Source organism: Altererythrobacter sp. MTPC7 (assembly GCF_042851395.1).
Lineage (GTDB): Bacteria > Pseudomonadota > Alphaproteobacteria > Sphingomonadales > Sphingomonadaceae > CAJXSN01.
In genome coordinates, this window is record NZ_BTGS01000016.1 from 1 (window position 1) to 54927 (window position 54927).

Genomic DNA, 54927 nt, shown 5'->3' on the forward strand with positions numbered 1-54927 from the left:
GACGTGTCGACCTATCCGGCACTGTTCACGGAACTGGCGCGGCGCGGCTATTCGCAAGGCGATCTCGAGAAAATATCCATGCGCAACATGATGCGTGTCATGCGCCAAGCCGAAAGCGTGGCGGCAGCGTCCATAGGCCAGACGCCGTTCGAATATCCCGCTGGCGAGGAGCGGTAGCGCCTAGTCCGATTTGCAGGGGTCGTGGCCCCAGTTCATCAGGCTGTATCGCCAGTTGCTGTCCGCGATATCGCCCGACGGTTTTTGCGCAGTGTGCCGGTGAACATAGCCGATGACCTTGTACATGTGGCTCCACTGGCTATCGGTCAGGTCATCCTTGTTCGTGCGCTTTATCTCGACGATCCGGCGACCGGATTTGTGACCAGTGCTTTCGCCTGAAACGGTGTCGCCGACCGATTTCGATTCATCGGTCTCGAGCCACTCTTCGAGCTCCTTGGGCTGCATGTTCAGGCAGTCGTAGAACTCGTCATAGGTTTCGTCGCGTGACCGGTCCGACATCAGTCGTCCCCGTCGGCCGTATCGGGCAGGCCCGAGCGATCGGTGGAAGCCATGTCTTCCAGCTCGCTCTCGCTCATGCTGTCATACATGTCTTTCGACGCGCCCTGCAGGTCCGATACCTTCTGCTCGCCGCGCTTGGCGGCGAGCGCTGCGCCCGCCGCCTGTTGCTGTGCCTTGCTGTTGGCCTTGGCCATCTCAGGTATCCTGCGCGGAAAGTTCGGAGCCGCGCTTCAGCACCTTGTCGCCATCTTCCTGCTTGATCAGGTAGGCCGGGTTGTCCTCGTCACCGTCCTTCGTGACTTCGGAACCCTGCAGGGTGCGGGTGACCTCACGCTCGAAGCGTTCCTCGATCTGGCCCTTGCCCTCGCCATTGCCCCAGTCCCACTTCACGTACTGGTTGGTCTGAAAGCTGTTGGAATTGCTCATCATCGATCTCCTCTATTGGAAGATCAATTCGCAGACCCTTATTCGGGTTCCACCGTCTCCGTGGCATCCGGCGATGTCTCGACATCGTTGGCGATCGTATCGACGTCGCCCGTGCCCGTGTCCTCGATCGTGGCGGCATCGTCGCTGACGATGCTGTCCGTACCGTCGCCGCTATCGCCTGCATTGATGTTACCGGTAGCGGTAATCTCGCTCTCGGCATCGCCTTGCGACAGGGCCCCAGTGATCCAGATGATCGACATGAAGGCGATGGCCAGGATAAGGCCGATGCCCAGAACCCAGCGTACGACGCCTTCCTTGCTGCCGCCGCTTGCTTCCGTCTCGTCGACGTGCACTTCCCCGTTTTGTCTATCCATTTTTATGTCCTACCCGTCGTAGATATTGCTTGTCGTTTGTTAAACGCGATCCTGCTGACGCGGTTCCGGTCAGTCCCGCAGCAGCTCGTTGATACCGGTCTTGGCGCGGGTCTGCTCGTCCACCGTCTTGACGATCACGGCGCAGGCGAGGGCGGGCCCGCCCTTCTCCGAAGGCAATGTGCCCGGCACGACCACGGAATAGGGCGGGATGTGTCCGCGAATGACCTCGCCCGTGTCACGGTAAACGATCTTGGTCGACTGGGTGATGAAGGTCCCCATCGCCACCACCGCGCCTTCGCCCACGACCACGCCTTCCACGATTTCCGAACGCGCGCCGATGAAGCAGTTGTCGCCGATGATCGTCGGATTGGCCTGCAACGGTTCCAGCACGCCGCCGATTCCCGCACCGGCAGAGATGTGGCAGTTCGCACCGACCTGCGCGCAGGAGCCGACGCTGGCCCAGGTGTCGATCATCGTGCCGTCACCGACATAGGCGCCGATATTGGTGAAACTGGGCATCAGGACCACGCCCTTGCCGATATGGCTGCCCCTGCGCACGATGGCACCGGGAACGACGCGGAAGCCGGCGGACCGGAACGCCGCATCGTCCCATCCTTCGAACTTGCTCGGCACCTTGTCGAAAGCCGGTGCCCCGACCGCGCCTTCCATCACGCCGTTGTCGCGCAGGCGGAACGATAGCAGGACCGCCTTCTTCAACCACTGGTTGACGGTCCAGCCCCCTTTGCCGTCAGGCTCTGCCACGCGTGCTTTGCCGCTATCGATGAGGCCGATCGCCTCCTCGACTGCCTTGCCGACCGTTTCGTCCCCGGCCTTCAGATCGTCGCGATTGTCCCAGGCGGTTTCGATCGTGCTGGCCAAGGTGTCGGTCATTTCGGCAATCCTGTTTTCGAGGGGTGGCGCGGCCGGGTGGCCGCATATCGCCCTGCTGCTAGCCACGCGGCCGCGGACCTGCAAGACACACCTGACCGTACGCTGCGCCCTGCAGGCTTCAGTATCGCCGGGAAAAGCGTTAAGGAAGTTGTCAACGGTAGTCTGCGAAGGTGTTGGCATGAGAGGAAAAAGCCCGTCACCAGCGGCGACCCTTCGCGGGACGAACCGTCGCACACGACTGCTTCGCATCCTGTTTCTCGGCTGCGCGAGCGCTGCGTTGGCAGCATGCGGAGGAGGGGGCGGGGGAAGCTCCATCAGGACGCCGGCACCTCCGCCATCGCCGGCGCCCGCACCCCCGCCATCGCCAGCGCCTGCGCCGCCCCCGACCGATTTCGACACCGCCGAGGTCGCCCGTTCCGACGGGCCGCAGCAGCATGATGCGATTTCCGTCTGGGAAGCCGGCACGACCGGGGAAGGCGAACGGATCGCCATCATCGATACCGGCATCGATCTCGACAATCCCGAATTTGCCGGACGCATTGACTCGCGCTCGACCTATGTCGCAGGAACCGGCGACGCCCAGGAAGTCGATGATCACGGCACCCATGTCGCACTGGTGGCCGCCGGCGCTTTCAACCAGCGCGGCGTGGTCGGCATCGCGTTCGATTCCCAGATCCTGGCCCTGCGTGCGGACAGGCCGGGAACCTGCAATGACAGCAGCGATGCCTCGCTGGATGGCTGCCGGTTCGCCGATGCCGACCTCGCCAACGCGGTCGACCGTGCGCGCAACGCCAATGCGACCGTTATCAATCTGAGCCTTGGTGGCAGCAATCCGGGTCAGCGCCTGCGCGATGCCGTGTCGCGCGCTGCTGCGGACGGGATCGTGATCGTCGTTTCCGCCGGAAACGACGGCGGATCGAGCGAGCCGGGCATCGATCCGGCCAATCCGGACCGCTTCGCAACCGGCCTGCTGGAGGTTGGCGGAGACAACGTCATCATCGTCGGTTCGGTGGACGAGAACAACAATTTCTCCGACTTCAGCAATGCAGCGGGTGATTTTGCCGGTTCGTTCATCGCGGCGCGCGGTGAGGAGATTTGCTGCATCTACGAAAACGGCGAACTGCGGAGGACGACACGCGATGGCCTGAGCTTCGTGACCGTCTTTTCCGGCACCAGTTTCGCCGCGCCGCAGGTGTCGGGCGCGGTGGCCCTGCTGGCCCAGGCATTCCCCAACCTGACCGGGGCCGAGATTGTCGAGATCATTCTCGAAAGCGCCCGCGATGCCGGGGCTGCGGGTTCCGACAGCATTTACGGGCAAGGCATTCTGGACATCGGGGCGGCGTTCGCCCCCATCGGCACCACCCGGATGGCCGGGAGCGCGACGAGCCTGCAATTGGCCGACGACGCCGCCATTGGCTCTGGCGCAATGGGCGACGCGCTGGGAGCGACTACGCTCGATACTATCGTGCTGGACAAATACGACCGCGCGTTCGGGTTCAAGCTCGGGTCGCGCCTTCGCGGAGCCTCGCCCGAACCGCTGCTGCACGGTGTCGTCGGCAGCAATGGGAGGCGAGTGGCCGCAGGAAGCGACAGGATGTCACTGGCCTTTACCGTTGGCGCGGCAGGATCGGCAGGCGACGGGACGGCGCTGCAGCCCCTCAGGTTGACGCAGACGCAGGCCGATGGCGCGCGCGTGCTGGCCGGGCGCCTGTCGCTGGCCGTGGCCGACGGAACGCGGGTCGGCCTTGGCTTCGGCGAACGCGGCGAAGCGCTCGCGGCAAATCTGCAGGGGCGCGAACGGCCCGCTTTCCTGATTGCACAGGATACCGGCAGCGACACCGGTTTCGCCCGCACGGGGAAGATGTCGCTTGCGGTGCGTCACGAACTTGGACCGGTCGGCATGACCGTTGGTGTTTCGTCGGGAGACGCCATCCTCGGCGCAGCGCGGCGCGGTGCGGACGTTGCATCGCGCAGGTTCGAGCGGTTCGGCACGCAGGGCGTGTCGCTGTCTCTCGATCACCGGACAGGGCCGTTGACAGCGGTCCTGGGCGCCAGCCTCTTGGGCGAAGACCGAACGATCCTGGGTGGATACTGGCATGATGCCTTTGGCGTGTCCGGGGCGGATACGCTTTTCCTGGATGGCGCGCTCGGGCTGGACGCAGGGGATGGTTGGCGCATCGGCTCGGCGTTCAGGCAGGGGATCACCCGACCGAGAGGCGGAGGCCTGCTGGCACCGGGTGCCACGATCAGCAGCAATGCGTTTTCCCTGGATGTGGCGAAAAGCGATGCCTTCACGAAAGGCGACGCCATCGCACTGCGTTTTTCGCAGCCGCTGAGGGTCACGGGTGGCGGGCTCGACCTGATCCTGCCCGTCGCCTACGATTACGCGGCGGAGAGCGCGGTCTACAACGTGGAGCGGCTGTCACTCGCTCCGGCAGGGCGAGAAATGACGGGCGAACTCAGCTGGACGGGAAGCGTCCTTGGCGGGGCGTTCATCAGCAGCATCTATCTTCGCAGTCAGCCCGGGCATTACGCCGACGCGCCTGACGATGCCGGGTTGGTGCTGCGCTGGAACCGGCAGTTTTAGCGCAGCACCGTAGTAATTCGGCAATCAGTCCAGCCCGGCCTGTTTCGCAAAGGCGTAGGCGTTCTGGACAAGGGGCGTCACCCGCTCGCTCATCTGCTTGGCATGGGCGCTGCTCGCCGTGCCGTCGATGACGCGTTTCTTGATGCCCTGGATGATGCCTGCGAGCCGGAACAAATTATAGGCGAAATACCATTCCATCGGCGGAACCGGGAAGCCCGTGCGCTCGACATAGCGGCCGACCGCCTCGTCGACCGACGGAATGCCGAGCCCCTCGATATCGAGCCCGCCAAGCCCGGCGCGCCCGTCGGCAGGGTTGTACCAGTTCAGCATGAGGTAGCTGAAGTCCGCGACCGGGTCGCCCAGTGTGGACAATTCCCAGTCCAGCACCGCAATGACACGGTTCTCGTCAGGGGCGAAGATCATGTTGTCGAGCCGGTAGTCGCCGTGGACGATGCCGCTGGCATGCTGCGGGGGGATCGTTTCGGGCAGCCATTCGATCAGCCGGTCCATTTCCGGAATGGTTTCCGTTTTCGACAGCTTGTACTGTTTCGACCAGCGGGCGATCTGCCGGGCGCAGTAGTCTTCCGACTTGCCGAAATCGCCGAGGCCGATTTCCTCCGGCTTCTTCAGGTGGAGATCCGCCATCGTGTCGATCATCGCGAAGTAGATTTCGCGCCGCTCTTCCGGCGTCTGCTTCGGCAGGGCACCGTTCCATAGCGAACGCCCGTCGGCGAGGCTCATCACGAAGAACTTGGAGCCGAGCACGTCCGGATCCTCGCACAAGCCGAAGGTTCGCGGAACGGGGAAACCGGTCGGGTACAGCCCTGTCATCGCCTGATATTCGCGGTCGACCGCATGGGCGGATGGCAGCAGCTTGCCGAAGGGCTGGCGCCGCAGCACGTAGGATGCGCCCGGCGTGTCGATGCGATACGTGGGGTTGGACTGGCCGCCCTTGAACTTGGTGTAGCTGATGGGGCCTTCATACCCCTCCACGTTCTGTTCGAACCAGGCGGTCAGGGCGTCCATGTCCAGCCGGTCGCGGTCCTCGACCTCGACCGTGCCGACCATCTCCTTTTCGTAGTCGATCGCGTTGTCCTGTTCCCCGGCCATCAGTCGAACACCACCACGCTGCGCGCGCTCGTGCCTTCGCGCATCTTGTCGAAGCCGGCATTGATGTCTTCCAGCTTGATCCGCTCGGCAATGATGGTGTCGAGATCGAGCAGGCCGCGCATGTAGAAATCGACGAGGCGCGGCAGGTCGACCGGGAAGTGGTTCATTCCCATGATCGCGCCCATCAGTTTTTTCCCGCCCAGCAGGTCCATCGCGCCGAGGCCGACCTTGCAGTCCAGCGGCATCATGCCGAGGATGATGGCCGTGCCGCCGCGCCGCAGCGACGCGACCGCGAGGTCTGCGCTTGCCTGACGGCCGACAGCCTCGATCCCCCAGTGGACACCGCCGCCGGTCAGGGCGACGATCTGCTTGGCAGCATCGTCGGCCAGCGCATCGACCGTGTGGGTCGCGCCCAGCACCTTCGCCAGTTCGCGCTTTTCCTCCAGCGGATCGGCGGCGATGACCATGCCTGCCCCGGCAATCTTTGCAGCGTTGATCGCGGCAAGGCCGACACCGCCGCAGCCCACGACCAGCACGGTCTCGCCCGGCGTTACGGCAGCCGCATTGAAGATCGTGCCGGCACCCGTCGTCACCGCGCAGCCGATGACGGCGGCACGGTCCAGCGGCATGTCCTTGTCGATGGCGACGCAGGCATTCTCGTGGATCAGCATCTGCTCGCTGAAAGCGGACAGGTTCAGCATCTGGGCCACGGGTTCGACCCCGCCGGAACCGTCGGCGCGGGTAATGCGCGAAGGTTCGCCCTTGCCCCGGCGGGTGTTGGCGCCGAGACACAGTGCCATGCGGCCGGTGACGCAGAATTCGCACTGGCCGCAGAACGCACTGAGGCAGGAAACGACGTGGTCGCCCGGCTTGACCGTGCTGACCTCGCTGCCGACCGCGCGGACCACGCCCGCTGCCTCGTGCCCGGGAATGGCGGGCAGGGCATGGGGATAGGACCCGTCGATGAAGTGCAGGTCCGAATGGCACAGGCCGCAGGCCTTGGTGTCGATCAGCACTTCGTGGGGACGGGGATCGGCGAGCTCCACCTCGCCGATCACCAGTCCCTCACCCGGTTTTTCCAGGATTGCTGCCTTTACCATCAGCGTGTCGCCCCTACGTCGCCGCTCGACATCGCACCTGCGCTGCCCGCACTGGCAGCATGGGCATTGCCGCCGCGAAGGGCATTGGCGGTTTCGCTTTCCTGCGGCACGTGCTTGCCGAATTCCATGCGCGCGATGGAGCGGGCGTGGACTTCGTCCGGGCCGTCGGCAAGGCGCAGCGTGCGCTGGTGGGCATAGGCGTTGGCAAGGCCGTAATCGTTCGACACGCCGCCGCCGCCATGGGCCTGGATGGCATCGTCGATGATCCGCAGGGCCATGTTCGGTGCCTGCACCTTGATCATGGCGATTTCCTGCTTGGCCGACTTGTTGCCGACTTTGTCCATCATGTCGGCGGCTTTCAGGCAGAGGAGGCGGGTCATGTCGATGTCGATGCGGGCACGCGCGACGCGCTCTTCCCAGACCGAGTGCTTGTAGATCGGCTTGCCGAACGCCTCGCGCTCCTGCAGCCGCTTGCACATCTTCTCCAGCGCTTCCTCGGCAACGCCGATCGTGCGCATGCAGTGGTGGATGCGGCCCGGCCCGAGGCGCCCTTGCGCGATCTCGAAGCCGCGCCCCTCGCCCAGCAGCATGTTGGTCGCAGGGACGCGCACATCCTTCAGCTCGACTTCCATGTGGCCGTGCGGCGCATCGTCATAGCCGAAGACGGGCAGGTGCCGGATGACATTCACCCCTTCGGCATCGGTCGGCATCAGGATCATCGACTGCTGGGCGTGGCGACCCGCATTGGGATCGGTCTTGCCCATGACGATCGCGACCTTGCAGCGCGGGTCGCCGAGGCCGCTGGACCACCATTTACGGCCATTGATGACGTATTCGTCGCCATCGCGTTCGATCCGGGTCTCGATGTTCGTTGCGTCGGAGGACGCGGTGAACGGCTCGGTCATCAGGAAGGCGGAGCGGATCTCGCCATTCATCAGCGGGGTCAGCCACTGGTCCTTCTGTTCACGCGTGCCGTAGCGGTGGAACACCTCCATATTGCCGGTGTCGGGCGCGGAGCAGTTGAAGACTTCGGAGGCGAAACCGATGCGGCCCATTTCCTCGGCGCACATGGCATATTCGAGATTGGTGAGGCCCGGACCTTCGAATTCGTAGGTCTCTTCGACGTGGTGGTGACCGTCATTGCGCGGCGGCATGAACAGGTTCCAGATGCCCTGCGCCTTGGCCTTTTCCTTCAGTTCCTCGACCACCGGGATGACTTTCCACCGGTCGCCTTCGGCGTCCTGTTCGAGATAGGTCGGCACGGCCGGGCGAACGTGGGATTCAATGAAATCCTTCACGCGGTCGCGCCAGTGGCGCTGGCGGTCTGTGGGTTCGAAATCCATGGGAAAGCATCCTTCTTTGTGAGTCGTTTTATCGTTCGTGTGGAGCGACCGTGGCAGAGCCGTGCGGTCGCGCCAAGGCGTGAATTCAGGGGTTCATGGCGTTATCGCATGTCCATCGGGGTCGGCGCGGACCGCCTGGTCCAGTGGTGGGGGCTGGGCTGCCGGATCGGATGTGGAGCGCCCGCTTTCGCGCGCAGCGATCCGCGCTTCGTGGTCTGCTCGGCTGATCGGGAAACGCGCCAGCCAGAATGCGGCGAGAAGGCCGAGGGCAACCCCGGCGGCGAGATAGATCAGGGCAAGTTTGCCGACCGCGTCGGCGGCAACTGCGTCCTGCGGCGTGCCCTGTTCGATGCCGAGCGACTGGATGATCAGGCTGGTTACCAAGGATGCCGACGCCGGTGGCGCATTTCTGCACCAGCCAGTTGCCGGAATAGAAAGTCGCCTCTGCCCGCTTGCCGGTCCGCTCTTCATGCGCCTCGACGATTTCCGCGACCATCGAAGTGGCCGAGATGATGCTGACGATGGAGCCGGTATTGGCCACCACCAGCATCGCGAGAAGCGGCGCGGTGGAAGCGGTCGTCCCGGTTTCCGGCCAGGCCCCCAGCAGAAACGCGACATAGGGCGAGAAATAGAAGACAAGCGAGACAATCGCCCCCATCGCTGCGGACCGCGGCTTGCCGAACCGGCGATGGAGCGGGCCGACGATGGCGAACATGATGAAAACGGATACCGCCAGCACCGCCGGATAGATCTGGAAAGCCGTCTCGTCGAACTTCCAGATGTAGTTGTTCACGTACTGGGTGACGGAGAAATTCATCCCCTGCGCCACGTAAGCGGCCAGACCGCCTGCGGCGAAGATCAGGAAGGCTTTTTCACGGAAGGCGTCGCCGATTTCGGAGAAAGCGCCGGAGAGCGAGAACGCTTCGGGCCGGGAAGGAGGGTATCCGGCAACATAGCGGTGCTGGCCGGCGGCGGAGCCTGCGACCGACAGGAAGATAAGCGCCGCGCCGAATATGCCCATCGTCGCATAGCCTTCCGGCTCCAGCTGGGATTGGGGCGTCGGCAGGAAGACCGTAAAGGCCAGGACCATCATGACCATCCCGCCCAGCCATCCGGACAGGAAGCGGAAGCGGAACAGCGTCGTTCGCTCGTCGTAATCGTCGGTGATTTCAGGGACCAGGCTGATCGAGGGAACCTCGCAGGCCGAAAGGAGCAGCCTTACCCCGACCGCGAGCGCAACGATTTCCCAGAATGTCGGCGTGCCGGTGACGGGCGGCGACCACATCAGGACCCACATGAGCGCCAGCGGGATCGGTGCTAGATACAGCCACGGGAGGCGGCGGCCCCAGCGTGTGTAGGTCCGGTCCGACAGGTGTCCGATCATCGGATCGACGAAGGCATCGATGATGAGCGCGGTCGCCAGTGCAGCGCCGACCAGCCACGCTTCGACTCCCAGGACAAGATTGTAATAGGGCAGGAGGAAGAAGCTGAAGCCCAGGTCCTTCACCCCGAACGCGATCGCACCTGACCCGTGGATCAGCTTCAGCCGCAGGGGAAGCGGGTGCGGAATCCGTGACGCCGCACCGCTCATCTGCATTCCGCAGAAGGCCGCACAAGGGGCGCGACTCCGCCTCGTTTCAAGCTCTCTCCCATGCCTTTAAGCGTAGGCAAGTTAACGCGTCCGTCAACGCGCGAATGCCTTACGCTACGGCACGGCAGGCCTGCAGCATCGCGGAGAATTATCGCCCAAGCCTGCCCTTGCAGCGGGACGCCCAATGCGCTTAACGCTTACGTTAAAGAGAGGGCGATCCGCGCCCCGTTTCCATCCCCCGCGCCGCAAATGGCGACATATTGCGCAAGTATCACTGGAGAGAGTTCATGTCCGACCTGGAAGCGTTCCGCAGCGAAACCCGAGACTGGCTGGAGGCGAACTGCCCCGCCGAAATGCGCGAGCCTGTCCGCGACGACCAGGATGTCTACTGGGGCGGCCGCAAGGCGACATTCAAGTCCGACGCGCAGAAAGCCTGGTTCGATGCCTGCGTGGAAAAAGGCTATACGGTTCCCGCCTGGCCGAAGGAATATGGCGGTGCTGGCCTGAGCCCGACAGAAGCCAAGGTGCTGCGGGAGGAAATGGGCCGCATCAATGCCCGGCCGCCGCTCAGCAGTTTCGGCATCTGGATGCTCGGCCCGGCGCTGCTGCAATTCGGCACCGAAGGTCAGAAGAAGCGCTTCCTCAACGAGATCGCCCGCGGCGAAATCCGCTGGTGCCAGGGCTATAGCGAGCCGGGCAGTGGATCCGATCTCGTGTCCATGCAGACCTTCGGCGAGGACAAGGGCGACCACTGGGTCGTCAACGGCCAGAAGATCTGGACCTCCTATGCCGATGAAGCGGACTGGATCTTCTGCCTCGTCCGCACGGACAAGGAAAACAAGTACCAGGGCATCACCTTCATGCTGTTCGACATGGCCAGCGAGGGCGTGTCGACGAAGCCCATCCTGCTGATCAGCGGCAACAGCCCGTTCTGCGAAACCTTCTTCGACGATGTGAAGGTCCCCAAGTCCTATGGCGAGGATTGCCCCGGCTATGTCGGCGAAATCAATCGCGGCTGGGACGTGGCGAAATACCTGCTGGGTCACGAACGCGAGATGATTTCCGGCGCAGGCGGCGGTGGCCACACCAGCACGATCGGTGCCGCGATGATGCGCCGGGCGAACAAGGATGGCGCCCCGCTCGATCCGGTACTGCGCGCGGAACTGGCGATGTTCGATGTCGACGCGCTGGCCTATGCCGCAATGGGCGAGAAATTCCTCGACGAGATCAAGGTCGGCAAGGCGCATCCCGCCCAGCCAAACATGATGAAATATGTCGGGACCGAACTGAACAAGCGTCGCCACGAGCTGATGATGTCGGCGGGCGGCAGCACGGCGCTGGAATGGGACAGCGAGGAAACCAGCGGCGGCAAGCCGGCTCGCAACTGGCTGCGTACGAAGGCAAACTCGATCGAGGGCGGAACCAGCGAGGTCATGCTGAACGTGATTTCCAAGCGTATCCTCGAACTGCCGGGGGCTTGAGCCACGCCATCATGCTGCCGGTCCATGCACCGGCGGATGTCTGAGAATTTTTGGCGCGGGGGGTGGCAGACCCCTCGCGAGCGGAGAGAACGATGCCACTTTACCACGACGACGATCAGGCCATGCTGGCCGACAGTGCCAGCCAGTTCATGGCCGAAGAAGGCGCGATCAAGAAACAGCTGCGCCACTGGCGGGACCGCGATTGCAAGGATGGCTTCGGCCACGGCTTGTGGAAGCAGTTCGGCGAAATGGGTTTTACCGGCATCCTTGTGGATGAGGACGATGGCGGGCTGGGTATGGGCCATGTCGAGGCCGGCATCGTGCTGGAGGAAATCGGCCGGAACCTGACGCCGTCGCCGTTCCTCTTCAGCTCGGTCCTCGCTGCCACGGCGCTGAAACATGGCGGTTCGGACGTGAAGGGTCGGTATCTGCCCGGCCTGGTCGCCGGCGAAAGCGTGTTCGCCGTCGCGATCGACGAGGGCGCGAAGCACAACCCCGATCACATTGCCTGCAAGGCGGAGAAGTCGGGCAACGGCTTCAAGCTGTCGGGCAAGAAGGACTACGTCGTCTATGGCGGCAGCGCCGACATGCTGGTGGTCGCAGCGCGCACTTCCGGCGGGGACGCGGACCAGGACGGCATCACCCTGTTCGCCGTGCCGAAGGACGCGGCAGGCATGAACCACGAGGCCGTGCGCCTCGTCGACAGCTCCATGGCCACCCACACGACTTTCGACGGTGTCGAGCTGGATGGCGATGCGGTGATCGGCGAAGTCGATGGCGGACGTGAAATCCTGAACGCGATGCTGGATGCGGGCCGTGCCGGCTCCGCTGCGGAAGGCTGCGGGGTAGCACGCGGGGCGTTCGACATGACGGTCGACTACCTGAAGCAGCGCAAGCAGTTCGGCCAGCTGATCGGGGAATTCCAGGCCCTGCAGCACCGGGCCAGCCACCTGTATTCCGAAGTCGAGATCGCACGGGCCGTGACGATCAAGGCGCAGCAATTGCTGGACGGCGCGTCCGAAAATGCATCGCTGATGGTGTCGGTGGCAAAGGCGAAGGTTGCCAAGGCTGCCGGTCTCTCGGTCAAGGAAGGCGTCCAGATGCATGGCGGCATCGGCATGACCGACGAATACGACATCGGCCTTTACATGAAGCGCGACCGCGCATTGCAGGAATTCCTGGGCGACCAGTATTTCCACGCCAACCGCGTCGCGCAGCTCAGCGGTTATTGAGGGAGACGATCCGATGATGAAATTGAACGAACTGTTCGGGCTGGAAGGCAAGATCGCGCTGGTTACCGGCGGCAGCCGCGGAATCGGCAAGATGATCGTGGAAGGCCTGCTCGAGGCCGGCTGTGCGAAAGTCTACATCGTCGCCCGCAAGAAGGAGCAGGTCGACGAAACCAGCGCGGAACTGGGCGAGAAGGTCATCGGCCTGACCGGCGACCTGTCGCAGATGGACGGTATCAAGGCGCTGGCGGACGACCTCGCAAGCCGCGAGGACAAGCTTGACCTGCTGGTCAACAATGCGGGCGCTGCCTGGGGCGAGCCTTTCGAGGATTTCACCGAAGCGGGCTGGGACCGCACGATGGACCTCAATGTGAAGACCCCGTTCTTCCTGACGCAGAAGCTGCTTCCCCTGCTGAAGGCCGCCGGCACGAAGGATCGCCCGGCCAAGGTTCTGATGATCGCCAGCATCGACGGGATGAAGAGCAATCCGTGGCCGACCTACCCCTACCAGGCATCGAAAGCGGGCCTTATCCACCTGACGCGGCGGATGGCTGCCGAACTGGTCGGACACAACATCATCGTCAACGGCATCGGCCCCGGCGCATTCCCCAGCGCCATGAACCGTGCCGCGCGCGACAATGCCGACATGGTGGAAAAAGGCATCCCCTCGCGCCGGGTCGGTGTGACGGAAGACATGGCGGCAGGCGCAATCTACCTCCTCAGCCGCGCTGGCGACTATGTCGTCGGCACGACCATTCCCATCGATGGCGGCGTGGTGAACGCCAATATCGGTGCAGGTAACTTCGTGGATCCCTCGGGCGACTGACGCCCGGGGTTCCCCCTTTCGGCTAAATTCTTATTCGGTCAGTTCGCGCACGAACGGGATCAGTCCCGTCTGGCGTGTGCGGCGCATGCGCTCCGCGTGCAGGATTTCGCTGACCTTGTGGAAGCAGTCGTCAAGATCGTCATTGATGACGACGTAGTCGTATTCGGCCCAGTGGCTGATTTCGGCCTTGGCGCGTTCCATCCGCGCATCGATGATGTCCGGTGCGTCGGTTCCGCGCCCTTCCAGCCGCTCGCGCAGGGCCGCGATACTGGGCGGCAGGATGAACACGCTGACCGTGTCCTGCTGGTCCTTCTGGTAAAGTTGCTGCGTGCCCTGCCAGTCGATGTCGAACAGGAAATCCTGCCCTTCCTTCAGCGCGTTGCGGATATGCCCCTTCGGCGTGCCGTACCGGTTGCCGAAGACGTGCGCCCATTCGTAGAAGTCGTCGTCATCCACCATCCGGTCGAATTCGGCATCGGGCACGAAATGATAATGCACACCGTCCACCTCGCCTTCGCGCGGGGCACGGGTGGTGGCACTGACGGAAAGCTTGATCTCGTTATCCGCGGTCAGGAGTTTGCGCGCAATCGTCGTTTTCCCGGCGCCCGAGGGAGACGACAGGATGAACATCAGGCCCCGGCGATGGAGCGTGTCGGACTGCGAGTCTGGAATGCCGTTTGCCTTGGTCATGGTGGCTCTTGCCCCCACGCGCGCAGGGAAATCAAGCGCTGCTGTCAGACGATCTGCAATCCCGGAGGTCTACGGCCGGCGCAGCTTGCGCCCGGTCAGTCGTCCCGCGCCTGTTCCAGCAATTCGCGGTCGCCTTCCAGCCGGGCCTTTCGGGCGCGGCCCCGGTCGAACAGGGTTTTTGCGACCAGACCGCCGCTGACGATGACCGCACCGGGCAGCGATCGCGTAGCAAGCTTGGCAAGTGCGAAGCTGGCGACCGTTTTCTTCAAGGAGCGATTGGCGACGATTTCCGACGCGGTCTCGCTGCCATACCGGCCTTTCAGGAAACCCTTCTCGACCGCGCCGCGCAGCAGGTACGACCCTGCTCGCATGGCAACATCGGCCATGATGACATTCGTGGCCGGATTGACGGACGGGCCGGGCACGCGCCGACGGCGGCCCCGTGTGCGCCTGCGCACCTTGTCTACCGCCTCTGCCCCGTATTCCTCGACATGCTTGACCATATGACCCTCCTGTTGCCCGGACCGCTGCCTGTGCCGCCCCGGTCCGAAGAAGGGAGGCGCGCCTAGCTCTTGCGGCCGAAATCCACCGTGACGACGTTCGAGCCGTCTTCGCTCTCTGTAACGGGCGCGGTGCCTGCCTGTTCCGCCTCGTCGTTTTCGGGTGCCTCGTGTTCTTCCGGGGTCATGTCGGCGACGGTGGCCTGGAACTGCAGCCCGAAATCGACAGCCGGATCGACGAAAGCGGTGATCGCGGCATAGGGAATGTCCAGCTTCGCCGGCATCTGGTTGAAGCTGAGCCCCACGCTGAAGCCATCATCCGTTACCACCAGGTCCCAGAACTTGTTCTGCAGGACGATGGTCATCTCGTCCGGAAACCGCTCGCGCAGATGGGGCGGGATGTTCACGCCGGGAGCCTGCGTCTTGAACGTGATGTAGAAATGATGTTCGCCTGGCAGCTCGTTGGGGCCCCGGGCAATTTCCCCGAGCACGCGGCCGACGACTGCGCGCAAGGCCTCCTGCACGATCTCGTCATAGGGGATCAGGCTGTCTGGTGTGTTGTCGCTCATATCGCGGCAACTCGTGGCGTCGGCAGGCGCGCGGGTCAAGCCGGAAAGCTTGCCTGCCTGTGGTGAGGGCCTATAGCGCGCTCGTTATGCGAACAGGCACAATCACCCGCGACACCGCCGAAACGAAGATCTTGGTCGAGGTCGATCTCGACGGGACCGGCACATACGATGTCTCGACCGGCATCGGTTTTCTCGATCACATGGTGGAACAGTTCAGCCGCCACTCGCTTATCGACGTCACGATGAAGGTGGATGGCGACCTGCATGTCGACCAGCACCACACCACCGAGGACAGCGCGCTCGCGCTGGGGCAGGCCTTGGCAGCTGCGCTGGGGGACAAGGGCGGCATAGGACGATACGGAACGGCGCATTCGCCCATGGACGAGACGCTGGCGCGTGTGGCGCTGGACATTTCGGGACGCCCCTACCTCGTCTGGAAAGCCGGCTTCACGCAGGAAAAGCTGGGCGAATGGGACACCGAACTGATCGAGCACTGGTTCCATTCCGTCTCGCAGACGGCTGGGCTGACGCTCCATGTCGAGCTGCTCTACGGAACCAACAACCACCACATCTGCGAGGCCATCTACAAGGGATTTGCTCGGGCGATGCGCAGCGCGGTCGAACTCGATCCGCGTAAGGGCGGGGCCATTCCCAGCACCAAGGGGCAGCTGGGTGGCTGAAACGGTCGCCCTGATCGATTACGGGGCCGGGAACCTTCATTCGGTAGAGAACGCGCTGAAGGCAGTCGGGGCAGATGTCCTGGTCACGGCGGATGCCGGCGCGGTGGCGTCTGCTTCCCGGATCGTGCTGCCGGGCGTTGGCTCCTACGCCGCCTGCATGAAGGGACTGTCGGCCATTCCCGACATGACGGAAACGCTGGCAGAACGCGTGCTTTCGAAAGGGACACCCTTTCTCGGCATCTGTGTCGGCATGCAATTGATGGCGACACGCGGGCTGGAGCATGGCGCGCATCAGGGCCTTGGCTGGGTTGGCGGCGATGTCGCGCCCCTGCAGGCGAGTGCCGACGTGAAGGTCCCGCATATGGGCTGGAACCGCGTCGAACCAGTCGGCGAACCCTCGCTTGTCGAGCCGGGGGAGGCGTATTTCCTCCATTCCTACGCGCTTCGCTATGCGGGCGAGGGGCAGGTCTCCGTCTGTGCGGCGACCGATCACGGCGGGCCGGTCGTGGCCGCAGTCCAGACCGGCACGGCGCTGGGCGTCCAGTTCCATCCTGAAAAGAGCCAGCGCTACGGGCTCGACCTGCTTTCCCGCTTCCTCGAATGGCGGCCTTGAAAAGGATTCCGGCGTGATCGTATTTCCCGCAATCGACCTGAAAAACGGCGAAGTTGTCCGCCTGGCGGAAGGCGACATGGACCGGGCGACGGTCTACGGCGACAATCCTGCAGCGCAGGCGATGCTGTTCGCCGGGGCAGGGGCGAGCCATCTCCATGTGGTGGATCTCGACGGAGCTTTCGCGGGCGAGAGCCGTAACCGGGACGCGGTCGAAGGAATCTTGAAAGCCTTCCCCGGCAAGATGCAACTGGGCGGCGGCATCCGGGACCGGATCGCGGTCGAGGGCTGGCTGGCGCTCGGCGTCGACCGGATCGTGATCGGATCGGCCGCGCTCAAGAATCCGGACTTCGTGAAGGAAGCCGCGCGCGCCAATCCGCAGTGTATCGTGGTGGCCGTCGACGCGCGCGACGGCATGGTCGCGACCGAGGGCTGGGCGGAGGTCTCCGACGTGCCCGTCGCCGACATGGCGCGCCGGTTCGAGGATGCGGGCGTTGCCAGCCTGCTGTTCACCGATATCGGCCGCGACGGCCTGCTGAAAGGTTGCAATGTTGCAGCGACGCTGGACCTCGCCCGGGCGACCGACTTGCCGGTGATCGCCAGCGGCGGGGTTGCGGGTATGGAGGATATTCACGCGCTTGCCGCCCATGCGGGCGAGGGCATCGAGGGCGTCATCACCGGCCGCGCACTTTACGAAGGTCGGCTCGACCTTGCCGAAGCGATCGGGGCGGCCGGCACATGACCGTCTGCGTTCGCGTCATTCCCTGCCTCGACGTCGCCGATGGCCGCGTGGTGAAGGGCGTCAATTTCGTCGACCTGAAGGATGCCGGCGACCCGGTCGAGCAGGCGCAGGCTTACGATGCTGCGGGGGCGGACGAGCTGTGCTTCCTCGACATATCCGCCACGCATGAGGGGCGGGGTACGCTGCTGGACATGGTCCGCCGCACCGCCAAAGTGTGTTTCATGCCGCTGACCGTGGGCGGCGGGGTCGCCAGCGTGGAGGACGCGCGCGCGCTGCTGCTGGCAGGGGCGGACAAGGTCGCGGTCAACAGCGCGGCGGTGAAGCGGCCTGAACTCGTATCCGACATTGCCGAGAGGATGGGCAGCCAGTGTGTCGTCGCCAGCGTCGATGCTCGCCGGACAGGCGAGGGCCGATGGGAAATCTTTACCCATGGCGGCCGAAAGGCGACGGGCGTCGATGCTGTCGAGCACGCGCGCAGACTGGCCGGTCTCGGCGCAGGCGAACTGCTGGCTACCTCGATGGACGGGGACGGAACGAAGGCAGGATACGACCTCGAATTGACCCGGACCATCGCCGATTCGGTGGATGTGCCGGTTATCGCCAGCGGCGGTGTGGGCACGCTGGATCACCTGGTCGAAGGCGTGACCCGAGGTCATGCGAGCGCGGTGCTGGCGGCCTCGATCTTCCATTTCGGGCAGCACACCGTGTCGCAGGCGCATGATGCCCTGCGCGCCGCCGGACTTCCGGTGCGTTCCGCGATTGTCTGACCCGCAAGGGTTAGCGACTCGGTAACCATCGGTTTCAAAGCGGGACGCCGCTTTTTCCCGCCTTGTGCAGGTGCAACATTTGATGTTCTGCCTTCCCCATGAGCAAGGCCCCATCTTCGGTTCTCCGTTCCAGCGTCGCCATCCTGCTTACGTCCGCATGGGCGTTCCCCGCTGCGGCGCAGGCCGGCACGGCCATTCCGGAGCCGTCCAATCTAGCCCTGTTCGGGATGGGGCTGGCCGGACTGGTGATCGGCCGCCAGGTGGCAAAGCGCCGGTCCGACAGCGAGGAATAGGCTCTTCGTTGCCGCGGCCCGCTTGACGCGGGCGGCGTGGCAGCGCCATGGTGCCATGCATGGAAACGCTGCACCGCCTCGAACAGACCATCGCACAGCGCCGCAGTGCCGATCCCGGCAGCAGCTATGTCGCGCAGCTGACCTCTCGCGGACGCCCCGTCATGGCGCGCAAGCTGGGAGAGGAAGCGGTCGAGGCGACCATCGCCTCGCTCACCGGCGATGACGCGGAAATGGTGGGGGAGGCGGCCGACGTCCTGTTCCATCTCATGGTGCTTCTTGCCGACAGGGGTATTCCGCTGGACGATGTGCTGGCCGAACTCGACCGCCGCGAAGGCGTGTCCGGCCTCGACGAGAAAGCCAGCAGGAGCGAGTAATGCCGATCGACCCGACGAAGCCCTATGACGACGACAATATCTTCGCGAAGATACTGCGCGGCGAAATTCCGGCGAAAAAGGTTTACGAGGACGACTGGGCCTTCGCGTTCGAGGACATCAATCCGCAGGCGGAAATCCACACGCTCGTCATCCCCAAGGGTCGATATGTAAGCTGGGACGATTTTTCCGCCCGCGCTTCCGATGCGGAGATCGGCGGTTTCGTCCGGGCCGTCGGGGAAGTCGCGCGGTCAAAGGGGTTGGTCGAACCCGGCTACCGGCTGATGGCGAATATCGGCGCGCATGGCGGGCAGGAAGTGCCGCATCTCCATGTCCATATCTTCGGGGGCCAGCCGCTCGGCCCGATGATCGCCCGCTGACGGGCTTTCTTCGCTCAGGACGAAGCAGCTCTCCTTTCGTCGCATTACGGAATCGGTTCGTCGATGTCGCTTGCTAGGCGACTCGCCCCTCCGCTAAAGCAGCGGGCGCACCATGACAGTCTCCCCCACTCCTCCCGGTGGCATCTTCGATGGCCCGGTTCACCTCTACGCCGTGCGCGTGTATTACGAGGATACGGACCTGTCCGGCATCACCTATCACGCCAACTACCTGCGCTGGTTCGAACGCGCACGGTCCGACGTGCTGCGCATGCTGCAGATCGACCAGCGCGAGGCGATCGAGGCCGGTGAAGGCGCCTATGCGGTGGCCGATGTGGCTCTGCGATACCTGCGGCCTGCGAAGCTGGACGACGATGTCGTGATCCACACTCGCTGTACCGATATCCGTGCGGCGTCCGTCAGGATGAACCAGCGAGCGATGCGGGGCGACGAATTGCTGTGTACGGCGCAGTTGCGCGTCGGCTTCCTGGCCCCCGACGGACGGCCCCGCCGCCAGCCCGAGGCGTGGCGCAATGCTTTCAAGACTGTTTTGACCGAGGAACCCGTTTCATGAATGTGCTCGCCGTCGCAGCTGCGGCCCCGACCCGCCTCAATCCGCTCGAGCTGTTCCTGGATGCCGACATCGTCGTTCAGGCGGTCATGATCGGCCTGCTGATCGCCTCGGTCTGGAGCTGGATGATCATCATCAGCTTCGCCACCCGGCTTGGTGGGGCGCGTCGCCGGTCCAAGGCGTTCGAGGCCGAGTTCTGGCAGGCGGACGATTTCGACAGCGTCATGCGCGACCACCAGAAGAAAAACGTGCCGGCCGCCCGCGTTGCCAATGCAGCGATGCTGGAATGGAAGCGTTCGACCAAGGGCGGGCTGAAGGATCGCGACGGCGCGCGGCAGAGAATCGCCAGTGCGATGGAGAGTCAGGTCGCGACCGAGGCCGACGATCTGTCCGACCGCCTCGGCTTCCTGGCCACGACCGGCTCCGTCGCGCCGTTCGTGGGCCTGTTCGGCACGGTCTGGGGCATCATGAACAGCTTCTTCCAGATCGGGGCCCAGGAAAGCTCTTCGCTCGCCGTGGTCGCGCCGGGTATTTCGGAAGCGCTGTTCGCCACCGCTATCGGCCTGTTCGCAGCCATTCCCGCAGTGATCGCCTATAACCGCTTCTCGGGCGCGGTAAACGCATTCGAGGGGCGGCTCCAGCGCTTTGCCGACCGGTTCCATGCCAATCTAAGCCGGGAACTAGAGCGCGTCTGACATGGCGATGGGCCTCCACAACACGTCTCGCCGCGGCCGGGGTTCGCGCCGGGCCCCGATGGCGGAAATCAACGTCACGCCGTTCGTGGACGTGATGCTGGTGCTGCTCATCATCTTCATGGTGACAGCGCCGCTGCTGACAGCGGGCGTGCCGGTCGACCTGCCGGAAAGCCGGGCGAATGCGCTGCCGCAGGAAAGCGAGCAGGTCACCGTGTCGATCCTGCAGGACGGTACGATCTATCTCGGCGAACAGCCGCTCGTCCCCGGCAGCTTTGCGCAGGAACTGGAGGCGCTGGGCGCCGTGGGCGACCGGCCCGAGGTCACGCTGCGTGCGGACCGGACGCTCGACTATGGCCTCGTGATGGGCGTGATGGGCGAACTGAACCGTGCCGGTTTCAATTCGATCTCGCTGGTCACCAACGGTTCAGTCGAAGCGCCATAGCTGCTGCGCATGGCTGCAACCGCCCTTCGCCGCGATGAAGCATCCGCCCTGGCAGTGGCTGCGGTCCTGCATGCAGCGCTGATCGGCGTCCTGCTGCTGCAACCGGACGACCGCGCACCCGCGCCGGAGCCGGAACGTGTCGTCGTCAGCCTGTCGGAAGAAGTCGGGCTGACCTCCACCGCGCCGGACCCAGTGGCGGAAAGCCGCGCTCCGCAGGCCCCGACATTCTCCGAACTGGCCGCACCTCCGCCGCCGACACCGGTGCAGGTGACGCCGCCGCAGGACACGCCGCGAACGGTCCCGCCGCGTCCCACGCCGCCGACCCAGGCACGTCCGCGTCCTGCGCCCACCAGCGCCCCGCGGCCGACCCCGACGCGTGCGGCGAGACCGTCTCCGGCACCGACCCGCGCTGCGCGGCCCAGTCCTGCACCGGCACCCGCTCCGTCTCCGCGCGCAACCTCCGGTGCCAGCCGGATCGGCAGCGACTTCCTGCCCGGTAGCGGGGAAAGCGCGTCCAGCGCCGAAACCCGCATTCCCGCATCGCAGATCGGCGGCAGTGCGAAGGCAAGCCTGCTCGCAGCCATTACCCGCGAATTGCGCCCGCACTGGAATGCGCCCAACGGCGTCGATGCCGAATTGCTGGTAACGCCCGTCAGCTGGCGATTGTCCGAAAGCGGGGCGCTGCAGGGCAGCCCTTCGTGCGGAACGACCCGCGGCATTACCGATTCCAATCGCCCGCAGGCCGACCGGCACTGCGAGCTTGCCATCAGGGCGGTTCGTCTTTCCGCCCCTTTCGACTTGCCCGATCAGTATTACAACGCGTGGAAGTCGGTCAGAAACTTCGAATTCAGCGGTGAACTGTGATGCGTATTTCCTTCCTTTTCGGCCTTGCGGTGGTTTTCTCCTCTCCCGTCCTTGCACAGGATCTTGCCGCGCCTGCCCCGGCGGACGGCGAAGTCGTCCAGATCGAGGATGACGAGGAAGGCGGCCTGACAGGCGGCAGCGTCGTCGACCGTATCGATTTCGACGATCTTGGAATTGCCATCCCGGCCTTTGCCGCCGACCGCGACGTGCCCACAGCCGCGAATTCGGCCGGCACGGCAGCGCTGGGGCTGGAACTGGCACGGGTCATCACGTCGGACCTCAAGAATAACGGCCTGTTCAAGCCGACCGGGCCGGACGCACTGCCGCGACCGACTTATCCGCAGATCACGGATCCCCAGTGGAGCACGTGGTCCAACCGCGGTGCGGAAATGCTGGTCCAGGGCTATGTCCGTGCGCAGGGCGACGGGCGGCTGGTGGTGGGCTGCTATCTCTACGACATGGCGCTGCAGGACGAACTGGCCCGTTCCGGCTGGATCGTCCCGCCCTCCGACTGGCGCCGTGCCGCCCATAAGTGCGCCGATCTCGTCTATTCGCGGCTGACTGGCGAAGATCCGTTCTTCGACAGCCGCATCGCCTATATCGCGGAAACGGGGCCGAAGGATAACCGGACCAAGCGGCTGGCCGTCATGGACAGCGACGGGGCCAATCACCGCTTCCTGACGCTGGGCGGCTCGACTGCGCTCACCCCGCGTTATTCCCCCGATTACCGCCGCCTGCTCTATCTCAGCTATGTCGATGGCAATCCGCGGATCTACATCTACGATATCGGTAGCGGTCGCCAGCAACTGGTCACCCAGAACAGCAACCCGACCTTCGCCCCGCGCTGGAGCCCGGATGGCAAGTGGATCCTCTATTCCATGGCCGTCAACGGCAATACCGACATCTACCGCGTCAGCGCCGAAGGGGGCCCCAGCGTCCGCCTGACCGATGCACCGGGCATCGATATCGGCGGCTCCTATTCCCCCGATGCCAGCCAGATCGTGTTCGAAAGCGACCGTTCGGGTAGCCAGCAAATCTATGTGATGGATTCGAACGGCGGCAACCAGCGCCGCCTGTCCTTCTTCGGCGGCCGCGCCGCTACGCCGGAATGGAGCCCGCGCGGCGACCAGATTGCCTTCACGTATATCCCGGGCGACTTCAACATCGCCGTGATGAGCCCCAATGGCCGCAATTTCCGCAAGCTGACGAATGCGTGGCAGGACGAGGCGCCGACCTGGTCGCCCAATGGCCGCATCATCCAGTTCTTCCGGACAGAGCGCAATTCGGGCAAGACGTCGATCTACCAGGTGGACCTGACGGGCGAGAACGAACGCCGCCTGCCCACCCCGGTGAACGCGTCGGACCCGGCATGGGGACCGATCCTTCCCTGATTGCGTTGTCTTAGCAGATAACCCCGGAACCGGCGCTGCATCAGGGCCGGGATACCGGGGCGAAAACCCGGACGACCCGGATGATGGTCGCGTTCCATCCCTCTTGGACCTGAGGAGTTACTTATGACGTACCGTATCGCCACCACAATGCTGCTCGCCGGCACGCTCGCCCTTGGCGCGTGCAAGAAGGACGCACCGGAAGACCTGCCTCCGCCGCCGATCGATCCGAATGCCGGGTCGAACCAGCAGGCCGGACCGGCTACCCCGGGCGTCGGGACGAACGAGCATTTCGTTGCCGGGGTCAACGGCCAGAACATCATCTATTTCGACACCGACCGCTACAATATCGACAGCGCCGATGCCGCCGCCCTGCAGACGCAGGCGCAGTATCTCGCCCAGTATCCCAGTGTCTCGGTCACGATCGAGGGCCATGCCGATGAACGCGGAACGCGTGAATACAACCTCGCTCTGGGCGAGCGGCGCGCGAATGCGGCGAAGAACTACCTGACGTCGATCGGTGTGGCAGCCAATCGCATCTCCGTCGTCAGCTATGGCGAGGAACGCCCGGTTGCGCTGGCATCCAATCCCGAGGCGTGGGCACAGAACCGCCGTGCGGTGACGATCGTCGTCAACTAAGCCGCGGTGCGGACTGCACTGTTCGACAAGGGGGCCCTGCCGATTAGGCGGGGCCCTTTTTCGTTCAGTCGAACATTACGACCGGTGACAGTGCCATGCCCGGGCTGGAGCGGTCGCCGGACCGGTCGCCAGCAGGACCCGTCGACACAGCGAACAGCGCCATGGCGACCACGCTTGCGATTACTGATACGGACAATTGCTTGCTCATCGGTCCCGGTCCGGCCTGATCGTGAAAATGCTGGTAATGCCGACCTGTGAAGGCTTCGTTGCAGGGCGGCACCGAAGAAAACATTTCATGGCCCAGCGGGTTCCCACGCCTTCCTTCTGCGCGCAACAATCCCTAGACTATCGCCATGATCCTCCGACGAGCGACTTCGAGACTGCGTTTTGCCTAGGGCGGGCCGTTCCAACGACTGGGGCTTTCCCCGCTGGCGTCCCTATGGCTCCAGCCGCGAAACCGTGGCCCAACGGGAATGCGACCGGCACGGCTGCACGGAAGCCGGGCTGTGTCCTGCGCCCAAGTCGCCCAACAGCCCCGACCGCTGGCATTTCTGCCAGAAGCACGCGGCGGAATACAACAAGGGCTGGGATTACTTCGAAGGGCTGGACAAGGAACAGGCCGCCGAACGCAAGCGGACCGAGCAGCGCGATGCAAACGCCTATGCCGAGGCGCAGCATTACGGCTGGGCCGGCAGCGGGGACGGCACCTGGACCGCCGACGAGCTGCTGGCGCTGGAAGTGCTGGAATTGGAAACCGACGCCGATTTCGAGACGATCAAGAAAGCGTATCGCATCCGCGCGAAGGCGGTGCACCCGGATGTGAAACCGGGCGACGAGGAAGCGGCGAAGGAATTCCAGAAGATTCAGGTCGCCTACGAAGTCCTGAAAAACGGCGAGGACCGTCGCAGCTGGAAGGGGTAGGGCCTTAGCCTTCGAAGTCAGTTGTCGACCCGATTACGGACCCTGGTGGCGAACCCGAAACTTGGGAGATGAAACGAAAAGCCCGGAACTTCAGCGTGGGGTGTGTAGGCGTCGTCATCGTGTTCATTATCGCAACAATGCTTGGCTGGCCCCCTATCTGGGACACATTGTTTGGGCTCGCATACTGCTTTGACGGATATGGCGGCTGCCCTTGGCAGTAATGTCCACCAACCACCCACCATCGGACCTTCCTGCTCTCCAGTGCGTAAGTCACGCAAAGGAGAAAAACGATGCCCGATAACCAGGATACCCTCTACACCATGCCCGGCACCTGCTCGCTCGCCGCCAACATCGCGGTCGCGTGGCTGGATGCGCCGGTTGCGGTCGCGAACATGGACTATGGCGACCACAAGAAGGACGCCTATCTGAAGATCAATCCGAAGGGGAAGGTGCCCGCGATCCGTTTTGCCGATGGCGATGTGCTGACCGAGCTTTCGGCGATCCTCGGCTGGCTGGGGGCGGAGCATGGCAAGGACCGCTATGCGCGCGACACCACGCTGGGCCGCCGCGAGGCGGAGGCACTTTCCTACATGACGAGCGAAGTCCATGCCTCCTACGGCCCGCATTTTGCAGCGCAGAACTTCGCCGAAAGCGAGTCGGCACAGGAAGAAGTGAAGCAGGCCGCCTACGATACGCTTCGCGGCCATTACGAACGGATGGAGAAGAAACTCTCCAATGCCGGCGGCGAATGGTACCTGGGCGAGAAGAGCTTTGCCGACGCGTTCCTCTATGTCCTCGTGCGCTGGCTCGACCAGACGCCGCTGTCGCTGGGGGATTACCCGTCGCTATCCCCGCACCGTGACCGGATGGAGGCGGATGAGGGCGTGAAAACCGCACTCGCCCGGCAGGACATGGAGCCGCAAGGCTGAACGCGCTTCATTCGTAGGAAATCGTGATCGCCGATGCCGCTTCGCCTGCAACACGGCGAGCGGTATCGGTATCCACCGCCGAGGCGAGTGCGACACCCATCCGGCGATATGGGCGGGTCACGGGTTTGCCGAAGATGCGCACGTCCGCGCCGCCTGTCATGGCGTCCGCCATACCTTCATAGCGAAAGTCCTCGCTTTCCCGGTCGGCCAGGATAACGGCACTTGCCGACGGGCGCGCGCGGATTTCCTGCGGGATGGGCAGGCCCATGATCGCCCGTGCGTGAAGGTCGAATTCCGACAGGTTCTGGCTCGCCAGCGTGACCATACCCGTATCGTGGGGCCGGGGGCTGAGTTCGGAGAAGATGACCTCCTCCCCCCGCACGAAGAACTCGACGCCAAACAGGCCGTAGCCCGCCCCGCCTGATGCCAGCGCATCCACGACCCGGCGGGCCATGTCCTGCGCCGCCGCGATGGCGCCGTCCGCCATGGCGACCGGTTGCCAGCTTTCGCGGTAGTCCCCGCGTTCCTGCCGATGGCCGATGGGCGGGCAGAAGGTCACGCCGTCCTTGTGACGCACCGTCAGTAGCGTGATTTCATAGTCGAAATCGATGAAGCCTTCGACGATGACACGCGCCCGGTCGCCGCGCATACCGGCGCAGGCGTAGTCCCATGCAGCCTCAAACTCCCCCTCCGAATGCACGGTGCTCTGGCCTTTGCCGGAGGAGGACATGACCGGCTTGATGACGCAGGGAAAACCCGTCACCTCGGCCGCAGCGCGCACCTCGTCCAGGCTTTCGGCATAGCGATAGGTGCTGGTGGTAATCCCCAGTTCCTGCGCCGCCAGATCGCGGATGGCGTCGCGGTTCATGGTCATCTGTGTCGCGCGTGCGCTGGGCACGATATTGAACCCGGACGCTTCGAGATCGGCCAGCACCTCGGTCCGGATCGCCTCGACCTCGGGCACGACGTAATCGGGTTCGTGCCGCTGGGCGACGCTGCGCAAGGCCTCGCCGTCGAGCATGGAGAAGACCTCGCTCTCGTCCGCCACCTGCGTTGCCGGCGCGTCAGCATAGCTGTCGCAAGCGACGACATACGCGCCCAGCCGCTTTGCCGAGATAACGAATTCGCGCCCCAGTTCGCCGGAGCCGAGGAGCAGGATCTTCGCAGTGAACGCCATCAGGTCACGTCTTTCGCAGAAAGCCCGGGCGGCGGACTGTCGTTCCACCACGCGGTGTTGGAGAAGGGCCGGATATCCACTTCGTGGCTCCAGCAATTGCGCGGCTGGTGCGCCAGGTGCCAGTAGGTTTCGGCGATCGCAGCGGGGTCGATCATGCCGTCCTCGCCCTGTGCCAGTTTGTACGCCTCGAAATTCTCGCCCAGCATCCTGCCCAGCGTATCCGGCGCATCGACAGGCCCATCGACCACCACGTGCGCCACATGGACACCCTGCGGTGCCAGTTCGGCATTCAGGGTCTGGCACAGCATCCGCCGCCCGCCCATCGCCGCAGCGTGGCTATGCTGCCCGGCATTGCCACGCACGGCCGCGGTAGCGCTGGTGACGAGGATCGTTCCGGCCCCGCGCTCGACCATGCGCGGGGCAAGGATGTGGGCGAGCCGGAAGAGGCCGAACGTGCCCAGCCGCCAACCCAGTTCGAAGGTCCGGTGCGGTGTGTCGCCCAGTACCCGGTTCCCGATCTGCGCGCCCAGATTGTAGAGCGCGCAGGAGATCGGGCCGATATCGCTTTCGACCCATCCCACCAGATCTTCGATCGTGCCGTCCGCAGCGGCATCCAGAAGCGTGCCGCTCGCCTCGCCTCCTGCATCCTCGATTTGCCGGACCAGCTTCGCCAGCCCCGCCTCGTCCGACCGCCGGGCAAGGACGGCATGATAGCCGCCCCCGGCGAAGCGCTGCGCCACGTGCCCGCCGATCCCGGCACCGGCTCCGATGACGAGACAGACGGGGCTGGGCACGCTCATCGGATCAGACCGCTTCCAGCGCCTGCTCGAAGTCGGCGATCAGGTCGTCCGCGTCCTCGATCCCGATGCTGATACGCACCAGGCTGTCGGTGATGCCGAGTTCCTGCCGGCGGCCATGGGCGACCGAGAGGTGGGTCATGCTGGCCGGGTGGCTGGCGAGTGTCTCCGTCCCGCCGAGGCTGACGGCCAGCTTGGCGACTTTCAGATTGTCGAGGAAGCGGAAGCATTCCTCTTCGCCGCCTTTCAGGAACAGCGAGAAGGTGCTGCCTGCGCCCAGACAATGCCGGTCGTAGATGTCCTTCTGACGCTCGTCCTCGATCATGCCGAGATAGCCCAGGCCGTCGACCTTGGGATGCTGTTTCAGGAATTCGCAGACCCTGGCAGCGTTCTCGCCGGCGCGCTGCATGCGCAGTTCCACGGTCTCGAGGCTGCGGCACAGCATCCACGCAGTGTTGGGATCGGCAATGCCGCCCATCGTGTTCCTGAGCGCGCGAATGGCATCGATGAACCGCTTCGGCCCGGCAACGCTGCCCGCCACGAGGTCGGAATGGCCGCCGACATATTTGGTCAGGCTGTAGACCACCAAGTCCGCGCCGTGCTCCAGCGGACGCTGCCACAGGGGGCCGAGAAAGGTGTTGTCGATCGCAATAGGACAGCGGTCGGGATCGAAATGCGCATCGCGCGCTACCTTTACCGCCTCGATATCGACCAGCGCATTGGTCGGGTTGCCCGGGCTTTCGAGGTAGATCAGCGGAACCTCGCCGCCCTGTTCCTCGGCCTTGGCCTTCGCCGCCTTCATTACCTCGTCCAGTTTCTCGGCGCTCGCGCCGGCGGGGAAGTCGATATAGGTCACGCCGTATTTCGCCATGGTCTTGGCGACGAAGCCTTCCGAGGCGGCGTATAGCGGTCCGGAATGGACGATCACGTCACCCGCCTTGCACGCGGCCAGCATCAGGATGGCGATAGCGGTCATGCCGCTGGAGAAGCTGAGCGCTTCTTCCGCGCCGTCCCAGATCGCGAGGCGATCCTCCAGGATTTCCTGGTTCGGGCCGTTGAAGCGTGAATAGACGAGGCCGTCTGCGCCGCCCGGGCGCTGGCCGGTAATGCCTTCAAAGTGACGCTTGCCCGCCGCCGCGCTCTCGAAGGCGAAGGTGCTGGTAAGGAAAACGGGACTTTTCAGCGAACCTTCGGACAGGGCGGGGTCGAAGCCGTGGCCCATCATCAGGGTTGCAGGCTTCAGTTCGCGTCCGCCGATGGTCGTGACCTCTGGCTTGGGATTGCGGCGCGGGGTCGGCTGCTCGGTTGCGGAATCGGCGGTGCTGGGCGTATCGGTCATTGGGACAGGCTTCCTGTTACATATGCTCCCAGGAAGGCAGGAGCCGTGATCTGCACCGTCGGGGCGGCCCGCTCCTAACCTCCGCAGGAGCGCATCTCCACCGGGCGCGTCGTGATAGGGCGGCGATTATCGTGTCCGCCCGTCCGCTTCAAGCGAACACAGCAGCCACCAGCCAGACCGCGCCGACGATCAGGCCGATGCCGAGCAGGTCGAGGATCAGGCCCGCCTTCACCATGCGTTCTATCCTGATCCGGCCCGTCGCCCACGCGATGGCATTGGGTCCGGTTCCGGCCGGCAGCATGAAGCCCCAGCTGGCGGCGAGAGCGGCCGGCATGGCAAGCAGCACCGGGTCGGCCCCCAGCGCGACGACCAGGCTGGCGACGACCGGGATGATCGCGCTGGCAGTGGCGACATTGCTGGCGAACTCGGTAATCAGGACGACCATCGCCACCAGTGCCAGCGCGACCAGCAGCAGCGGCACGGTTTCCAGCACCAGCAGCGCATTGCCAAGCCAGTCGGCAAGCCCGCTCGCGCCCATGCCCGCGGCGAGGGCCAGCCCGCCGCCGAACATCATGATGACGCCCCATGGCGCGCGGTCGGCTTCCTGCCAGGTCAGCAGCGGGCGGCCCGTGCCGTCTGGCAGCAGGAACAGCGCGAGGCTGGCGATGATGGCGATCGTCCCGTCCGTCCAGCTGCCAGCGGGGAGGTAGGGCGCGACCAGCAGCCTGGTCATCCAGGCCAGGAACGTGATGGCCACCACTGCCATGACCCGCTTCTGCGGCGTGCCGAGAGGCGCATCTTGGGCGATGGCGTCTCGCGCCTTGGCCACATCGAAGGGGTGCGCGGCGACCCGCTGCACCCGCGCGATGACTAACGCCGCTGCGGGCACGCCGATCAGCACGACGGGGAGGCCGTACAGCATCCACTCCGCAAAGCTGATCTGCACGCCGATGGAAGTCTCCAACAGGCCCACCGCAATCGCATTGGTGGGGGACCCGACCAGCGTGCCCAGCCCGCCGATGCTGGCGGCAAAGGCGATCCCCATCGGCAAGGCGCCGTAAAGACCGTCCGCCGTGTCTTCCACGCTTCCTCCCCCGGCCAGGACGGCAAGCGCCATCGGCATCATGATGAGCGTGGTGGAGGTATTGGAAATGAGCATACTCAGGATCGCCGCGCTCGCCATGAAGGCAATGAGCAGTCCTGCCTGCCCGCCGCGCTGTCCCAGCGCATTCAGGATCGCCGTCGCCAGTCGCTTGTGCAGCCCCGTGCGTTCGATGGCGAGAGCGATGAACGCGCCGCCCAGCAGGAGGAACAGGATCGGGGAATAATAGGTGCTGGCCGTTGTCCGCGCGTCGCTGACCCCGGCGAAGGGCAGGACGATGAATGGCATCAGCGCGGTTGCGGTCAGCGGCAGGGCTTCCGTCATCCACCACGCCGCCATCAGGACGACCAGCCCCGCCACGATGAACGCCTCCCGGCTCATCCCGGCAGGTGGCGGCGCGAAAACGCCGAATGCCAGGGCCAGCGCGCCGACCAGCAGCCCGATTGTTCGTGCAGTCATCCTCGAATTCCCCTCCGTCGCCGGTTCAACCACAGCTTGGCGGGCAGGGGAAGGGCACTTTCGCGCACGTGAACGGGAACGTCAGGTCCGGTTGGGTCGCTTCATGGCAGTATGAAACGCATGAAGACAGCTTCCCTTATTGCCACCTGTTCGATCGCTGCGAGCGGGCTTGCGGCTACTGCGTTTGCAGCGACGGCGATGGGCCAGGAATACAGGCAGGCGCGGCCCTATCCCGGCGTCGATACGCCTGCCGTGCGCGCGCCCGTTCCCGCGAAGGTAGAAACCTCCGCGCCGGTCAGGTCTCGCGGGACAACTGGGGCAGGGACGCCCGAACGCTACCGCTTGCAGGCACCCGTACAAGCGGCCTTCAGCGGGCCGGCTGCGAATGCTTCAAATTGGGAAATCGGACCCGTCATACGCGGGAAAAGCCGTTCGCCCGGAATGCCGCTGAGGCCGACGCAGCAAGGATCGGCCAATGCTGGCGGGTGGAGCTTCGATTTTCCCTACCCGCGCCCGCAGGCAGGGCACGTTCATTACGTGACCGCACCTGCCTCCGCGATGCAGGTGGACCTTGCGGATGCAAGGCGCATCACGATGACCTATCGCATCGACGCGGCGCCGGGCACGCAGTTCCATCCCCAGGAATATCCCGGGACGCCTGCGACCCTGTCCCTGTATTTCCAGGTGCGTGGGGACAATTGGAGCGGGCGAGACCAGTACCGATTCGCCCGCTGGTATTCGCCCGCGGACAAGGTTGTCCGCCTGCGACCCGGAACGCATACGGTCAGTATCGATCTGGACGACAACTGGGCTGCGGTGACAGCCTTTACCCGCGACCGCGCACCGGGCGAATTTCGCCGGTCGCTGGAAAACGCCGCGCGCATCGGCTTTACGCTGGGCGGCAAGGGCGGACGAGGGCACGGCGTCTATGCCACCGGCCCTGCGCGGTTTACCGTGCTGGATTTCCGGACCGAGTAGGCCTCAATCGCCGGAGTGGAGGCGCGCGTCCTCATCGAGGGGGGGCGGCCGCGCCGCCCGATAGTCCGGACCCGCCGGGCCCTGTCGGGATGACAGGCGTTCCGCTTTCCGGTCCCCCTCCGCTTTCCGGTCCTTTATCCGGCGGACGCTTATCGCGCGGCGGTTTGCCTGGCGAACCCCGGTCCAGCCATTGGCCGAACCGCGCGAACCACCCGGCCTCGCTCCTCTTTCGGCGGCGGAAGAAAGGTTTCCGGAACGGTTCCGGCCCGCTCAAGCCTGCACCGTCACTTCGGCGCGAGGACCATCAGCATCTGGCGACCTTCGAGCCGCGGGAAAGCCTCGACCTTGGCGGTTTCTTCCATGTCGTCGCGGACACGGTTCAGCAGGTCCATGCCCAGGTTCTGGTGCGCCATCTCGCGCCCGCGGAACCGCAGGGTCACCTTCACCTTGTCGCCATTGTCGATGAACTTGTTCACGTTGCGCATTTTGACATCGTAGTCGTGCGTATCGATGTTCGGACGCATCTTGACCTCTTTGATGTCCTGCGTCTTCTGCGTCTTGCGCTGCAGATTGGCCTTTTTCTGCGCTTCGAACCGGTGCTTGCCCACATCGAGGAACTTGCAGACCGGCGGATTCGCATTCGGCGACACCTCGACGAGATTCAGGCCGGCTTCGGCCGCCTGTTCGATCGCTTCATTGGTGTACATGACACCGAGATTTTCGCCTTCATCATCGATGACGCGGACTTTCTCGGACTGGATGAACTGGTCGTAGCGAGGGCCGCTCTTGGTCGGCGGCTGCAGGGAACGACGGGGTGGACGAGCTATGGGGCGATTCCTTTGTCTTGTTTCGTTGGAGCCTTCACATAAGGCCAAATCGCGACTTTTGCTAGGTGGATTGAGAAGGATGCGCGCCTTTTGTCCGCCTCATGCCGCGACCCGTGCCCCCTCCCGCCACAGCGGGAAGCGGGCGAGACGCCCCCCGGCCGGAAGGATGGCCTCTATCGAACGGGCGGGTTGCAAAGCTTTCAGGATGGCGCGGTCGCCTGCCGGCATCCCGCCGGTGAACGCGCCGAAGGCAGGCGCGATTATCCGGTGCGTTCCCGCGCCCGTATCCGCCAGCACGGCGCAGGGCCGGCTGATGCGGCGGCGCTGCACGCTGACCGTCAGCTTGGGATGGTAATGGCCCGAGATTTCCGGGCGGGTCTCCCCCCGTTTTGCCTCGTGCCGCAGGATCACGCCGCCAAGCTCCATCTCCTCGACCAAGGTCCCGCCGCAACGCGCCTCCGCGACGCTGCCGTCCCGGCGCGTATCGTGATTGCCGGTGATCCAGATCCAGTCGAGCGAGCCGGTCAGCGATTCCAGCAACGCGCAATCGTGATCGTCCAGCCGCGTCGCGCCATCGGCATCATGGAAATTGTCGCCCAGCGTGATGACGCGCCTCGCCCCTGTCTCGCGCACTTCCTTCGCCACCCGTTCCAAGGTCTCGCGCGTGTCGTAGGGCGGCAGCATCTGGCCATGCCGGGCATAGAAGCTCGCCTTTTCGAGATGCAGGTCGGCCACCAGCAGCGCATTCTCGCGCGGCCAGAACAACGCGCGGCCTTTCGTGAGCAGCAGCTCTGTATCAGCGAACGAAACGGGAACCATGCACCGCTATTGCCGCGATGGCGGCAGCTTGGCAAGAGGGCGCCATGAACGACTGGACGACCCATTCCGGACAGGCCCGCGCCTGGTTCGAGGATCTTCGCACCCGCATCTGCACCGAATTCGAGGCGATCGAGCGGGAGGCAGGCTCCGATGCAGGCTTCGAATATACCCCGTGGAACCGCGTGGAAGAGGGCAATGCGGACCCCGGCGGCGGGGTGCGCGGCGTGATGAAGGGCCGCGTGTTCGAGAAGGTCGGCGTCAATGTCTCGACCGTGCAGGGCAGCTTCGCATCCGACTTTGCCAAGACGATGAACGGTGTCGATCCGGACAATCCGGTCTTCACGGCGACCGGCATCAGCTTGGTCGCGCATATGGCCAATCCGCACGTGCCCGCAGTGCATATGAACACGCGCTTCCTGACCACGGGGAAGGCATGGTTCGGCGGCGGGGCCGATCTCAACCCGCCGATCCCCTACGAGCAGGATACGCAGGCTTTCCACGCACGGATGCGCGCCGCCTGCGCAGCGCACAACCCGACCTATTACGACCGGTTCAGCAAATGGGCGGAGGAGTATTTCTACATCCCCCACCGCCAGTGCCACCGCGGCGTCGGGGGCATCTTCTACGACCACCTGGAATGCGACAACGACGCCGATTTCGAGCGTCACTTCGCCTTTACCCGCGATGTGGGCGAAGCGTTCCTCGACATCTATCCGCAGCTCGTTCGCGGCCGGATGGAGCTGGAATTCACGCCCGATGAAGAACGCCAGCAGCTCGAATGGCGCGGGCGCTATGCCGAATTCAACCTCGTTTACGATCGCGGCACGCTGTTCGGTCTGAAGACCGGCGGCAATATTGACGCCATCCTGATGAGCCTGCCGCCCCGCGCTGAGTGGAGCTGACGAGACTTCCCAGCCCCGTTCGGAGCTGTTCAGGCCAGCTTATCACGGGCCCCGCTAGCCCCGAGGCAATCGTTTTTCCCGGAGTTTTTCATGCACCGCCCCATCCTTGCCGCCCTCCTCGCCACAGCAGCGACCGCTTGCACCTCTGTGCCGTCCACTGCGGTCGGTAGCGACCCGATGGGTATCAGGCCCATGACCACCGCGCCGATCCTGACTTCGCCGGAAGCGGTCGACACGCTGACCTTCGCCCAGCCTCAGGTCGCGCGGGTGGTCCATGTCGCCCTCGACCTGGCGCTCGATTTCGACGGCAAGGCGATTGGCGGGACGGCCGGCCTCGTCCTCAATGCGCGGGACGATGCGGACGAGATCGTGCTCGACAGCAACGGGCTGGTCATCGAGCAGGTGACCGACGGCGCCGGAAATCCGCTGGACTTCGTCATCGGCGACGCGGTCGAGGGGAAGGGCGCGCCGCTGACCATCTCCATCGGCGCTGCGCGGCAGGTCGAGATTACCTACAAGGCCGCCCCCGATGCCGCAGCCCTGCAATGGCTGACGCCGGAACAAACCTCAGGGGGCGAGCATCCCTTCCTCTTCAGCCAGGGTCAGGCGATCCTCAACCGGACATGGATTCCGACGCAGGACAGCCCCGGCATCCGCCAGACGTGGCAGGCGCGCATCACCGCGCCAAAGCCGCTCGACGTGGTGATGAGCGGGGTGCGCCAGGGCGAGCCCGAAAATCTCGGCAACGGACGCCGCGCCTTCACCTTCGTGATGGACAAGCCGGTCCCACCCTATCTCATTGCCATCGCGGCGGGCGATATCGACTTCGCCGCCACGGGCCCGCGCACCGGAGTGTGGGCGGAGCCGTCCGTGCTGCCGCGCGCTGCGCGCGAAGTGGGCGATACCGAGGCCATGGTCGAGGCGGCGGAGGCCCTTTACGGCGATTATCGCTGGGGCCGCTACGACATGATCGTCCTGCCGCCTGCCTTCCCGTATGGCGGCATGGAGAACCCGGTGATGACTTTCCTCACGCCGACATTCATCGCCGGGGACCGGTCCAACAACGGCCTTGTCGCGCACGAGTTGGCGCATAGCTGGTCAGGCAATCTCGTCACCAATGCCGTCTGGGGCGACAGCTGGCTGAACGAGGGCGTGACCACCTATTTCGAGAACCGGATCGTTGAGGAAGTCTACGGGGAGCAGCGCGCGGCGCAGGAAGCCGCGTTGATGTTCGCCAATATCGAGGAAACGCTGGCCGAGGTCGGCATGGATGCGCCCGGCACTGCGCTCAGCACGGAAGGCGGATATGAACTCGGCAGCGCGATCGCCTATGACAAGGGCGCGTTCTTCCTGATGACGGTGGAAAGTATCGTCGGGCGCGAGCGCTTCGATGCATGGCTGCGCCAGTGGTTCGACAACCACGCCTTCCAGCCTGCGACGAGCGAGATGTTCCATGCCGACATGCTGGAAAACCTCGTGGCAAGCGATGCCGAACGCGAGGCGCTGATGCTGCGCGAATGGATCTTCGAACCCGGCCTGCCGTCCAATGTGAAGCGCCCGGACCCCGCCGCCTTTGCCGAGGTCGATGCCGCCGTCACCTCTTATGCGTACAATGATGTCATTCCGGCAGGCTGGTCCGGCTGGACCGCGGCGGAGCAGATGCGATTCCTGCACGGTATCGAGGGCGCGCGCAGCGCCGCCCAGCTTGCGGCTCTGGACGATGCGCTGGGCCTGTCGCAGACCGGCAATAACGAGATCCGCTTCCTGTGGCTCGAACTGGCTCTGGACAATCGCTTCGAACCTGCCGTGCCGCAGGCCGAGGAATTCCTGGCCCGCGTCGGCCGCGCGAAATTCGTCCGCCCGCTGTTCGAGACGCTGTGGAACGAGGGCGATTGGGGTCGGCCCATCGCCTCCCGCATCTACGATCGCACGCGGGCGAGCTATCACTCGGTCACACGGGCAGGCGTCGACCGCGTGCTGGCGGCGGGGGAATAGCGCCCGCTCCCGCCTTTTCGCGCCTTTGCCTGCACGTTTTGCATTGCAATATCGGGGCGCGGCGTCACATCATGGGATGCGATGCTGCGCCAGTACGAACTTGTTGAACGGGTCAAGGAATACGACCCCGACGCCGACGAGGCGATGCTCAACCGCGCCTATGTCTACACCGTGCAGAAACACGGCACGCAGAAGCGCGCCAGCGGCGATCCCTATTTCAGCCATCCGGTAGAAGTCGCCGGGCTGATGACCGACCTTAAGCTGGACCAGGCGACGGTCATGACCGCGCTGCTCCACGACACGGTCGAGGATACGCTGGCAACGATCGACGATATCGAGAAGAATTTCGGCAAGGATGTCGCCCGGCTGGTCGATGGCGTGACCAAGCTCAGCAAAATCGAGCAGATGCCGGAGAACGAGCGCGCGGCGGAAAATCTGCGCAAATTCCTGCTGGCGATGAGCGAGGATATCCGCGTCCTGCTGGTGAAGCTGGGCGACCGGCTGCACAATATGCGCACGCTCCATTTCATCAAGAAGGAGGAGAAGCGCCGCCGCATCGCCCGCGAGACGCTGGATATCTATGCCCCGCTGGCAGAGCGCATCGGCATGTACGAATACATGCGCGAGATGCAAGCGCTGGCGTTCCGGCACCTGGAGCCGGAGGCGTACGAGACCATTACGGGCCGCCTGACTCAGATCCGCGAAAGCGATGGCGGCCAGGTCGATGCCATTGCGCTCGCCATCAAGCAGGCGCTGGCAGAGGCGGGCCTGCAGGTCGAGGTGCATGGCCGCGAGAAACAGCCCTATTCCATCTGGCGCAAGATGGCGGAGCGGCATGTCAGCTTCGATGCGATCACCGACATCTTCGCCTTCCGCGTGCTGACGGACAGCGTGGAGGATTGCTACCGCGCGATGGGCCTGCTGCACACGACGTGGCAGTTCATTCCCGGCCGGTTCAAGGATTACATCTCCACGCCGAAAAACAACGGGTATCGCTCGCTCCACACCTCGCTCATCTTCGACAAGTCGATGCGGGTGGAGGTGCAGATACGCAGCCACGACATGCACCGGACCAACGGCTTCGGTCTGGCAGCACATTGGGCCTACAAGCAGCAGGATTCGCACGATGGACAGGTGGCGTGGCTGCGCGACCTGATCGAGATCGTCGATGCCAGCCACGATGCCGAAGAACTGCTCGAACACGCGCGCATGGCGATCTACCAGGACCGTATCTTCGCCTTCACGCCGAAGGGGGCATTGTTCCAGCTGCCCAAGGGGGCGACGCCGGTCGACTTCGCCTTTGCGGTGCATACCGATCTGGGCGCGCAGACGGTCGGGGCCAAGGTCAATGGCCGGCACATGCCGCTGCGCACGCAGCTGGCGAATGGCGACGTGGTGGAGATCATCAAGGGCAAGGATGCCGAACCGCAGATGTCGTGGCTGGGGTTCGTCGTGACAGGCAAGGCACGCGCCTCCATCCGCCGGGCCGTGCGGCTGAAGGAACGCGACGAGATCGAGGCGCTGGGGCACAAGCTGTTCGACGACATCGCCGACCGCGTGCCTGCCAAGATCGGGAAGAAAGCCATTCGTGCCGCGGTCAAGCGGCTGGAACTGGAAGACGAGGACGATCTGTACTTCGCCGTCGGCGCGGCAAAGATCGACGACCGCGACGTGATGGAGGCGCTTGTGCCGGGCTGCACCGCCGAGATCGAGGGCGGGGACCCCGACTGGATCAGGCGCGAGCGGGCGATCTCGATCCGCGGACTGACGCCGGGCGTCGGCTTCCGCCTCGCCACCTGCTGCCATCCCGTCCCCGGCGACCGGATCGTGGGCCTGCGCCATCCGAACAAGAGCGTGGAGGTCCATGCCATCGACTGCCTGACGCTGGCCAGCGGCATCGATAACGACTGGCTGGACCTGCAATGGGACAAGCGCAGCCAGGGCGCGGTCGGCCGGCTGAAGGTGACGCTGTACGACCGGACCGGGACGCTGGCGGAAATGGCCGGCATCTTCGCCAAGAACCACGTCAATGTCCGCAGCCTGAAACAGACCCAGCTGGACCACCCCTTCACCAGCTACGAGATCGAGCTTGAGGTCCAGGACCTGGCGCACCTCACCCGAATCTTGAGCGCACTGAGGGCCAGCGACGCGGTGGCGCAAGCCGACAGGGGATAGGGGGCGACATGCGCTTCTTCGCGCACAACCCTTTCGGCAATCGCGTCGAATTGATGCAGCGCCTCTAGCCTGCGGCCGCGGCGTTCAGTTCCTCGGCTGTCCAGCGACAGCGCAGGCGCCATTCTCCCATTGCGAGGGCCCATTGGGTGTCGGTCCGTTCGACTTCTCTCGCGCCGAGTTTGCGGTAGAATGCGCGGGCGTCCTCGTTTTTCTCGAATACCCACAGATACAGTCCGCTGTCAGGGTCGCGCGCTGCGACCAGCCTTGCAATCTCCCGGAACAGGGCAATTCCGTGCCCCTGGCCGCGGTGTGCGGCGCTCGCGTGGAGGTTGTCGAGGAAGGCGCCGTGGACCGGGTCGTGGCCGTGATAGACACAGGAAAACCCCGCCAATGCACCAGCTGCGTCCAGCGAGACCAGTGTTTCGCGCCCGTCGTCGGACGTGGAGAGCCGGTCTTGCCAGACCGTAAGGCGGTCGGCCTCCACCTCTTGCGCGAGATAGTCGCCGGGCAAAATACCGGCGTATCCCTGCCGCCAGTTCGCGGCATGTAGAGCCGCGATGGCTTCTGCGTCCTCGCGGCGGGCGGGCCTGATCGTCACTCGGCGATGACCCGCCTCACGGGGACGGGGATGTTGCAGATATCCGCGCCGCCCGCAGGCTCAATGAAGAAGGGATCGCGCCGGTTGGCACGGGCGTCGGCGTAACGGGCGAAGACTTCGCTATCGGTGGAGAGGTATTCGAAGCGGGGCTGTTCTGCGGCAGGCAAGTCGCTCGCCACGCGAATGCTCTCGATCGGCACGCGCTTGCTTGGGTCCTCGTAGAACCCCAGCGCCCCCTTGCCGCGCGGCAGCGAGGAGAGGTGCTCGATCCCCTCGACCACCCGCCCGACCAGCGCGATGTTCCGGTCAAGATGACGCGGCGCATGGCCAATCACGGTGTAAAGCTCGGCGCCCGAACCGGTATCGGGGGAGTAGCCTCGTCCGACACCGACCATGCCGTAGCAGTGGACGGGCCAAAATTCGCTGATTTCGACGTCCTTGTAGAAGCCCTGTTCAATTGCCACGTGGCGAAGGAGGCGCGGGTCCTCCACCGGCTTCTCGTCTTCGTCATACCACTGGCCCACTTCGCGATTGGCCAAAGGCCAACCATGGTAAATCTCAACCCATTCGGCATAGCTATCGCGCTCGTGCCAACCGAAAACCGATCGTGGTGTTTGGGTCGTGCTGATTGATATCATGTCGATCCGGTCGCCTTCCGTCACTCCATCAGAACGGGTGAGACCCACGGCTTGCATAAAAGATTCCACTGCCGTTTCGTGATCGGCTTCTGTGGCGTCAGGATTGCTGAATGCTCTTTCTAGCTGCGTGTTAGCTTCCGCAACCTTTCTGGCTTGCTCTGCGGCCACTTCCGGATCGATGGGGGTCGCCGGGTAATGATGGTCGACGTTGCCGATATCGTCGACAGAGGTCAGGTATTCGCTCTCCGCCATCACTCGCAGCCCCTCCGGCAGCAGCTTGGCCTCGCCCTCGGCTTCCGGATTGTCGACATTGGGATCGCCCCACTGCACCACGTAATTGTCCTGCACGCGGTTGATGCTGACGCCGTCGTACCAGCCGGCACGGGCGAGGGTGCGGATGTTTTCTACCCAGCCTTCGGAGATAGGCGGTGGCATGAGCTGTATGACGACCTGCCACTCGTTGCCGGCGCTGGAGGCCTGCCCCGGACCCCGATCCGGGGGCGCGAGCGTCATCACCAGCAGGTCCTCGGCGGGGATCGCGACCCAGTCGGACGCCTCCGCCTGCGCGACTATCTCGTTCGGAGAGAGAGTGCCCTCCGCTTTCTCCTGCGCCGTGGCGGACGTGGCGAGTGCGAAAGCGGCGGTGGCGGCGAGGAGAAGGCGTATCATGGGTGGCTTTTTGTCATGGTAGCCGGGCTGCGCCTAGGGGTGAGGGAGTCTTTTGTTGTCCGCACGCCATCCGGCGTGCGAAATCCTCGCGCCTTCGGCGCTACGGGCGGGCAGTCGCCCTTGCGGCGCGCTAGTCTCGCGCCGAGCTCCGCGACAAGGCCGATGCCTTGGGATGGCTCGGGGCCAACAGGCCCCGCAAGGCCGACCGGCCGTCCGCAGCGATTGTCCGTCAGGGCGCATGAGCGAGGAAGCAAGGGGCGCGGACGCGCCCCGCCCGCAGGGTCAAAAAAACACCGAGCAAGAACCCGCGGAGGCGGGTTCGCAAGACAGGCTAAACCATATCCTCCAGCGCGTGCATGTCGTCGTCGCTCAGCCCGAAATGATGGCCGATCTCGTGGATCATCACATGGGCGACCAGGTGCTCCAGCGTTTCGTCCCCGCGTTCCGCCCATTCGTCCAGGATCGCCCGGCGATAGAGGAAAACCCGCGGAGGCATCCGCCCCGAATGCTCGATACTGCGCTCCGTCAGCGCTTCGCCCTCGTAAAGGCCCGTCAGCGCGAAAGGATTGTCGATGCCGAGATCGTCCAGCACCTCCTCGGTGGCGAAATCCTGTACCTCGAAAACGATGTCGTGCATCCGGTCGCGGAACGCCTGTGGCAGCCGTGCCATCGCGGTGCGGGCCATCGCTTCCATCTCTTCGAGCGAGCACGGCAATCCGATTATGCGGGTCATATGCGCCTCGCTACGACCGCAGAGCTTGCAGTGCAATGTGAAGCTGGCTAGACGCGCGCCTTCCCGCCCCGCAGGTTTCGCACATACGACCAGCGAACCAGCCGCGCGGCGGGAATGCGGAGACGTGGCCGAGTGGTCGAAGGCGCACGCCTGGAAAGTGTGTATACGGTAACCCCGTATCGTGGGTTCGAATCCCACCGTCTCCGCCATTTCCCCTCATGACGTTTTCGGTTAGGGCGCTAGCGCAACCCCACAGTACAAGAACTCGAGGATCGCCCATGAAGACCCGCGCCGCTGTCGCTTTCGAAGCAGGAAAGCCCCTCGAAATCGTGGAAGTCGATCTGGAAGGGCCCAAGGCGGGCGAGGTGCTGGTCGAAATCATGGCGACCGGTGTGTGCCATACGGACGAGTTCACGCTGTCGGGGGCCGATCCGGAAGGTGCGTTTCCCGCGATCCTGGGGCATGAGGGCGCCGGCATCGTGCGCGAAATCGGGCCCGGCGTGACCGACCTGGAGGTCGGTGACCACGTGATCCCGCTCTACACCGCCGAATGCCGGACCTGCGAATACTGCCTGAACCCCAAGACCAACCTGTGCCAGCGCGTGCGCGCGACGCAGGGGCAGGGGGTGATGCCGGACGGCACGTCGCGCTTCTCCTACAAGGGGGAGAAGATCCTGCATTACATGGGCACGTCCACCTTCTCGAACTTCACGGTCCTGCCGGAAATCTCGCTGGCGAAAATCCGCAAGGACGCGCCGTTCGACAAGGTCTGCTACATCGGCTGCGGCGTCACCACCGGGATCGGCGCTGTGATGTTCACCGCCAAGGTGGAGCCCAATGCCACGGCGGTGGTCTTCGGCCTGGGCGGGATCGGGCTGAACGTCATCCAGGGGCTGAAGCTGGTCGGCGCGCGGCAGATCGTGGGGGTCGATACAAATCCTTCGAAAGAGCAGATGGCCCGGCAGTTCGGCATGACCGACTTCGTCAACCCGAAGGAAGTGAAGGGCGACCTGGTCGGCCACCTCGTCGAGCTGACGGGCGGCGGGGCGGATTACTCGTTCGAATGCATCGGCAATGTCGACGTGATGCGGACCGCGCTGGAATGTTGCCACAAGGGGTGGGGCGAAAGCGTCATCATCGGCGTTGCGCCTGCCGGTGCGGAGATCCAGACGCGGCCGTTCCAGCTGGTGACGGGCCGCGTATGGCGCGGTTCGGCCTTCGGCGGCGCGCGCGGACGGACCGATGTGCCCGGCATCGTGGACATGTACATGGAAGGCCGGATCGACATCGACAGCTTGATCACGCACAAGATGCCGCTGGAGGACATAAACAAGGCCTTCGACCTGATGCATGCGGGCGAGAGCATCCGGAGTGTCGTGGAGTTCTAGGTACCGAACCTGCCCCGGGCCAATCTGGGCTGCGCCGAATTTTGGTGCATTGCAGCATGATTGCAGGTAAAGGGCCAAGCGCAAGGTGAGCACGGCGCGCCGTTCAGGCTGCCCGTCGCACTCCCTTTCTGTCAATTTTCCCGGCGATCCCTCACCCGTGCGGTGGCGATTTGCCGTTTCCGGTTTCCGGGCGCCGGCATCATGCCTCGCCCTGAGACGCCCTTCGCCCCGCCTTGCGCTCTTCGAACGCGGCCCGGCCTGTAATTCGAGAGCTGTCATGTCCTTTTCCGACCTTCCCCCGATCCTTGCCGAGGCGCTGTCCGGCCAGGGCTACGAAGCACCGACCGCGGTGCAGGCGGCCGTCACCGCGCCCGATGCGAGGGGCCGCGACCTCGTGGTGTCCGCGCAGACCGGATCGGGCAAGACCGTGGCCTTCGGCCTTGCCATCGCGGACGAGATGCTGAGCGAGGAAGGCGCGCTTCCCTTCGCAGCCAGTCCTCTGGCACTCATCATCGCACCGACGCGCGAACTGGCGCTGCAGGTCAGCCGCGAACTGGGCTGGCTGTATGGCGCAGCCCATGCCCGCATCGCCACCTGCGTGGGCGGCATGGACGCATCGAAGGAACGCCGCGCGCTGAAGCACGGCGCGCATATCGTCGTAGGCACACCGGGCCGCCTGCGCGATCACCTCGAGCGCGGAGCGCTGGACCTGTCGTCGCTGCGCGCAGCCGTTCTCGACGAGGCGGACGAGATGCTGGACATGGGCTTCCGCGAAGACCTGGAAGAAATCCTCGACGCGACGCCGGAGGGTCGGCGCACGCTGCTGTTCTCGGCCACCATGCCCAAGCCCATCGAGGCGCTCGCCCGCCGGTACCAGAACGACGCGCTGCGTATCTCCACCGTCGGGGACGAGCGGGGGCATGGCGATATCGCCTACCAGGCCGTGACCGTCGCGCCGGCGGAAATCGAGGCCGCGGTGGTCAACCTGCTTCGCTTCCACGAGGCGGAAACCGCGATCCTGTTCTGCGCCACCCGGGACAAGGTCCGCCGCTTCCACGCCATGCTGCAGAACCGCGGCTTTGCCGTCGTCGCCCTGTCGGGCGAGCATTCGCAGAGCGAGCGCAACCACGCGATGCAGGCGCTGCGGGACAAGCGGGCACGGGTCTGCGTCGCCACGGATGTGGCGGCACGCGGGATCGACCTGCCCAGCCTCAGCCTTGTCGTCCATGTCGAGATCCCGCGCGATGCGGAGACATTGCAGCATCGTTCGGGGCGGACCGGACGTGCAGGCAAGAAGGGGACCGCCGTGCTGGTCGTTCCCTATCCGCGCCGGCGCCGCGTGCAGTCCATGCTGCGCGGTGCGCGGATCGAGGCGGACTGGATCGACGCCCCGACGCCGAAGGACATCCGCCACGCCGACCGCGAGCGGCTGATGGAAATGCTGCTGGAACCTGCGGAATACGACAAGGAAGACCGCAAGCTGGCGCAGCGCCTGATGGCCGAACGTTCAGCCGAGGATATTGCCGCGGCGCTGGTCGCTGCGCACCGGTCGAAAATGCCCCGGCCCGAAGAACTGATTGCCAACACGCCCGAGGCTCGCAATGCAGACAAGCAGGATCGGCGGCGCGACGGGTTCGACGACACCGTCTGGTACCGCATCGACATCGGGCGGCGCCACAATGCCGACCCGCGCTGGGTCCTGCCGCTGCTGTGCCGCCGCGGACACATCACGCGCAACGAAGTCGGCGCCATCCGCATCGGCGCGAACGAAACGCATTTCCAGATCCCGCGCGCCGTTGCCGCGAAATTCGACGATGCCGTGGCGCGTACCGCGCAGGGCGACGATGAACAGGACCGCCTGGTCATCGAACCATCCGAAGGCCCGCGCGAAGCGGCTCGCGGCCATCGCCGGGGCCGCGACGACGGGGATTTCGGCGCGGCACGTGGACCCAAACCGCCATTCCGCAAGGGTGGCGGCCCCGGAAAACCCGGTGGCAAACCCGGCAGCAGGCCCGGCGGGAAATTCGCCGGAAAGTCTGCTGCCAAGGGCGGCAAGAAACCGCACCGCAAGGGTGGCGGCTTCAAGAACGGCCCACGGCCCAGCTAAAAAGGCAGCAATGGTCCGCGGGCGGACGGGAACCGAGGCTCAGCCCAGTTCGATCCGTTCCGGCATTGCCTTGCGCACGAAACGGTCGGCCTTCGCGTAAGGCGCGGCGATGGATTCGCGGGCGGTCATGCGCTCGAAATGAGCCGCCAGGGCGGGCCATGGTGACAGGTCGAATTGCGCGACGAGCGAGGCCTGCATCAGGCATGTCGTGACCGCGAAATCGGCGATCGAGATGGTCGGCCCCGCAAACCATTCCGCCTCGCCCAACCTGCGCTCCAGCACATCGAGCACTGCAGGCATCTGGCCGCCCCATGTTTCCTGTGCGCGGGCAATGTCGGGCTCTTTCCCGCCGATGATGGAGAAGAACAGCGGACGGAATATCCCCAGCCCGGCGGCAGCGGCGAGATTCGTGTCGGCGAATTCCTCGATAAACAGCGCATTGCCGTAATCGGAAGCGGCTTCGGGATAGAGCGGCGTCTGCGGGTGCTTCTTCTCGATATAGCCGCAGATCGCGCTGCTGTCGGGAATGGTCCCGTCCACGCCGGTTTCCGCCACGGAGCGATCCCGCAGAACCGGGATGCGTTTCATCGGGCTGATCTCGAGGAACCATTCGGGCGGATTGAATATGTCCACGCTCTCGAATTCGAAGTCGACGCCTTTCTCGATGCAGAAGGCGGCTACCTTGCGAGCGAAGGGGGATACGGGGCTGCCATAGATTACGAAATCGGCAGTGTGGTCGGTCATGAAAGCTCTCCTCTTTGTGTCCGCATAGACATTCCCGTCCTGCAGGCAAATGCGAACAGGGGAGCGAGGCGAGGAACCGGCGCCTTTCATGGACCGGCTCTCTGGAAAGCGATTGCGCCTGGCAGAGGCAGCGCCCATGTTGCGGGGCAAGCAAGAACGTTCATCAGGAGAGAAGCGCCCATGGCAACGCAGTACAAGAACCTCGTCGACGGCAAGATGATCGATGCAGGCTCGACTTTCGAAGTGGTCAATCCCGCGACGGAGGAAGTCATCGGACTGGTCCCGGCCTGCGGCAAGGACGAGCTGGACCAGGCCGTCGCGGCCGCGCGCCGCGCGTTCAAAACCTGGCGCAAGACGTCGATGGACGAGCGCCGGAATGCCATCAAGGCAATCGCAGGGGCCATCAACGAGAACTCCGAAGAGCTTTACCGCCTGCTGACGGCAGAGCAGGGCAAGCCGCACCAGCAGGCCAAGGGCGAGATCATGGGCGCAGCCTACATGGCCGCGACCCAGGCCGAACTCGATCTGGAAGACGAGCTGGTGCAGGACAACGAGAAGGAATCGATCCGCACCCGCCGCGTTCCCGTCGGCGTGGTCGGCGGCATCGTGCCGTGGAATTTCCCGGTGTCGATGGCGATCCAGAAGATCGTGCCCGCCATGCTGTCGGGCTGCACCATCGTTCTGAAACCCTCTCCCTTCACGCCGCTGACCACGCTGAGGCTGGCCGAACTGATCGCTGACAAGGTGCCTGCGGGCGTCGTCAACATCATCACCGGCGAAGACAGCCTCGGGCCGCTCATCACCGAGCATCCCGATATCGACAAGATCACCTTCACCGGCTCCACCGCCACGGGCAAGAAGATCATGGAAGGCGCGGCAGGCGACCTGAAGCGCATCACGCTGGAACTGGGCGGGAACGATGCCAGCATCGTGATGCCCGATGCGGACGTGGAGAAAGTGGCCGAGCAGCTGTTCTGGGCCAGCTTCACCAATGCAGGCCAGATCTGCATCGCGGCCAAGCGGGTCTATATCCACGAGGATATCTACGACGATCTGAGCGCGGCGATTGCCGAATACGCGAAGGGCGTGACCGTCGGCGACGGTTCGCAGCAGGGAACGGGCGTCGGACCGATCCAGAACAGGAAGCAGTACGAGCGGGTGCTCGAACTGATCCAGGATGCCAAGGACAAGGGATACAAGTTCCTGACCGGCGGCGATACCGACCCGAGCGGCACGGGCTATTTCGTGCCGCTGACCATCCTCGACAATCCGCCGGAAGACGCACGGATCGTGGCAGAGGAACAGTTCGGACCGGTCATGCCACTGATGAAGTTCTCTACCGAAGAAGAAGTTATCGAGCGTGCCAATGCCTCCGAATACGGCCTTGCCGGCGCGGTCTGGACGAAGGACGAGGACAAGGGCGTGGAGATCGCCGAGCAGCTCGAGACAGGCACGGTCTGGATCAACCAGTTCCTCAAGCTGACGCCGCACACGCCGTTTGCCGGGCACAAGCAGTCCGGCTTCGGCGCGGAATACGGCAAGGAAGGCTTGCTGGAATTCACATACCCGCAGGTCATCATGCTGAAGAAGAACGCGGCGGTCTGAGCACCGTCCGCCTGCCTAGAGCGGCAGGTAGGGAACAATCGCCCCGGCCCCTGCGGCCGGGGCGTTTGCCTTTCTGAAAAGCAGCGCATTGGCAGCGGCGAGCGGGCGCAGCAGGCTGCTGTCCTGCGCGCCGGTAAGCGCGATCCGCGTCGCCCCGTCAGTGCCGTGCGTTAATGCGGCGCGCTGGAACGTCTCACGCGGACCGTTGGCCTCGAGATCGTGGGACACGGCTGCGTGTCGCAGGGCATGCTCGAGCGAGGCAGGGGGCGCCAGTCCGGCAAGCGTCTCCACCGCCAGCTTTCCGAACAGAAGAGCTGTCACATAGCTCGACGCCGGATTACCGGGCAGGCCGAGGACAAAGGTGCCCGATGGCAGGCGTCCAAACCAGACCGGCTTTCCCGGACGCACGGCGACCTTGCTGAACAGGATTTCGCCGCCCAGAGCGCCAAACGCCGCCTTGACCAGGTCGTGCGGACCGACAGATGCCCCTCCGGCGATGACCAGGAGGTCGGACCCGTCGCCCCGTGCCAGCATGTCGGCAACCTCGTCCGCGCTGTCGCCTGCGCGCCCGATCCAGGATGCATCGGCGCCAAACGCCGTGAACTGCGCGGCGAGGGCGACCGAATTGCTGTCATAGATACTGGTATTGCCCGGCTCGCTTCCCGGGTCCAGCAATTCGTCGCCATTGGTCAGGATGGCGACACGGGGCTTCTTGAAAACGCTGGCGGTTCCATGACCCGCGGCGGCCAGCAGGGCGAGGCGTGCCGCAGTCAGTCGTTCGCCTGCTTTCACCAGCGCATCGCCGCGCGCGAAATCGATGCCGGCACGCCTGATATGGCCTGTCCCCGACTGCTCCTGCTTGGTCACGACCGTGCTGTCACTGCGGGACGCATCTTCCAGGATCAGGACGTGGTCTGCCCCGCGTGGAATATGCGCGCCGGTAGAAACGAGCGTTGCCTCGCCCGCTCTGATGCGGCCCGGAAAGGGTGTGCCGGCCCGGCTTTCACCGACGATTTGGAGGCGCGAACCCATGGCGCAATCCGCGCGGCGCACCGCGTAGCCGTCCATCGCCGACAGGTCTGCCGGAGGGACAGAGACCATCGCCGCTATATCGCTCGCACAGATCCGCCCCGCTGCGTCTGCCAGCGAGACGGGTTCGCTGCTCATAGATTGGCCCAGCGGTTGGCAATTCGCGGCCAGCAGGCGGCGCGCCTCTTCCAGTGCAATCATGGCGCGATGCGGTTCGCGACCAGGTCGTCCACCACGGCTGGGTCCGCCAATGTGGAAACGTCGCCCACCTGGTCGGGCTGTCCCTCGGCAATCTTGCGCAGGATGCGGCGCATGATCTTGCCGCTGCGGGTCTTGGGCAGGGCAGGGGCGAATTGCAGCGCATCGGGGGTCGCGATCGGGCCGATCTCCTTGCGAACCCACTGGCGCAATTCCTCTCGCAGGTCCTCGCTCTCGTCCACGCCTGCAATCAGTGTGACATAGGCGTAGATGCCCTGTCCCTTGATGTCGTGCGGCATTCCGACCACGGCCGCCTCCGCGACGCTGTCATGCGCGACCAGCGCGCTTTCCACTTCGGCGGTGCCCATGCGGTGGCCCGATACGTTGATGACGTCATCGACCCGGCCAGTAATCCAGTAGTAGCCGTCTTCGTCCCGGCGGCAGCCGTCGCCGGTGAAGTAGCGTCCCGGATAGGTGCTGAAATAGGTGTCGAAGAAGCGCTGGTGATCGCCGTAAACGCTGCGCATCTGGCCGGGCCAGCTTTGCGCCAGGCACAAATTTCCCTCGGCCGCGCCGTCTAGCACCTCACCCTCTGTATTGACCAGCAGCGGATGGACGCCGGGGAGGGGCTTTGTCGCGCTGCCCGGCTTTGTTTCGACCACGCCGGGAACAGGTGCGATCAGGGCGCCGCCCGTTTCCGTCTGCCACCAGGTATCGACGACCGGGCAGCGGCCCCCACCGATTACGCGGTGATACCAGTTCCAAGCCTCCGGATTGATCGGCTCGCCCACCGTGCCCAGCAGGCGCAGCTTCGACAGGTCGTATTTCGCAGGCCACGCCTCGCCCTCGCGCATCAGGGCACGGATCGCGGTCGGCGCGGTATAGAAGACGGTGACGCCCAGCCGCTGGCAGGTTTCCCAGAAGCGGCCCGGATCGGGATAGTTCGGCACACCGTCGAACATCACCGTCTGCGCGCCGTTGGAAAGCGGACCGTAGACGAGATAGCTGTGCCCGGTGATCCAGCCCACATCGGCGGTGCACCAGAACAGGTCGTCCGTTTCCTGGCCCTCGGCAGGGCCGAACAGCAGGTCGTAGGTCAGGGTGACCCAAAGCAGATAGCCGCCTGTCGTATGCAGCACGCCCTTGGGCTTGCCGGTGGAGCCGCTGGTATAGAGGATGAAGAGCGGGTCCTCCGCTTCCATTGCTTCCGGCGCGCAATCCGGTTCGACCGTAGCGCGGGCCTCGTGCCACCAGACATCGCGGCCCTCTGTCACCGAAACCTCGCCGCCGGTACGCTCGACCATGACGACCGTATGCACGCCCGGGCAGCGTTTGAGCGCCTCGTCGCTATTGGCCTTGAGCGGAATGCGCTTGCCACCGCGTACGCCTTCGTCGGCGGTGACGAGCGCCACGGCTTCGCAATCCAGGATGCGGTCGGCGAGGCTGTCGGGGGAGAAGCCGCCGAAAACCACCGAATGCACTGCCCCGACGCGGGCACAGGCCAGCATGGCGAAGGCGGCTTCGGGAATGTTCGGCATATAGATAATGACACGGTCGCCCTTGCCGATGCCGCGCGCCTTCAGGACGTTGGCGAAGCGGCAGACCTCTTCATGGACCTCGCGGTAGGTCAGCCGGCGGCCTTCCCCGGGCTCGTCGCCCTCGAACACGATGGCAGTCCGGTCGCCGCGCATATCCAGATGCCGGTCGAGGCAGTTGACGCTGGCGTTGAGCCGCCCGTCGCCGAACCACCTGATCCCGAAATCTGCCTTGTCGAAAGAGCTCTCGTCTGCCCGCGTCGGAAAATTGTCCCAGTCGAGCCGCTTCGCCTGAGCCAGCCAGTGCGCTTCGCTGTCCTTGCGAAGCGAAGCCTGCATTCCTGCCAGTGTGCGTTCGACTGTGCGTTCGACCATGCTTGTCCTGCTCCCTGTCGCAGGGTCACGCCGCGCGCGCCCCGGCTTATTCGCGTTTTCATCGCCGTTCGTGCCTTGCCGCATCGCACCGGGTCAAGCGAAAGCGGGCTCACCTTCAACGCTCTCCAAAGGCACATTGCCCTTGCCTGTGCATTTGCATAGGACAACCCGAACAACGCCGCCTTGCAAGGAATGCGAGCCCATGGACAGCCCGGCCAGCAATGACGACGATCCTGTAACGCCGGTTTCGCCGAGGGCACGCCCCGCATTGGCGGCGTCCATGGACGACGATCAGGGGCAGCATGAAGGCGATGCCTATTTCAACCGTGAGCTGAGCTGGTTGGAATTCAACGACCGCGTCCTGGAAGAGGCCCGCAACCCCGCCTATCCGCTGCTGGAAAGAGTGCGGTTCCTGTCTATTTCAGGCAGCAATCTCGACGAATTCCTGATGATCCGCGTGGCCGGGCTGGTCGGGCAGGTTCAGCGCGGCATCGACCGCATATCGAGCGACGGGCGCTCGCCATCGCAGCAATTGAGCGAAATCCACGCCCGGCTCGACCGGCTGAGCGACAAGCAGCAGAGCACCTGGCGCGAATTGCGCCGCCTTCTCGCCGACAGCGGAATCCATGTGGCGGACGAGGAACGCGTTGACGAACAGGCCTACCAGTGGCTCAAACGGTATTTCCTCGACGAGATCATGCCGGTGATCACGCCCCAGGCACTCGACCCGGCACATCCGTTCCCGTTCATCCAGAACGAGGGGCTGGGGCTCCTGTTCACCCTTCACAAGGGGGATCAGGAACTGGTGGAGATGATCCTTATCCCCACCGCGCTCCCCCGCTTCCTGCGCGTACCGGGCACGGGCAGCGACGATGCGCTCTATATCAGTATCGAGAGCCTGATCACCCGCTTCGCGCAGTATCTGTTCCCCGGGTTCGACATCGTCGGCGACGGCGCGTTCCGCGTCCTGCGTGACAGCGATATCGAGATCGAGGAGGAAGCGGAGGACCTCGTGCGCACGTTCCGCACGGCGATCCAGCGGCGGCGGCGCGGGCAGGTGATCCAGCTGGAACTGGAGGACGATTTCTGTCCGACAGCGGAAGTCCTGCTGCGCGACCGGCTCGATACGCCGGGTGCGACGATCGTGAAGACCGAGGGGATGTTGGGCATCGAAGGCCTGTCGGGCATCGTCGACGAGGATCGCCCGGACCTGAAATTCGCCAGTTACTCCCCGCGCTATCCCGAACGCGTGCTGGAGCATGACGGCGACCTGTTTTCCGCCATCCGCGAGAAGGACATCGTCATCCACCACCCGTATGAAAGCTTCGACGTGGTGGTCGATTTCATCCGGCAGGCGGCCGTCGATCCCCATGTCGTGGCGATCAAGCAGGCGCTCTACCGCGCTGGCACGCAGTCCGAAGTGATCGAGGCGCTGGTCGAGGCGGCGGAAAACGGCAAGTCGGTCACCGCCGTCGTCGAACTGAAAGCCCGCTTCGACGAGGAACAGAACCTCTACTGGGCCAGCAAGCTGGAGCGGGCGGGTGTGCAGGTCATCTACGGCTTCGTGGACTGGAAGACCCATGCCAAGGTCGCGATGGTCGTCCGGCGGGAGGAAAGTGGCTTTCGCACCTACTGCCATTTCGGGACCGGGAATTATCACCCGGTAACGGCGAAGATCTATACCGATCTCAGCTATTTCACTGCCGATCCGCGGCTGGGCCGTGATGCAGCCAAGCTGTTCAATTTCGTCACCGGCTATGTCGAACCGCGGCGGCTGGAAATGCTGTCGGTCTCGCCCATCGACCTGCGCGAGGAGCTCTACGCGCGGATAGAGCGCGAGATCGAGCACGCACGCGCCGGGCGTCCGGCCAATATCTGGATGAAAATGAACCAGCTGTCCGACAGCGGGATGATCGACAGGCTGTACGAGGCGAGCAGCGAAGGGGTCGAGATCCAGCTTGTCGTGCGCGGCATCTGCAATCTGCGTCCGGGTGTGGAGGGAATGTCGCAGAACATCCGCGTCAAATCGATCATCGGGCGTTTCCTCGAACACAGCCGCATCTACGCCTTCGGGAATGGCCACCCGATGCCCAGCCCGGAGACATCGCTGTTCATCTCTTCCGCCGACCTCATGGGCCGCAATCTCGACCGGCGGGTCGAGCAGCTGGTCCCGATCGAGAACCCGACGGTCCACAACCAAATCCTCGACCAGGTGTTGCTGGCCAACCTGCTGGACACCGAACAGAGCTGGGAATTGCAGCCCGACGGGACATATGACCGCGTGCCGGAGGGCGACAAGCCCTTCAACTGTCATCGCTATTTCATGACCAACCCGTCGCTGTCGGGGCGCGGCGGCGCGCTGGAAGCGGGCGGGGTGCCCAAATTGTCGCTACGCCGGCCCGCCCGCCGCAGGCCCGATGGGGACGCGGACCGCAATGATGCTCCGATCGGCGCCGCGAATTGAGCTTGCGCGGACGAAACGGCGATCCCGGCGGGCTGTTCTCGGGTGAGACACCCGAACGGGCTATTATCGACATCGGGTCCAACACCGTCCGGCTGGTGCTGTATGGCGGCTCGACACGGGCCCCGCGTGTCCTCCTGAACGAGAAGGTGGCGGCCCGGCTCGGACGCGACATAGCATCGAGCGGCGAACTGGCGCAGGAGGCCGTCGACCTCGCCAACCGGGGGATGGAGCGATACGCCCTCGTCCTCGCCGATCTGGGGATCACCAGGGTCGATGTGATGGCGACCGCTGCCGTGCGCGAAGCAGCAAACGGTCAGGACTTCATCGATCATCTGCGCGCTCTCGGCTTCTCGCCCCGCATATTGAGCGGCGAGGAAGAGGCGACCACCAGCGCATGGGGGGTGCTGGGCGCATTTCCGGGCGCACGCGGCATGGTCGCGGACCTTGGCGGTGGCAGTCTTGAACTCGTCGAAATTGGTGACGACAGGCCGGGCAGTGCGATCAGCTTGCCCATCGGAACGCTGCGCCTGCCCGGACTGGCGGGCGACAGGGCGGGTTTGAGAAAAGCGCTCGACAAGATTTTGAAGAAGGCGGACATCGGCAAGGCGGACGGCTCTCTCTACCTCGTCGGCGGGACCCTGCGCGCGATGGCAGTCTACGCCATGGAGAAGGCGGGCACGCCGCTGACCGACCCGCACGGCCTCAGCCTCGCTTACGACGATGCGCTGGCCCTCGCTCAGCGGCTGACCGATGTTTCCGAGGACGAACTGCGCGCGATGCCCCGCATATCCAGCATGCGGGCGGGAATGCTCCCCGATGCAGCGGTGCTGATGGCCGCCCTGCTCAAACGATCGAAGCCGGAGCGTGTGATCGTTTCCGCCTGGGGCCTGCGCGAAGGGTTGTTGTTCAGCGAACTGCCCGACCATGCACGCCGCCGCGATCCACTGCTGGCCGGTGTGTCGCATTTCGCAGCCCAGCGCGGCGCGCCGCCGGTTCTCGCCACGCGGGTTGCCAGCTGGACGGTGGGTGCGCTGCCGGCGGCAACACGGGGGACGGAAAGGGTACGGCTGGCGGCAACGATGCTGTCACTGGCCGCGATGCAGATCGAACCGAACCTCCGCTTGCGCCAGGGCGTCGAATGGGCATTGCACAAGAGGTGGATTGCGATCGATCCCGTGGGCCGCGCCATGCTGGCAGCTGCGATCTGCGGCAACGGCAACGAGCCAGCGCTGCCGGACGAACTTCATGCGCTGGCCGACGAGGACCGGCTGGAAGAGGCGCTGTGCTGGGGCCTTGCGACGCGGCTGTGCCGCAGGCTGGGCGGACGTTCGCGCACTTCGCTGGAGGCCAGCAATCTGAAGCTGGAAGGCGACTCGCTCGTCCTGCGCCTGCGCCGCGACCGGGCCGCGCTGTTCGGGGTGCCGAACGAGAAGGATCTCGTCCTGCTGGCCGACCGGCTCAAACTGGACGCCCGGATGGAAGTGGTGGAGACGATCGACTCGCTGATGCCGGACCCGAGGGACTAGGCCGCCTCGTCCGGTTTTTCCCGCGCGAAAGGCGAGAAGTCCGTCTGCGTGTCATAGACGTCCACACCTTCGCGCCGCTTCAGCCAGCCGATCACGATGTAGGTGACAGGCGTCAGCAGCGCTTCCCAAGCAGTCTTGATCAGCCATTGCGACAGGACGACCTGCCATAGCAATTCAGGCGGCCAGCCGGCGATGCCCCAGAAGGCGAGCGGATAGAAGATCAGGCTGTCCAGCCCCTGCCCGATAACAGTCGATCCGATGGTGCGTGCCCACAGCATCCGGCCCTGCATCCAGACCTTCATCCGCGCCAGCACGAAAGATGGGACAAACTGAAAAATATAGAAATATACTATAAAACAGCACGTTATTAGATTGCGGCTTTTTCGGGACCCTAGCAGTTGGCAAACTTTTTTCGCCGGTCAGGAAAGCTTCAACGAGCGCCTCACCCCTGAAGCAGGTCAAAAAAAGCGTCATGTGCGTCACCTATGTAATAGACCCCTTTCCATGTTACATAAAGTCGCCTACATGTCTGTAAATGGACATGACCGAAAATCAGGAAGGCAAGCCTCTACCGAATGACGTCGCCATCGATGACGGCACCAAGATTACGGTGAAGGAGAAATGGCAGGGTGCGGTGAATGAAGGCTCCGGTTTCGTGGCCGTGCCGATGGCGCTGCTACGCCTTCAATCGAAGTATGAATTGTCTGCGACTGATATGGTCGTTCTCATCAATCTTCTAGGTCACTGGTGGGAGCCTTCTTCGCCAGTTTATCCGCGTTCATCGACAATAGCGAAGCGCATGGGGGTGACGAAGAGAACTGTGCAGCGGTCGACCAAGGCACTTGAGGAGAAAGGACTTCTGCAGCGAGATAAGCTGGCGGACGGGAAACGTGTTTTTCTTTTTGACGCTCTCGCGAAGCGAGTAGCCAAAGATGTTCCAGTGGCATTTGTCGCGCAGGCGACAGAGACGTTTGGTAGCTAAAGGCAGTGTCGGGCCGAAATCTCAATCCTTCGGACGATGAAGAAAAGATTGCGCTGAATGCGAATCTGACGTGGTTTGAGAGGCTAATCGAACGGTCCACATTTCACGTAGACTTAGCTGCCTGTATTCGTGCCGTATTGTTTGGGCTGGCCATCCTAATTATAGCAATAGGCGGTGCGAACCCCCTTGCTTTAATTGAAGAATTATCGGCAGCCGTGACCCACATAAAAAAGTGACGCTGAGA

Annotated in this window: 55 protein-coding genes, 1 tRNA gene and 1 pseudogene; 31 read left to right on the top strand and 26 right to left on the bottom strand. The window is 64.4% G+C overall.

The genetic code is table 11. From position 1 onward, the window contains the following. Positions 1 to 3: 3 nt before the first annotated feature. Entirely contained in the window at positions 4 to 177 is a 174-nt protein-coding gene (locus ACGHJ7_RS12810) for a membrane dipeptidase (RefSeq protein WP_390478488.1), read from the top strand. Between the two features lie 3 nt (positions 178 to 180). Here the strand turns inward: ACGHJ7_RS12810 and ACGHJ7_RS12815 are convergent, their stop codons facing one another. From ACGHJ7_RS12815 to dapD, 5 genes are all read right to left on the bottom strand, one after another. Next, positions 181 to 516 (bottom strand): DUF3140 domain-containing protein, encoded by a 336-nt coding sequence (locus ACGHJ7_RS12815; RefSeq protein ID WP_390478346.1) that lies wholly within the window; start codon positions 514 to 516, stop codon positions 181 to 183. Continuing rightward, entirely contained in the window at positions 516 to 710 is a 195-nt protein-coding gene (locus ACGHJ7_RS12820; protein WP_390478348.1) for a DUF3008 family protein, read from the bottom strand. The genes ACGHJ7_RS12815 and ACGHJ7_RS12820 overlap by 1 nt, the downstream gene beginning before the upstream one ends. A gap of 1 nt (position 711) precedes the next feature. Continuing rightward, entirely contained in the window at positions 712 to 942 is a 231-nt protein-coding gene (locus ACGHJ7_RS12825) for a DUF2945 domain-containing protein (RefSeq protein ID WP_390478491.1), read from the bottom strand. A gap of 38 nt (positions 943 to 980) precedes the next feature. Beyond that, on the bottom strand, positions 981 to 1316 hold the full coding sequence (locus tag ACGHJ7_RS12830; protein WP_390478351.1) for a hypothetical protein: 336 nt from the start codon (positions 1314 to 1316) through the stop codon (positions 981 to 983). A gap of 69 nt (positions 1317 to 1385) precedes the next feature. Then, complete coding sequence (dapD, locus tag ACGHJ7_RS12835) at positions 1386 to 2207, bottom strand: 2,3,4,5-tetrahydropyridine-2,6-dicarboxylate N-succinyltransferase (protein WP_390478354.1); 822 nt, start codon at positions 2205 to 2207, stop codon at positions 1386 to 1388. A 178-nt stretch (positions 2208 to 2385) separates the two neighbouring features. Here dapD and ACGHJ7_RS12840 point away from each other — a divergent pair, with 178 nt between their 5' ends. After that, positions 2386 to 4794: a S8 family peptidase gene (locus tag ACGHJ7_RS12840; protein ID WP_390478357.1), complete on the top strand. Its 2409-nt coding sequence runs from the start codon at positions 2386 to 2388 to the stop codon at positions 4792 to 4794. A gap of 24 nt (positions 4795 to 4818) precedes the next feature. Here ACGHJ7_RS12840 and ACGHJ7_RS12845 read toward each other — a convergent pair whose 3' ends face one another. The 4 genes from ACGHJ7_RS12845 to ACGHJ7_RS12860 form a co-directional block, all read right to left on the bottom strand. Beyond that, positions 4819 to 5904 (bottom strand): phosphotransferase family protein, encoded by a 1086-nt coding sequence (locus tag ACGHJ7_RS12845; protein WP_390478360.1) that lies wholly within the window; start codon positions 5902 to 5904, stop codon positions 4819 to 4821. Beyond that, positions 5904 to 7004: a Zn-dependent alcohol dehydrogenase gene (locus tag ACGHJ7_RS12850; protein WP_390478363.1), complete on the bottom strand. Its 1101-nt coding sequence runs from the start codon at positions 7002 to 7004 to the stop codon at positions 5904 to 5906. Before ACGHJ7_RS12850 ends, ACGHJ7_RS12845 begins: the two co-directional genes overlap by 1 nt. Beyond that, positions 7004 to 8347 (bottom strand): acyl-CoA dehydrogenase family protein, encoded by a 1344-nt coding sequence (locus ACGHJ7_RS12855; protein ID WP_390478365.1) that lies wholly within the window; start codon positions 8345 to 8347, stop codon positions 7004 to 7006. The genes ACGHJ7_RS12850 and ACGHJ7_RS12855 overlap by 1 nt, the downstream gene beginning before the upstream one ends. 85 nt (positions 8348 to 8432) lie before the next feature. Beyond that, positions 8433 to 9938, bottom strand: a complete 1506-nt coding sequence (locus ACGHJ7_RS12860) for an MFS transporter (protein ID WP_390478368.1) — start codon at positions 9936 to 9938, stop codon at positions 8433 to 8435. Positions 9939 to 10225: 287 nt separating this feature from the next. On the opposite strand from ACGHJ7_RS12860, the gene ACGHJ7_RS12865 reads away from it, so the two are divergent. From ACGHJ7_RS12865 to ACGHJ7_RS12875, 3 genes are all read left to right on the top strand, one after another. After that, positions 10226 to 11419, top strand: a complete 1194-nt coding sequence (locus ACGHJ7_RS12865; RefSeq protein ID WP_390478371.1) for an acyl-CoA dehydrogenase family protein — start codon at positions 10226 to 10228, stop codon at positions 11417 to 11419. 92 nt (positions 11420 to 11511) lie between these two features. After that, a complete protein-coding gene (locus ACGHJ7_RS12870; RefSeq protein WP_390478374.1) occupies positions 11512 to 12651 on the top strand; it encodes an acyl-CoA dehydrogenase family protein in 1140 nt (379 codons plus the stop codon). Between the two features lie 16 nt (positions 12652 to 12667). Then, on the top strand, positions 12668 to 13474 hold the full coding sequence (locus ACGHJ7_RS12875) for an SDR family NAD(P)-dependent oxidoreductase (protein WP_390478493.1): 807 nt from the start codon (positions 12668 to 12670) through the stop codon (positions 13472 to 13474). Positions 13475 to 13504: 30 nt separating this feature from the next. Here ACGHJ7_RS12875 and gmk read toward each other — a convergent pair whose 3' ends face one another. The 3 genes from gmk to ACGHJ7_RS12890 all read right to left on the bottom strand — a co-directional run bounded on the left by gmk (position 13505) and on the right by ACGHJ7_RS12890 (position 15233). Continuing rightward, complete coding sequence (gmk, locus tag ACGHJ7_RS12880; protein WP_390478377.1) at positions 13505 to 14164, bottom strand: guanylate kinase; 660 nt, start codon at positions 14162 to 14164, stop codon at positions 13505 to 13507. Positions 14165 to 14259: 95 nt separating this feature from the next. Continuing rightward, entirely contained in the window at positions 14260 to 14667 is a 408-nt protein-coding gene (locus ACGHJ7_RS12885) for a hypothetical protein (protein WP_390478380.1), read from the bottom strand. Between the two features lie 62 nt (positions 14668 to 14729). Further along, positions 14730 to 15233, bottom strand: coding sequence for an SspB family protein (locus tag ACGHJ7_RS12890; RefSeq protein ID WP_390478382.1), 504 nt, complete (start codon positions 15231 to 15233; stop codon positions 14730 to 14732). Positions 15234 to 15319: 86 nt separating this feature from the next. Between ACGHJ7_RS12890 and hisB the strand changes: the two genes are divergently transcribed. The 13 genes from hisB to pal all read left to right on the top strand — a co-directional run bounded on the left by hisB (position 15320) and on the right by pal (position 23672). Beyond that, positions 15320 to 15913, top strand: a complete 594-nt coding sequence (gene hisB / locus ACGHJ7_RS12895; RefSeq protein ID WP_390478385.1) for an imidazoleglycerol-phosphate dehydratase HisB — start codon at positions 15320 to 15322, stop codon at positions 15911 to 15913. Then, positions 15906 to 16526, top strand: coding sequence for an imidazole glycerol phosphate synthase subunit HisH (gene hisH, locus ACGHJ7_RS12900; RefSeq protein WP_390478388.1), 621 nt, complete (start codon positions 15906 to 15908; stop codon positions 16524 to 16526). The genes hisB and hisH overlap by 8 nt, the downstream gene beginning before the upstream one ends. Positions 16527 to 16539: 13 nt before the next feature. Beyond that, entirely contained in the window at positions 16540 to 17265 is a 726-nt protein-coding gene (hisA, locus tag ACGHJ7_RS12905; protein ID WP_390478390.1) for a 1-(5-phosphoribosyl)-5-[(5-phosphoribosylamino)methylideneamino]imidazole-4-carboxamide isomerase, read from the top strand. Beyond that, positions 17262 to 18032, top strand: coding sequence for an imidazole glycerol phosphate synthase subunit HisF (gene hisF, locus ACGHJ7_RS12910; RefSeq protein WP_390478392.1), 771 nt, complete (start codon positions 17262 to 17264; stop codon positions 18030 to 18032). Before hisA ends, hisF begins: the two co-directional genes overlap by 4 nt. A 98-nt stretch (positions 18033 to 18130) precedes the next feature. After that, positions 18131 to 18325, top strand: a complete 195-nt coding sequence (locus ACGHJ7_RS12915; RefSeq protein WP_390478395.1) for a PEP-CTERM sorting domain-containing protein — start codon at positions 18131 to 18133, stop codon at positions 18323 to 18325. A gap of 59 nt (positions 18326 to 18384) precedes the next feature. Continuing rightward, positions 18385 to 18699: a phosphoribosyl-ATP diphosphatase gene (locus ACGHJ7_RS12920; RefSeq protein WP_390478398.1), complete on the top strand. Its 315-nt coding sequence runs from the start codon at positions 18385 to 18387 to the stop codon at positions 18697 to 18699. Beyond that, positions 18699 to 19076 (top strand): histidine triad nucleotide-binding protein, encoded by a 378-nt coding sequence (locus ACGHJ7_RS12925; RefSeq protein WP_390478401.1) that lies wholly within the window; start codon positions 18699 to 18701, stop codon positions 19074 to 19076. Before ACGHJ7_RS12920 ends, ACGHJ7_RS12925 begins: the two co-directional genes overlap by 1 nt. Before the next feature lie 112 nt (positions 19077 to 19188). Further along, complete coding sequence (locus ACGHJ7_RS12930; protein WP_390478403.1) at positions 19189 to 19647, top strand: YbgC/FadM family acyl-CoA thioesterase; 459 nt, start codon at positions 19189 to 19191, stop codon at positions 19645 to 19647. Further along, complete coding sequence (tolQ, locus tag ACGHJ7_RS12935) at positions 19644 to 20339, top strand: protein TolQ (RefSeq protein WP_390478406.1); 696 nt, start codon at positions 19644 to 19646, stop codon at positions 20337 to 20339. Before ACGHJ7_RS12930 ends, tolQ begins: the two co-directional genes overlap by 4 nt. A gap of 1 nt (position 20340) precedes the next feature. Next, a complete protein-coding gene (locus ACGHJ7_RS12940; protein ID WP_390478409.1) occupies positions 20341 to 20781 on the top strand; it encodes an ExbD/TolR family protein in 441 nt (146 codons plus the stop codon). Positions 20782 to 20790: 9 nt separating this feature from the next. After that, positions 20791 to 21645 (top strand): energy transducer TonB, encoded by an 855-nt coding sequence (locus ACGHJ7_RS12945; RefSeq protein WP_390478411.1) that lies wholly within the window; start codon positions 20791 to 20793, stop codon positions 21643 to 21645. After that, complete coding sequence (gene tolB / locus ACGHJ7_RS12950) at positions 21645 to 23036, top strand: Tol-Pal system beta propeller repeat protein TolB (protein WP_390478414.1); 1392 nt, start codon at positions 21645 to 21647, stop codon at positions 23034 to 23036. The genes ACGHJ7_RS12945 and tolB overlap by 1 nt, the downstream gene beginning before the upstream one ends. 123 nt (positions 23037 to 23159) lie before the next feature. After that, positions 23160 to 23672, top strand: coding sequence for a peptidoglycan-associated lipoprotein Pal (pal, locus tag ACGHJ7_RS12955; protein ID WP_390478417.1), 513 nt, complete (start codon positions 23160 to 23162; stop codon positions 23670 to 23672). A 64-nt stretch (positions 23673 to 23736) separates the two neighbouring features. On the opposite strand, the gene ACGHJ7_RS12960 is transcribed toward pal, so the two are convergent. Further along, on the bottom strand, positions 23737 to 23880 hold the full coding sequence (locus ACGHJ7_RS12960) for a hypothetical protein (protein ID WP_390478420.1): 144 nt from the start codon (positions 23878 to 23880) through the stop codon (positions 23737 to 23739). Positions 23881 to 24059: 179 nt separating this feature from the next. On the opposite strand from ACGHJ7_RS12960, the gene ACGHJ7_RS12965 reads away from it, so the two are divergent. Together ACGHJ7_RS12965 and ACGHJ7_RS12970 are read left to right on the top strand one after the other, a co-directional pair. Next, positions 24060 to 24593 (top strand): J domain-containing protein, encoded by a 534-nt coding sequence (locus ACGHJ7_RS12965; protein WP_390478423.1) that lies wholly within the window; start codon positions 24060 to 24062, stop codon positions 24591 to 24593. 290 nt (positions 24594 to 24883) lie between these two features. Continuing rightward, on the top strand, positions 24884 to 25522 hold the full coding sequence (locus ACGHJ7_RS12970; RefSeq protein ID WP_390478426.1) for a glutathione S-transferase family protein: 639 nt from the start codon (positions 24884 to 24886) through the stop codon (positions 25520 to 25522). A 7-nt stretch (positions 25523 to 25529) separates the two neighbouring features. On the opposite strand, the gene purT is transcribed toward ACGHJ7_RS12970, so the two are convergent. The 4 genes from purT to ACGHJ7_RS12990 all read right to left on the bottom strand — a co-directional run bounded on the left by purT (position 25530) and on the right by ACGHJ7_RS12990 (position 30396). Next, a complete protein-coding gene (gene purT / locus ACGHJ7_RS12975; protein WP_390478429.1) occupies positions 25530 to 26699 on the bottom strand; it encodes a formate-dependent phosphoribosylglycinamide formyltransferase in 1170 nt (389 codons plus the stop codon). Next, complete coding sequence (locus tag ACGHJ7_RS12980) at positions 26699 to 27499, bottom strand: SDR family NAD(P)-dependent oxidoreductase (protein ID WP_390478431.1); 801 nt, start codon at positions 27497 to 27499, stop codon at positions 26699 to 26701. Before ACGHJ7_RS12980 ends, purT begins: the two co-directional genes overlap by 1 nt. Positions 27500 to 27503: 4 nt before the next feature. Next, positions 27504 to 28835, bottom strand: a complete 1332-nt coding sequence (locus ACGHJ7_RS12985) for a cystathionine gamma-synthase family protein (protein ID WP_390478434.1) — start codon at positions 28833 to 28835, stop codon at positions 27504 to 27506. Positions 28836 to 28983: 148 nt separating this feature from the next. Beyond that, the gene (locus ACGHJ7_RS12990; RefSeq protein ID WP_390478436.1) at positions 28984 to 30396 is read right to left on the bottom strand and encodes an SLC13 family permease; all 1413 of its coding nucleotides are present in this window, start codon (positions 30394 to 30396) and stop codon (positions 28984 to 28986) included. Between the two features lie 120 nt (positions 30397 to 30516). Between ACGHJ7_RS12990 and ACGHJ7_RS12995 the strand changes: the two genes are divergently transcribed. Beyond that, positions 30517 to 31374 carry a hypothetical protein gene (locus ACGHJ7_RS12995; protein WP_390478438.1) on the top strand — a complete coding sequence of 286 codons (858 nt, stop codon included), beginning with the start codon at positions 30517 to 30519 and terminating at the stop codon, positions 31372 to 31374. A gap of 284 nt (positions 31375 to 31658) precedes the next feature. Here the strand turns inward: ACGHJ7_RS12995 and infC are convergent, their stop codons facing one another. Further along, positions 31659 to 32177, bottom strand: coding sequence for a translation initiation factor IF-3 (gene infC, locus ACGHJ7_RS13000; protein WP_390478496.1), 519 nt, complete (start codon positions 32175 to 32177; stop codon positions 31659 to 31661). Between the two features lie 123 nt (positions 32178 to 32300). Beyond that, complete coding sequence (gene pdeM / locus ACGHJ7_RS13005; RefSeq protein WP_390478441.1) at positions 32301 to 33020, bottom strand: ligase-associated DNA damage response endonuclease PdeM; 720 nt, start codon at positions 33018 to 33020, stop codon at positions 32301 to 32303. Positions 33021 to 33064: 44 nt separating this feature from the next. Between pdeM and hemF the strand changes: the two genes are divergently transcribed. From hemF to ACGHJ7_RS13020, 3 genes are all read left to right on the top strand, one after another. Beyond that, a complete protein-coding gene (gene hemF / locus ACGHJ7_RS13010; protein WP_390478444.1) occupies positions 33065 to 33922 on the top strand; it encodes an oxygen-dependent coproporphyrinogen oxidase in 858 nt (285 codons plus the stop codon). Positions 33923 to 34012: 90 nt separating this feature from the next. Continuing rightward, complete coding sequence (locus tag ACGHJ7_RS13015) at positions 34013 to 35917, top strand: M1 family metallopeptidase (protein ID WP_390478446.1); 1905 nt, start codon at positions 34013 to 34015, stop codon at positions 35915 to 35917. An 81-nt stretch (positions 35918 to 35998) separates the two neighbouring features. Next, positions 35999 to 38092 (top strand): RelA/SpoT family protein, encoded by a 2094-nt coding sequence (locus ACGHJ7_RS13020; protein WP_390478449.1) that lies wholly within the window; start codon positions 35999 to 36001, stop codon positions 38090 to 38092. Between the two features lie 64 nt (positions 38093 to 38156). Here ACGHJ7_RS13020 and ACGHJ7_RS13025 read toward each other — a convergent pair whose 3' ends face one another. The 3 genes from ACGHJ7_RS13025 to ACGHJ7_RS13035 all read right to left on the bottom strand — a co-directional run bounded on the left by ACGHJ7_RS13025 (position 38157) and on the right by ACGHJ7_RS13035 (position 40730). Continuing rightward, positions 38157 to 38690, bottom strand: a complete 534-nt coding sequence (locus ACGHJ7_RS13025; protein ID WP_390478451.1) for a GNAT family N-acetyltransferase — start codon at positions 38688 to 38690, stop codon at positions 38157 to 38159. After that, positions 38687 to 39997 (bottom strand): peptidylprolyl isomerase, encoded by a 1311-nt coding sequence (locus ACGHJ7_RS13030; RefSeq protein WP_390478454.1) that lies wholly within the window; start codon positions 39995 to 39997, stop codon positions 38687 to 38689. The genes ACGHJ7_RS13025 and ACGHJ7_RS13030 overlap by 4 nt, the downstream gene beginning before the upstream one ends. 331 nt (positions 39998 to 40328) lie before the next feature. Further along, positions 40329 to 40730: a metallopeptidase family protein gene (locus tag ACGHJ7_RS13035; RefSeq protein WP_390478457.1), complete on the bottom strand. Its 402-nt coding sequence runs from the start codon at positions 40728 to 40730 to the stop codon at positions 40329 to 40331. Positions 40731 to 40848: 118 nt separating this feature from the next. Between ACGHJ7_RS13035 and ACGHJ7_RS13040 the strand changes: the two genes are divergently transcribed. The 3 genes from ACGHJ7_RS13040 (at position 40849) to ACGHJ7_RS13050 (ending at position 44225) form a co-directional block, all read left to right on the top strand. Next, positions 40849 to 40939: transfer RNA gene (locus tag ACGHJ7_RS13040), tRNA-Ser, on the top strand. Positions 40940 to 41008: 69 nt separating this feature from the next. Beyond that, positions 41009 to 42118, top strand: a complete 1110-nt coding sequence (locus ACGHJ7_RS13045; RefSeq protein WP_390478460.1) for an S-(hydroxymethyl)glutathione dehydrogenase/class III alcohol dehydrogenase — start codon at positions 41009 to 41011, stop codon at positions 42116 to 42118. Between the two features lie 277 nt (positions 42119 to 42395). After that, positions 42396 to 44225 carry a DEAD/DEAH box helicase gene (locus tag ACGHJ7_RS13050; RefSeq protein ID WP_390478463.1) on the top strand — a complete coding sequence of 610 codons (1830 nt, stop codon included), beginning with the start codon at positions 42396 to 42398 and terminating at the stop codon, positions 44223 to 44225. A 39-nt stretch (positions 44226 to 44264) separates the two neighbouring features. Here the strand turns inward: ACGHJ7_RS13050 and ACGHJ7_RS13055 are convergent, their stop codons facing one another. Beyond that, complete coding sequence (locus ACGHJ7_RS13055) at positions 44265 to 44969, bottom strand: glutathione S-transferase family protein (protein ID WP_390478466.1); 705 nt, start codon at positions 44967 to 44969, stop codon at positions 44265 to 44267. Positions 44970 to 45149: 180 nt separating this feature from the next. On the opposite strand from ACGHJ7_RS13055, the gene ACGHJ7_RS13060 reads away from it, so the two are divergent. After that, entirely contained in the window at positions 45150 to 46574 is a 1425-nt protein-coding gene (locus ACGHJ7_RS13060) for an aldehyde dehydrogenase family protein (RefSeq protein ID WP_390478469.1), read from the top strand. Positions 46575 to 46589: 15 nt separating this feature from the next. Here ACGHJ7_RS13060 and glp read toward each other — a convergent pair whose 3' ends face one another. Next, positions 46590 to 47804 carry a gephyrin-like molybdotransferase Glp gene (gene glp, locus ACGHJ7_RS13065; RefSeq protein ID WP_390478471.1) on the bottom strand — a complete coding sequence of 405 codons (1215 nt, stop codon included), beginning with the start codon at positions 47802 to 47804 and terminating at the stop codon, positions 46590 to 46592. Further along, positions 47801 to 49711 (bottom strand): acetate--CoA ligase, encoded by a 1911-nt coding sequence (gene acs / locus ACGHJ7_RS13070; protein WP_390478474.1) that lies wholly within the window; start codon positions 49709 to 49711, stop codon positions 47801 to 47803. The genes glp and acs overlap by 4 nt, the downstream gene beginning before the upstream one ends. A 280-nt stretch (positions 49712 to 49991) precedes the next feature. Between acs and ACGHJ7_RS13075 the strand changes: the two genes are divergently transcribed. Together ACGHJ7_RS13075 and ACGHJ7_RS13080 are read left to right on the top strand one after the other, a co-directional pair. Further along, positions 49992 to 52175, top strand: a complete 2184-nt coding sequence (locus tag ACGHJ7_RS13075; RefSeq protein ID WP_390478499.1) for an RNA degradosome polyphosphate kinase — start codon at positions 49992 to 49994, stop codon at positions 52173 to 52175. A gap of 2 nt (positions 52176 to 52177) precedes the next feature. Then, positions 52178 to 53701 (top strand): Ppx/GppA family phosphatase, encoded by a 1524-nt coding sequence (locus ACGHJ7_RS13080; RefSeq protein WP_390478477.1) that lies wholly within the window; start codon positions 52178 to 52180, stop codon positions 53699 to 53701. Here the strand turns inward: ACGHJ7_RS13080 and ACGHJ7_RS13085 are convergent. Continuing rightward, positions 53698 to 54054: pseudogene (locus ACGHJ7_RS13085) on the bottom strand (VUT family protein); the annotation flags it as partial. The gene ACGHJ7_RS13080 and the pseudogene ACGHJ7_RS13085 sit on opposite strands and share 4 nt — an antisense overlap. 182 nt (positions 54055 to 54236) lie before the next feature. Here ACGHJ7_RS13085 and ACGHJ7_RS13090 point away from each other — a divergent pair. Then, the gene (locus ACGHJ7_RS13090; RefSeq protein ID WP_390478480.1) at positions 54237 to 54683 is read left to right on the top strand and encodes a helix-turn-helix domain-containing protein; all 447 of its coding nucleotides are present in this window, start codon (positions 54237 to 54239) and stop codon (positions 54681 to 54683) included. The last annotated feature ends 244 nt before the right edge of the window (positions 54684 to 54927 follow it).

Bases quoted from the DNA above. Each gene is read 5' to 3' on its own strand.
- ACGHJ7_RS12815 (WP_390478346.1), bottom strand. From the start codon at position 516: ATGTCGGACCGGTCACGCGACGAAACCTATGACGAGTTCTACGACTGC.
- ACGHJ7_RS12820 (WP_390478348.1), bottom strand. From the start codon at position 710: ATGGCCAAGGCCAACAGCAAGGCACAGCAACAGGCGGCGGGCGCAGCG.
- ACGHJ7_RS12825 (WP_390478491.1), bottom strand. From the start codon at position 942: ATGAGCAATTCCAACAGCTTTCAGACCAACCAGTACGTGAAGTGGGAC.
- ACGHJ7_RS12830 (WP_390478351.1), bottom strand. From the start codon at position 1,316: ATGGATAGACAAAACGGGGAAGTGCACGTCGACGAGACGGAAGCAAGC.
- dapD (WP_390478354.1), bottom strand. From the start codon at position 2,207: ATGACCGACACCTTGGCCAGCACGATCGAAACCGCCTGGGACAATCGC.
- ACGHJ7_RS12840 (WP_390478357.1), top strand. From the start codon at position 2,386: ATGAGAGGAAAAAGCCCGTCACCAGCGGCGACCCTTCGCGGGACGAAC.
- ACGHJ7_RS12845 (WP_390478360.1), bottom strand. From the start codon at position 5,904: ATGGCCGGGGAACAGGACAACGCGATCGACTACGAAAAGGAGATGGTC.
- ACGHJ7_RS12850 (WP_390478363.1), bottom strand. From the start codon at position 7,004: ATGGTAAAGGCAGCAATCCTGGAAAAACCGGGTGAGGGACTGGTGATC.
- ACGHJ7_RS12855 (WP_390478365.1), bottom strand. From the start codon at position 8,347: ATGGATTTCGAACCCACAGACCGCCAGCGCCACTGGCGCGACCGCGTG.
- ACGHJ7_RS12860 (WP_390478368.1), bottom strand. From the start codon at position 9,938: ATGAGCGGTGCGGCGTCACGGATTCCGCACCCGCTTCCCCTGCGGCTG.
- ACGHJ7_RS12865 (WP_390478371.1), top strand. From the start codon at position 10,226: ATGTCCGACCTGGAAGCGTTCCGCAGCGAAACCCGAGACTGGCTGGAG.
- ACGHJ7_RS12870 (WP_390478374.1), top strand. From the start codon at position 11,512: ATGCCACTTTACCACGACGACGATCAGGCCATGCTGGCCGACAGTGCC.
- ACGHJ7_RS12875 (WP_390478493.1), top strand. From the start codon at position 12,668: ATGAAATTGAACGAACTGTTCGGGCTGGAAGGCAAGATCGCGCTGGTT.
- gmk (WP_390478377.1), bottom strand. From the start codon at position 14,164: ATGACCAAGGCAAACGGCATTCCAGACTCGCAGTCCGACACGCTCCAT.
- ACGHJ7_RS12885 (WP_390478380.1), bottom strand. From the start codon at position 14,667: ATGGTCAAGCATGTCGAGGAATACGGGGCAGAGGCGGTAGACAAGGTG.
- ACGHJ7_RS12890 (WP_390478382.1), bottom strand. From the start codon at position 15,233: ATGAGCGACAACACACCAGACAGCCTGATCCCCTATGACGAGATCGTG.
- hisB (WP_390478385.1), top strand. From the start codon at position 15,320: ATGCGAACAGGCACAATCACCCGCGACACCGCCGAAACGAAGATCTTG.
- hisF (WP_390478392.1), top strand. From the start codon at position 17,262: ATGACCGTCTGCGTTCGCGTCATTCCCTGCCTCGACGTCGCCGATGGC.
- ACGHJ7_RS12915 (WP_390478395.1), top strand. From the start codon at position 18,131: ATGAGCAAGGCCCCATCTTCGGTTCTCCGTTCCAGCGTCGCCATCCTG.
- ACGHJ7_RS12920 (WP_390478398.1), top strand. From the start codon at position 18,385: ATGGAAACGCTGCACCGCCTCGAACAGACCATCGCACAGCGCCGCAGT.
- ACGHJ7_RS12925 (WP_390478401.1), top strand. From the start codon at position 18,699: ATGCCGATCGACCCGACGAAGCCCTATGACGACGACAATATCTTCGCG.
- ACGHJ7_RS12930 (WP_390478403.1), top strand. From the start codon at position 19,189: ATGACAGTCTCCCCCACTCCTCCCGGTGGCATCTTCGATGGCCCGGTT.
- tolQ (WP_390478406.1), top strand. From the start codon at position 19,644: ATGAATGTGCTCGCCGTCGCAGCTGCGGCCCCGACCCGCCTCAATCCG.
- ACGHJ7_RS12940 (WP_390478409.1), top strand. From the start codon at position 20,341: ATGGCGATGGGCCTCCACAACACGTCTCGCCGCGGCCGGGGTTCGCGC.
- ACGHJ7_RS12945 (WP_390478411.1), top strand. From the start codon at position 20,791: ATGGCTGCAACCGCCCTTCGCCGCGATGAAGCATCCGCCCTGGCAGTG.
- tolB (WP_390478414.1), top strand. From the start codon at position 21,645: ATGCGTATTTCCTTCCTTTTCGGCCTTGCGGTGGTTTTCTCCTCTCCC.
- pal (WP_390478417.1), top strand. From the start codon at position 23,160: ATGACGTACCGTATCGCCACCACAATGCTGCTCGCCGGCACGCTCGCC.
- ACGHJ7_RS12960 (WP_390478420.1), bottom strand. From the start codon at position 23,880: ATGAGCAAGCAATTGTCCGTATCAGTAATCGCAAGCGTGGTCGCCATG.
- ACGHJ7_RS12970 (WP_390478426.1), top strand. From the start codon at position 24,884: ATGCCCGATAACCAGGATACCCTCTACACCATGCCCGGCACCTGCTCG.
- purT (WP_390478429.1), bottom strand. From the start codon at position 26,699: ATGGCGTTCACTGCGAAGATCCTGCTCCTCGGCTCCGGCGAACTGGGG.
- ACGHJ7_RS12980 (WP_390478431.1), bottom strand. From the start codon at position 27,499: ATGAGCGTGCCCAGCCCCGTCTGTCTCGTCATCGGAGCCGGTGCCGGG.
- ACGHJ7_RS12985 (WP_390478434.1), bottom strand. From the start codon at position 28,835: ATGACCGATACGCCCAGCACCGCCGATTCCGCAACCGAGCAGCCGACC.
- ACGHJ7_RS12990 (WP_390478436.1), bottom strand. From the start codon at position 30,396: ATGACTGCACGAACAATCGGGCTGCTGGTCGGCGCGCTGGCCCTGGCA.
- ACGHJ7_RS12995 (WP_390478438.1), top strand. From the start codon at position 30,517: ATGAAGACAGCTTCCCTTATTGCCACCTGTTCGATCGCTGCGAGCGGG.
- pdeM (WP_390478441.1), bottom strand. From the start codon at position 33,020: ATGGTTCCCGTTTCGTTCGCTGATACAGAGCTGCTGCTCACGAAAGGC.
- hemF (WP_390478444.1), top strand. From the start codon at position 33,065: ATGAACGACTGGACGACCCATTCCGGACAGGCCCGCGCCTGGTTCGAG.
- ACGHJ7_RS13015 (WP_390478446.1), top strand. From the start codon at position 34,013: ATGCACCGCCCCATCCTTGCCGCCCTCCTCGCCACAGCAGCGACCGCT.
- ACGHJ7_RS13020 (WP_390478449.1), top strand. From the start codon at position 35,999: ATGCTGCGCCAGTACGAACTTGTTGAACGGGTCAAGGAATACGACCCC.
- ACGHJ7_RS13030 (WP_390478454.1), bottom strand. From the start codon at position 39,997: ATGATACGCCTTCTCCTCGCCGCCACCGCCGCTTTCGCACTCGCCACG.
- ACGHJ7_RS13035 (WP_390478457.1), bottom strand. From the start codon at position 40,730: ATGACCCGCATAATCGGATTGCCGTGCTCGCTCGAAGAGATGGAAGCG.
- ACGHJ7_RS13045 (WP_390478460.1), top strand. From the start codon at position 41,009: ATGAAGACCCGCGCCGCTGTCGCTTTCGAAGCAGGAAAGCCCCTCGAA.
- ACGHJ7_RS13050 (WP_390478463.1), top strand. From the start codon at position 42,396: ATGTCCTTTTCCGACCTTCCCCCGATCCTTGCCGAGGCGCTGTCCGGC.
- ACGHJ7_RS13055 (WP_390478466.1), bottom strand. From the start codon at position 44,969: ATGACCGACCACACTGCCGATTTCGTAATCTATGGCAGCCCCGTATCC.
- ACGHJ7_RS13060 (WP_390478469.1), top strand. From the start codon at position 45,150: ATGGCAACGCAGTACAAGAACCTCGTCGACGGCAAGATGATCGATGCA.
- glp (WP_390478471.1), bottom strand. From the start codon at position 47,804: ATGATTGCACTGGAAGAGGCGCGCCGCCTGCTGGCCGCGAATTGCCAA.
- acs (WP_390478474.1), bottom strand. From the start codon at position 49,711: ATGGTCGAACGCACAGTCGAACGCACACTGGCAGGAATGCAGGCTTCG.
- ACGHJ7_RS13075 (WP_390478499.1), top strand. From the start codon at position 49,992: ATGGACGACGATCAGGGGCAGCATGAAGGCGATGCCTATTTCAACCGT.
- ACGHJ7_RS13090 (WP_390478480.1), top strand. From the start codon at position 54,237: ATGGACATGACCGAAAATCAGGAAGGCAAGCCTCTACCGAATGACGTC.